General features: G+C 50.1%; 53 protein-coding genes, 1 tRNA gene, 1 pseudogene and 1 riboswitch (2 of these 56 running past the window's edge). Of the genes and pseudogenes, 35 read left to right on the plus strand and 20 right to left on the minus strand.

What is annotated here, in order from left to right; translation table 11 throughout:
* The 5 genes from L6468_RS05640 to dapA all read left to right on the plus strand — a co-directional run.
* Positions 1 to 2586, plus strand: partial view of a M16 family metallopeptidase gene (locus L6468_RS05640; protein ID WP_237796227.1) — the 3' portion only. It extends 261 nt beyond the left edge of the window; only the last 2586 of its 2847 coding nucleotides appear in the window; its start codon lies off the left edge, out of view; it ends in the stop codon at positions 2584 to 2586.
* Between the two features lie 101 nt (positions 2587 to 2687).
* Positions 2688 to 3350: a hypothetical protein gene (locus L6468_RS05645; RefSeq protein WP_091852195.1), complete on the plus strand. Its 663-nt coding sequence runs from the start codon at positions 2688 to 2690 to the stop codon at positions 3348 to 3350.
* Between the two features lie 36 nt (positions 3351 to 3386).
* Positions 3387 to 3839 (plus strand): NfeD family protein, encoded by a 453-nt coding sequence (locus tag L6468_RS05650; protein ID WP_091818193.1) that lies wholly within the window; start codon positions 3387 to 3389, stop codon positions 3837 to 3839.
* Between the two features lie 40 nt (positions 3840 to 3879).
* The gene (locus L6468_RS05655) at positions 3880 to 4833 is read left to right on the plus strand and encodes an SPFH domain-containing protein (RefSeq protein ID WP_091818191.1); all 954 of its coding nucleotides are present in this window, start codon (positions 3880 to 3882) and stop codon (positions 4831 to 4833) included.
* Positions 4834 to 4942: 109 nt separating this feature from the next.
* On the plus strand, positions 4943 to 5830 hold the full coding sequence (gene dapA / locus L6468_RS05660) for a 4-hydroxy-tetrahydrodipicolinate synthase (RefSeq protein WP_091818189.1): 888 nt from the start codon (positions 4943 to 4945) through the stop codon (positions 5828 to 5830).
* Positions 5831 to 5835: 5 nt separating this feature from the next.
* Here dapA and L6468_RS05665 read toward each other — a convergent pair whose 3' ends face one another.
* From L6468_RS05665 to ruvC, 3 genes and pseudogenes are all read right to left on the minus strand, one after another.
* Positions 5836 to 6324, minus strand: coding sequence for a hypothetical protein (locus tag L6468_RS05665; protein WP_237796230.1), 489 nt, complete (start codon positions 6322 to 6324; stop codon positions 5836 to 5838).
* An 8-nt stretch (positions 6325 to 6332) separates the two neighbouring features.
* Positions 6333 to 7583: pseudogene (locus L6468_RS05670) on the minus strand (ATP-binding cassette domain-containing protein); the annotation flags it as partial.
* A gap of 38 nt (positions 7584 to 7621) precedes the next feature.
* Complete coding sequence (gene ruvC / locus L6468_RS05675) at positions 7622 to 8194, minus strand: crossover junction endodeoxyribonuclease RuvC (RefSeq protein ID WP_091818183.1); 573 nt, start codon at positions 8192 to 8194, stop codon at positions 7622 to 7624.
* 167 nt (positions 8195 to 8361) lie between these two features.
* On the opposite strand from ruvC, the gene L6468_RS05680 reads away from it, so the two are divergent.
* The 7 genes from L6468_RS05680 (at position 8362) to L6468_RS05710 (ending at position 17932) form a co-directional block, all read left to right on the plus strand.
* Complete coding sequence (locus L6468_RS05680; protein WP_176756922.1) at positions 8362 to 9486, plus strand: hybrid sensor histidine kinase/response regulator; 1125 nt, start codon at positions 8362 to 8364, stop codon at positions 9484 to 9486.
* A gap of 165 nt (positions 9487 to 9651) precedes the next feature.
* Complete coding sequence (rho, locus tag L6468_RS05685) at positions 9652 to 11538, plus strand: transcription termination factor Rho (RefSeq protein WP_091818179.1); 1887 nt, start codon at positions 9652 to 9654, stop codon at positions 11536 to 11538.
* 159 nt (positions 11539 to 11697) lie between these two features.
* Positions 11698 to 12720, plus strand: a complete 1023-nt coding sequence (locus L6468_RS05690) for a sugar kinase (protein WP_091818177.1) — start codon at positions 11698 to 11700, stop codon at positions 12718 to 12720.
* A 5-nt stretch (positions 12721 to 12725) separates the two neighbouring features.
* Positions 12726 to 13394: a bifunctional 4-hydroxy-2-oxoglutarate aldolase/2-dehydro-3-deoxy-phosphogluconate aldolase gene (locus tag L6468_RS05695; protein ID WP_091818175.1), complete on the plus strand. Its 669-nt coding sequence runs from the start codon at positions 12726 to 12728 to the stop codon at positions 13392 to 13394.
* Positions 13395 to 13449: 55 nt separating this feature from the next.
* Positions 13450 to 16596 (plus strand): ATP-binding protein, encoded by a 3147-nt coding sequence (locus L6468_RS05700; RefSeq protein ID WP_348535134.1) that lies wholly within the window; start codon positions 13450 to 13452, stop codon positions 16594 to 16596.
* Positions 16569 to 17285: a DUF5932 domain-containing protein gene (locus L6468_RS05705; RefSeq protein ID WP_237796241.1), complete on the plus strand. Its 717-nt coding sequence runs from the start codon at positions 16569 to 16571 to the stop codon at positions 17283 to 17285. The genes L6468_RS05700 and L6468_RS05705 overlap by 28 nt, the downstream gene beginning before the upstream one ends.
* Positions 17286 to 17344: 59 nt before the next feature.
* Positions 17345 to 17932, plus strand: a complete 588-nt coding sequence (locus L6468_RS05710) for an AbgT family transporter (protein WP_237796242.1) — start codon at positions 17345 to 17347, stop codon at positions 17930 to 17932.
* Here the strand turns inward: L6468_RS05710 and uvrA are convergent.
* A complete protein-coding gene (uvrA, locus tag L6468_RS05715; RefSeq protein WP_237796256.1) occupies positions 17915 to 20785 on the minus strand; it encodes an excinuclease ABC subunit UvrA in 2871 nt (956 codons plus the stop codon). The two genes, L6468_RS05710 and uvrA, sit on opposite strands and share 18 nt — an antisense overlap.
* Positions 20772 to 21473, minus strand: coding sequence for a T9SS type B sorting domain-containing protein (locus tag L6468_RS05720; protein WP_091818165.1), 702 nt, complete (start codon positions 21471 to 21473; stop codon positions 20772 to 20774). Before L6468_RS05720 ends, uvrA begins: the two co-directional genes overlap by 14 nt.
* A gap of 76 nt (positions 21474 to 21549) precedes the next feature.
* Between L6468_RS05720 and L6468_RS05725 the strand changes: the two genes are divergently transcribed.
* Genes L6468_RS05725 through L6468_RS05740 form a run of 4 tightly spaced genes read left to right on the plus strand, consistent with a single transcriptional unit; the run spans position 21550 to position 26145 of the window.
* The gene (locus tag L6468_RS05725) at positions 21550 to 22890 is read left to right on the plus strand and encodes a PBP1 and LysM peptidoglycan-binding domain-containing protein (RefSeq protein ID WP_237796258.1); all 1341 of its coding nucleotides are present in this window, start codon (positions 21550 to 21552) and stop codon (positions 22888 to 22890) included.
* 9 nt (positions 22891 to 22899) lie between these two features.
* Positions 22900 to 23670: a porin family protein gene (locus tag L6468_RS05730; protein ID WP_237796265.1), complete on the plus strand. Its 771-nt coding sequence runs from the start codon at positions 22900 to 22902 to the stop codon at positions 23668 to 23670.
* An 8-nt stretch (positions 23671 to 23678) separates the two neighbouring features.
* Positions 23679 to 25208 carry a peptide MFS transporter gene (locus L6468_RS05735; protein WP_091818163.1) on the plus strand — a complete coding sequence of 510 codons (1530 nt, stop codon included), beginning with the start codon at positions 23679 to 23681 and terminating at the stop codon, positions 25206 to 25208.
* A 4-nt stretch (positions 25209 to 25212) separates the two neighbouring features.
* Positions 25213 to 26145: an endonuclease/exonuclease/phosphatase family protein gene (locus tag L6468_RS05740; protein ID WP_237796273.1), complete on the plus strand. Its 933-nt coding sequence runs from the start codon at positions 25213 to 25215 to the stop codon at positions 26143 to 26145.
* Positions 26146 to 26168: 23 nt separating this feature from the next.
* On the opposite strand, the gene L6468_RS05745 is transcribed toward L6468_RS05740, so the two are convergent.
* From L6468_RS05745 to L6468_RS05760, 4 genes are all read right to left on the minus strand, one after another.
* Positions 26169 to 26900, minus strand: a complete 732-nt coding sequence (locus L6468_RS05745) for a peptidylprolyl isomerase (protein ID WP_237796275.1) — start codon at positions 26898 to 26900, stop codon at positions 26169 to 26171.
* Between the two features lie 266 nt (positions 26901 to 27166).
* On the minus strand, positions 27167 to 28081 hold the full coding sequence (locus L6468_RS05750; RefSeq protein ID WP_237796277.1) for an Abi family protein: 915 nt from the start codon (positions 28079 to 28081) through the stop codon (positions 27167 to 27169).
* A gap of 232 nt (positions 28082 to 28313) precedes the next feature.
* Positions 28314 to 28427 (minus strand): smalltalk protein, encoded by a 114-nt coding sequence (locus tag L6468_RS05755; protein ID WP_237796286.1) that lies wholly within the window; start codon positions 28425 to 28427, stop codon positions 28314 to 28316.
* 105 nt (positions 28428 to 28532) lie between these two features.
* Entirely contained in the window at positions 28533 to 29069 is a 537-nt protein-coding gene (locus L6468_RS05760) for an HU family DNA-binding protein (protein ID WP_237796288.1), read from the minus strand.
* Between the two features lie 285 nt (positions 29070 to 29354).
* On the opposite strand from L6468_RS05760, the gene L6468_RS05765 reads away from it, so the two are divergent.
* The 5 genes from L6468_RS05765 to L6468_RS05780 all read left to right on the plus strand — a co-directional run bounded on the left by L6468_RS05765 (position 29355) and on the right by L6468_RS05780 (position 32294).
* Positions 29355 to 30905 carry a CotH kinase family protein gene (locus tag L6468_RS05765; RefSeq protein ID WP_237796289.1) on the plus strand — a complete coding sequence of 517 codons (1551 nt, stop codon included), beginning with the start codon at positions 29355 to 29357 and terminating at the stop codon, positions 30903 to 30905.
* A 320-nt stretch (positions 30906 to 31225) separates the two neighbouring features.
* Entirely contained in the window at positions 31226 to 31480 is a 255-nt protein-coding gene (locus tag L6468_RS05770; RefSeq protein WP_237796291.1) for a toxin-antitoxin system protein, read from the plus strand.
* Positions 31477 to 31749, plus strand: a complete 273-nt coding sequence (locus L6468_RS05775; protein WP_237796293.1) for a type II toxin-antitoxin system YafQ family toxin — start codon at positions 31477 to 31479, stop codon at positions 31747 to 31749. Before L6468_RS05770 ends, L6468_RS05775 begins: the two co-directional genes overlap by 4 nt.
* A 22-nt stretch (positions 31750 to 31771) precedes the next feature.
* Positions 31772 to 31906 carry a hypothetical protein gene (locus L6468_RS14675; RefSeq protein ID WP_255779426.1) on the plus strand — a complete coding sequence of 45 codons (135 nt, stop codon included), beginning with the start codon at positions 31772 to 31774 and terminating at the stop codon, positions 31904 to 31906.
* Positions 31881 to 32294 (plus strand): addiction module toxin RelE, encoded by a 414-nt coding sequence (locus L6468_RS05780; RefSeq protein ID WP_348535135.1) that lies wholly within the window; start codon positions 31881 to 31883, stop codon positions 32292 to 32294. Before L6468_RS14675 ends, L6468_RS05780 begins: the two co-directional genes overlap by 26 nt.
* 199 nt (positions 32295 to 32493) lie before the next feature.
* Here the strand turns inward: L6468_RS05780 and L6468_RS05785 are convergent, their stop codons facing one another.
* Together L6468_RS05785 and L6468_RS05790 are read right to left on the minus strand one after the other, a co-directional pair.
* Positions 32494 to 32826 carry a helix-turn-helix domain-containing protein gene (locus L6468_RS05785; protein ID WP_237796295.1) on the minus strand — a complete coding sequence of 111 codons (333 nt, stop codon included), beginning with the start codon at positions 32824 to 32826 and terminating at the stop codon, positions 32494 to 32496.
* Complete coding sequence (locus tag L6468_RS05790; RefSeq protein WP_237796297.1) at positions 32823 to 33173, minus strand: type II toxin-antitoxin system RelE/ParE family toxin; 351 nt, start codon at positions 33171 to 33173, stop codon at positions 32823 to 32825. Before L6468_RS05790 ends, L6468_RS05785 begins: the two co-directional genes overlap by 4 nt.
* Before the next feature lie 408 nt (positions 33174 to 33581).
* On the opposite strand from L6468_RS05790, the gene L6468_RS05795 reads away from it, so the two are divergent.
* The 10 genes from L6468_RS05795 to L6468_RS05840 all read left to right on the plus strand — a co-directional run bounded on the left by L6468_RS05795 (position 33582) and on the right by L6468_RS05840 (position 43633).
* Positions 33582 to 34472 carry a hypothetical protein gene (locus L6468_RS05795; protein WP_237796299.1) on the plus strand — a complete coding sequence of 297 codons (891 nt, stop codon included), beginning with the start codon at positions 33582 to 33584 and terminating at the stop codon, positions 34470 to 34472.
* 74 nt (positions 34473 to 34546) lie between these two features.
* Entirely contained in the window at positions 34547 to 35491 is a 945-nt protein-coding gene (locus tag L6468_RS05800; protein ID WP_237796306.1) for a hypothetical protein, read from the plus strand.
* A 142-nt stretch (positions 35492 to 35633) separates the two neighbouring features.
* Positions 35634 to 36623 carry a hypothetical protein gene (locus tag L6468_RS05805; RefSeq protein ID WP_237796308.1) on the plus strand — a complete coding sequence of 330 codons (990 nt, stop codon included), beginning with the start codon at positions 35634 to 35636 and terminating at the stop codon, positions 36621 to 36623.
* Positions 36620 to 37381: a hypothetical protein gene (locus L6468_RS05810; protein ID WP_237796310.1), complete on the plus strand. Its 762-nt coding sequence runs from the start codon at positions 36620 to 36622 to the stop codon at positions 37379 to 37381. Before L6468_RS05805 ends, L6468_RS05810 begins: the two co-directional genes overlap by 4 nt.
* On the plus strand, positions 37381 to 38088 hold the full coding sequence (locus tag L6468_RS05815; protein WP_237796312.1) for a hypothetical protein: 708 nt from the start codon (positions 37381 to 37383) through the stop codon (positions 38086 to 38088). Before L6468_RS05810 ends, L6468_RS05815 begins: the two co-directional genes overlap by 1 nt.
* A 523-nt stretch (positions 38089 to 38611) precedes the next feature.
* On the plus strand, positions 38612 to 39058 hold the full coding sequence (locus L6468_RS05820) for a hypothetical protein (protein ID WP_237796314.1): 447 nt from the start codon (positions 38612 to 38614) through the stop codon (positions 39056 to 39058).
* Entirely contained in the window at positions 39049 to 41349 is a 2301-nt protein-coding gene (locus L6468_RS05825; protein ID WP_237796322.1) for a DUF3987 domain-containing protein, read from the plus strand. Before L6468_RS05820 ends, L6468_RS05825 begins: the two co-directional genes overlap by 10 nt.
* 93 nt (positions 41350 to 41442) lie before the next feature.
* The gene (locus L6468_RS05830; RefSeq protein WP_237796324.1) at positions 41443 to 41901 is read left to right on the plus strand and encodes a DUF5675 family protein; all 459 of its coding nucleotides are present in this window, start codon (positions 41443 to 41445) and stop codon (positions 41899 to 41901) included.
* A gap of 150 nt (positions 41902 to 42051) precedes the next feature.
* A tRNA-Lys gene (locus tag L6468_RS05835) sits at positions 42052 to 42124 on the plus strand.
* 360 nt (positions 42125 to 42484) lie between these two features.
* Entirely contained in the window at positions 42485 to 43633 is a 1149-nt protein-coding gene (locus tag L6468_RS05840; RefSeq protein WP_237796326.1) for a tyrosine-type recombinase/integrase, read from the plus strand.
* On the opposite strand, the gene L6468_RS05845 is transcribed toward L6468_RS05840, so the two are convergent.
* From L6468_RS05845 to L6468_RS05865, 5 genes are all read right to left on the minus strand, one after another.
* A complete protein-coding gene (locus L6468_RS05845; RefSeq protein ID WP_237796328.1) occupies positions 43626 to 45563 on the minus strand; it encodes a hypothetical protein in 1938 nt (645 codons plus the stop codon). The genes L6468_RS05840 and L6468_RS05845 overlap by 8 nt on opposite strands.
* A 3-nt stretch (positions 45564 to 45566) precedes the next feature.
* Complete coding sequence (locus tag L6468_RS05850) at positions 45567 to 49784, minus strand: phage tail tape measure protein (protein ID WP_237796337.1); 4218 nt, start codon at positions 49782 to 49784, stop codon at positions 45567 to 45569.
* A 1057-nt stretch (positions 49785 to 50841) separates the two neighbouring features.
* Positions 50842 to 51255, minus strand: coding sequence for a hypothetical protein (locus L6468_RS05855; RefSeq protein WP_237796339.1), 414 nt, complete (start codon positions 51253 to 51255; stop codon positions 50842 to 50844).
* Positions 51254 to 51362: riboswitch (SAM-I-IV-variant riboswitch) on the minus strand. (Overlaps the previous gene by 2 nt.)
* Before the next feature lie 523 nt (positions 51363 to 51885).
* Positions 51886 to 52449 carry a hypothetical protein gene (locus L6468_RS05860; protein ID WP_237796347.1) on the minus strand — a complete coding sequence of 188 codons (564 nt, stop codon included), beginning with the start codon at positions 52447 to 52449 and terminating at the stop codon, positions 51886 to 51888.
* 68 nt (positions 52450 to 52517) lie between these two features.
* Complete coding sequence (locus tag L6468_RS05865) at positions 52518 to 53030, minus strand: N-acetylmuramoyl-L-alanine amidase (protein ID WP_237796355.1); 513 nt, start codon at positions 53028 to 53030, stop codon at positions 52518 to 52520.
* A 60-nt stretch (positions 53031 to 53090) separates the two neighbouring features.
* Between L6468_RS05865 and L6468_RS05870 the strand changes: the two genes are divergently transcribed.
* The 4 genes from L6468_RS05870 (at position 53091) to L6468_RS05885 (ending at position 54632) form a co-directional block, all read left to right on the plus strand.
* Positions 53091 to 53243 (plus strand): hypothetical protein, encoded by a 153-nt coding sequence (locus tag L6468_RS05870; protein WP_237796357.1) that lies wholly within the window; start codon positions 53091 to 53093, stop codon positions 53241 to 53243.
* 138 nt (positions 53244 to 53381) lie between these two features.
* A complete protein-coding gene (locus tag L6468_RS05875) occupies positions 53382 to 53735 on the plus strand; it encodes a hypothetical protein (RefSeq protein WP_237796358.1) in 354 nt (117 codons plus the stop codon).
* Positions 53736 to 53760: 25 nt separating this feature from the next.
* Positions 53761 to 54408 carry a Vat family streptogramin A O-acetyltransferase gene (locus L6468_RS05880; protein ID WP_237796360.1) on the plus strand — a complete coding sequence of 216 codons (648 nt, stop codon included), beginning with the start codon at positions 53761 to 53763 and terminating at the stop codon, positions 54406 to 54408.
* Positions 54405 to 54632 (plus strand): hypothetical protein, encoded by a 228-nt coding sequence (locus tag L6468_RS05885; protein ID WP_237796362.1) that lies wholly within the window; start codon positions 54405 to 54407, stop codon positions 54630 to 54632. Before L6468_RS05880 ends, L6468_RS05885 begins: the two co-directional genes overlap by 4 nt.
* Positions 54633 to 54840: 208 nt before the next feature.
* Here L6468_RS05885 and L6468_RS05890 read toward each other — a convergent pair whose 3' ends face one another.
* The 4 genes from L6468_RS05890 to L6468_RS05900 form a co-directional block, all read right to left on the minus strand.
* Complete coding sequence (locus L6468_RS05890) at positions 54841 to 56232, minus strand: hypothetical protein (protein WP_237796363.1); 1392 nt, start codon at positions 56230 to 56232, stop codon at positions 54841 to 54843.
* Positions 56233 to 56257: 25 nt separating this feature from the next.
* On the minus strand, positions 56258 to 56389 hold the full coding sequence (locus L6468_RS14680; RefSeq protein WP_255779428.1) for a hypothetical protein: 132 nt from the start codon (positions 56387 to 56389) through the stop codon (positions 56258 to 56260).
* A 330-nt stretch (positions 56390 to 56719) separates the two neighbouring features.
* A complete protein-coding gene (locus L6468_RS05895) occupies positions 56720 to 57148 on the minus strand; it encodes a hypothetical protein (protein WP_237796388.1) in 429 nt (142 codons plus the stop codon).
* On the minus strand, positions 57139 to 57671 hold the 3' portion of the coding sequence (locus tag L6468_RS05900) for a hypothetical protein (protein ID WP_237796390.1). Its footprint extends 7 nt past the window's final position; the window shows 533 of its 540 coding nt (coding positions 8-540); its start codon lies beyond the right edge, outside the window — the gene reads right to left on this strand; it ends in the stop codon at positions 57139 to 57141. Before L6468_RS05900 ends, L6468_RS05895 begins: the two co-directional genes overlap by 10 nt.

A 57671-nucleotide genomic window follows, 5' to 3' on the forward strand; every position in this document is an offset into this window, starting at 1 on the left:
GTGGAGCATATGCAGTTTAAGGGCACAAAGCATTTCCCTGGCAGCATCTTTCAATTTACTCAGCGCCACGGACTCCAGTTTGGCCACGACACCAACGCCTTCACGGGCTTTACGACGGTGCGCTACCAGTTGAATGGGATTCCCGTGGACGACGCGGTGCTGATGGACTCCTGTCTGTTGCTGCTGCGCGACTGGGCCGGCGATGCCACGATTGCCGCCAAGGACGTGGAGAGCGAGCACAACGTGATTGTGGAGGAACGGCGCACCAGGATGATGCCCTCGTTTGTACGGCAGTTGCAGAACGACTTCTACAATAACTCCATCTATGCCCGACGTTCTCCCATCGGCGATATGGACATCGTGAAGAACTGTACGCAGCAGTTGGTGCGCAACTTCTACGACCGCTGGTACCAGCCTCAGAACCAGGCCGTGGTGCTGGTGGGCGATTTTGATGCAGATGAGATGGTGATGAAGGTGAAGAAGATGTTTGGCGACAGAAAGCGGGGCAAGACGGTGTCACCTGCGGTGCCCGCCATCCCTGACAGCGAGACCAAGTATCTGCTGTATACTGAAAAGCAGCAGCCCTTCGCCTCTCTTTGCTATCTGCTGAGGTTGGCTGGGGATACGGCGAAGCACCATACCGTGGGAAGCATGAAGACGGACGTGGTGCGTGATGAAATCAGGATGGCGATGGAGATGAAGCTGAAGAGTCTGAGGGCGAAATATCCTGAACTGATAGACGGTAGCGTGATGTCGGTGAATGTGGCCGACCTCAGCGATAAGTTGTGGGTGCTCAACCTGTCGGCACCCCAGGACCAGTGGCGACACACGTTGGAGTTGCTGGCCATGCAGGTGGAACTGATACGTCGGAAGGGATTTGGTGACGACTACTGGAAACAGCGGAAAAACTATATCTGGCCGGACTACAATGCCGACTCTACAGCCATCGTCTTTGTGGACACGGTCTACGCAAAACACCCCAACAGTCTGGGCAGTACACAGCATGTGGAGAAATGCCTGGCCCATTTCTTCAACGGCGACGCCATCATACCCGATATGGAACGGCATCTGGTGGACCGTCACCTGAGGAATACCATCACCGCCGACGAACTGCGCGAGGAATTCTGCAGGATGACCAGCGGACGCAACATGATGATAGGCGTGATGCTGCCCGACAGCGCCATGATGCCTGGGCGCGAGGAGGTGGAGGCCGTATGCCAGCGCGTGAAACAGATGAGCGATGAGGAGTTGGCCGAGATAGAGGCGGTACAGCAGAAGAAGCTGGACAGAATCAATGTGGACAGTCTCGACATCCCAACAGTTCCAGGTACCGTTGTCAAGAAAAAGGTGCTCAACGACAGCATCAGCGAGGTGTTGCTGTCGAATGGCGTGAAGGTAGTGTTGATGAAGCAGAAGACGGAGCATCATCTGGTGAACTTCATGCTCCGTCGTCCGCAGGGCTATAGCATGTTGGCCGATGACGACATCAACTTCCACGACATGCTGGGCAGTTGCCTGAGAAAATACAGTTGCTTTAACGGGTACTCGAACGTTGTTGTTGAGGCATTTGATGATACTTATGACCATATGGCCAAGTGGGAACCAGGTGACAGCCTGAACCTGGACAGGGTGGAGTGTACGCTGAAGATGCTCTACAAGTCGCTGACCACGGACGAGATAGACTCCGTGGAGTTTGCCGAACAGAAACAGAAGTTGCAGACGTCAGTGGCGAACCTGTCGACCCCATTGGCACAGTCGGCCCTGAAAGTGGGAATGATGATTTTGAAGGACACCAGGCGACAGGTGACGCCATCGGCCGAGACGATAGCCAACTACGACATCGGCCACTTCCGTGAGGTAGTCCGCGAATACTTCTCTAATTTCAACGGAGCAGTGATGGTGGTGCAGGGCGAGTATGACACCGACAGCATCATGCCCCTGATACTGAAGTACGTAGGTGCCCTGCCATCGAAGCCGGAGCGCGTGAAGCGGACGGTGTGGCCGTCGGACCACTACAAGACGGAGAACAGCGTGATGACGGAGAAGATAGAGACCCCAGCGCCCATTTGTCAGACGTTCCTGTTCTACACCTGGGAGAAAGGCTACAAGTACACCCAGCAGACCCATGCCCATAATGAGGTGCTGAAGAGCGTGCTGGCCAACCAGCTGTTCCAGACCCTGCGCGTGCAGCACAGTGATGTTTACACCCCACAGATCCAGATGGAGGATGCCCTGCTGCCCGTGCCCAAGATGAGGTATGTCATCAGTTATGCCTGCGACCCCACCCAGCGCGAACGTATAGCTGAGGACGTGAAGAGCATTGTCAGGGACATGGCCGAGGGCAACCTGATTACGCAGGACATGATAGACAGCTATGTCAAGTCGCGCGAGAAGGTGCAGGACGCCTACAAAGGCAATGAGTACACCAGGCGTCGTGACTACCTGACGCAGGAACTCAACGGCATCGTGGTGAATCAGGGCGACCTGACCTATATCCGACAGGTGACGCCGAAGTCGCTGAAAGCCTTTGTGAAGCAGTTGCTCAAGAAGGGCAACCTGCACGTGGGCTACCTGACAAGCGAGTAAAACAGGCACTTGTGCAAATTTTTGCAAACTGAAAATACAATTGCGAACTATTGCAAACGAAAATGTTTGGATAGTTCGCTTTTTTCATGTACCTTTGCGACATGAATCAGATGTTGATGATACTCACACAGCGCGAGTTGTTCCTATTGATAATAGGTGCACTGACCTACATGGCGCTGTTTGTAGTGACCTGGCAGAACAGCCGTCGCAAGGTGCTCTCTTTGCAGGAGCGTTTAGACAAGGTACGCGCCATGCAGGAGGTGGCCGATGTGGAGGCCAACCGCCAGAAGATAGAGGAGCTGGAAAGACTGATACAGAAGTTGGGCTCCGAGAACTCGCTGCTCCGCCTGGAACTGGAGGAGAAGAAAGCCAAGTTGGACTATGCCAACACGATGGCCCGCATTGAGAGCGAGAAGCGCGAAAGGGCCGAGGGCGACATCTTCCGTTCGGAGGTGTATCTGAGGATACAGCGGCTGGCAGCAGAAGGCCGGAGCATGGGCGAGGAAGACTGGCAGCAGTTGGCCATGTTGGTAGACAGCGTCTACACTGGCTTCTCGGAGAAGTTGTACAGCCTCTACAAGCTCACCACCTACGACTACCATGTGTGTCTGCTGGTGAAGATCCACGTCCTGCCCAAGGATATAGCGCTGCTCACGGCCCATTCCAAGGAGAGCGTCTCTACCAGCAGGAGCCGGCTCTATCAGAAAGTGTTTGGCAAGAAGGGATCGGCCAAGGACTGGGACGATTTCCTGCTGTCGATATAATATAGAATAAGGTATAATCATTAAAACAATAAAGCTATGATCGATTATCTGTTGGCCAATATGTGGCAAATATGGGCTGTAATAGCCGTCTTGGGCCTGATACTTGAGTTGACATCGGGCGACTTCTTCCTCATGTGTATTGCCATCGGTGCGGCAGGAGCTGCCATCACGGCACCCTTCGCCAATATATACTGGCAGATTGGCGTCTTTGCGCTGGTCACGCTGGTCAGTCTGTTTCAGGTGCGCCCCTTCGTGCTGCGCTACCTGCATCGCAACGACAGCAAGTGCGTGAGCAATGCCGATGCGCTGTTGGGCCGCAAGGGACGCGTCAGTGAGACCATCCCAGCAGGCGGTTTCGGCTATGTGGCCATCGATGGTGACCAGTGGAGGGCCGTGGCTGTCAACGACGAGGAGATAGCTGCCGGTACACGCGTCAGGATCGTGAGCCGCGAGAGCACCATCGTCACCGTGGAACTGTTGACGGATTAAAATCATCAATTAATTATAAACTCTTTAATAACTAAAACGTATGGATTTATTTTTCTATTTCCTCATTGCCATTGCCATTGTGGCTGTTATCATTGTGAAGATGGCGCTGGTCATTATCCCACAGTCGGAGACCAAGATTATTGAGCGACTGGGACGTTATCATGCTACGCTGAAGCCTGGTATCAACCTGATTATCCCGTTTATCGACAAGGCCAAGAACGTGGTGGTGCTGAAATACGGTCGCTATGTCTATTCCAACAATATCGACCTGCGTGAACAGGTGTACGACTTCCCTAAGCAGAACGTGATTACGAAGGATAATATCCAGATGGAAATCAACGCGCTGCTGTATTTCCAGATCATGGACCCCTTCAAGGCTACCTACGAGATCAACAACCTGCCCAACGCTATCGAGAAACTGACACAGACCACGCTGCGTAATATCATCGGTGAACTGGAGCTGGACGAGACGCTGACATCGCGCGATACCATTAATACGAAGTTGCGCGCCGTACTGGACGACGCCACGGATAAGTGGGGCGTGAAGGTGAACCGCGTAGAACTGCAGGATATCACACCGCCATCATCTGTGCTGAATGCCATGGAGAAGCAGATGCAGGCCGAGCGTAACAAGCGTGCGCAGATCCTGACCTCTGAGGGTGAGAAGGCTGCCGAGATCCTGGCTTCCGAGGGTGAGAAGACGGCTACCATCAACCGTGCTGAGGCTGCCAAGCAGCAGGCTATCCTGACGGCCGAGGGTGAGGCACAGGCACGTATCCGCAAGGCTGAGGCCGAGGCACAGGCCATCGCGCTGATTACTGAGGCCGTGGGCAAGAGCAGCAACCCCGCCAACTACCTGCTGGCCCAGAAATATATCCAGATGCTGGAGCAGTTGGCCCAGGGCGACAAGACCAAGACCGTATACCTGCCTTACGAGGCTACCAACCTGATGGGCAGCATCGGCGGTATCAAGGATTTGTTCAAGAGTGAATAAATATTGAATATTGAACGAATAAATGAACGAAATGTAAAAGAAATACGCTTTTTCTTTTGCATTTCGTTACTTTTTTAGTAACTTTGCAGCCAAATTAGACTGCATACGTATGGTATACAATATTTTTAAGGGACTGGGTATCGCACTCGTAACCCCCTTCAAACAGGATGGCTCGGTAGACTACGAAGCCTTGCTTCGACTGGTAGAGTATCAACTGGACAACGGCGCTGATTTTTTCTGTATTCTTGCTACAACTGGTGAGACTCCAACCCTGACCGCTGATGAGAAGAAGCGTATCAAGGACTTGGTGGTCGATAAGGTGCAGGCACGTGTGCCCATCCTGATGGGCTGTGGCGGAAACAATACGGCTGCTGTGGTGGAGGAGCTGAAAAACGGCGACTTTAAAGGTATTGACGGTATACTGAGCGTATGTCCTTACTACAACAAACCCTCGCAGGAAGGACTCTATCAGCACTTCAAGGCTATCGCTGCCGCTACACAGTTGCCCGTGGTATTATATAATGTACCTGGACGTACAGGCGTGAACCTGAAGGCAGAGACAACGGTGCGTCTGGCGCGCGACTGCCAGAATATCGTGGCTATCAAGGAGGCCAGCGGTAACCTGGAGCAGGTAGACGAGATTATCAAGAATAAGCCAGCCGACTTTGACGTCATCTCTGGCGACGACTCGCTGACATTCCCCATGGTATCATGTGGTGCGGTGGGTGTCATCTCCGTCATCGGCAATGCGCTGCCCAAGGAGTTCTCGAAGATGATTCGCCTGCAGATGCGCGGCGAGTACGACCCTGCCCGCAAGATTCACCATCGCTTCACGGACCTGTTCTCACTGCTCTTCGTCGACGGCAACCCCGCTGGGGTGAAGGCCATGCTCCACGAGATGGGTTTCATCGAGAATGTGCTGCGTCTGCCCCTGGTGCCCACGCGAATCAGTACGCTGCAAAGAATGAGCGAACTGCTGCGTGAGCTGAAGATTTAATTCTCTTATTTGATCTTTTCCAAGGCTGCCTTTGCGGCCAGTACGGCTCGGCGCCAATCGGTGTCGAGTGAAAAGCGTGTCAGACTGTTGGCATCGTTGAAATAGGCCAGCACCATCTCCGTGTCGTTATCATTGAACAGTGGGTTGGAATAGCTGGCGTCCATGTAGGCCCTGATAATCTTCTTCTGGTGATTGGCAGGCATGGTGCGACTCTCAACGAGCGAACGGGTGTAGTTGGTGATGAAGACATTCAGCGAGAGTGCCTCCTTGTCGAGCAACTCGGCCGTAGAGTCGGGAAACTCCTCCTTCATCTTGATAGCCAGATAGTTGAGCGCCTCCAGTTTGAACATACTGAACTGGCGCACCAGCATATCGGCACTGGTATCGCTGACCTTGGCCTGGGCCGAGCGACGGATCTCTGCATATATCTCCTGGGCGGAAAGGGTCTGTGAGAGGCTCAGGAGGAAAAGTGCTGAAAGAAAAAATTTTTTCATTTTGAAATCTATTGTTGTTTGATGAGTTGTTTTCTCAGTGTAAAGCATTCAGGCAGTTCCTCTTCATAGTGGGTCACCATGATGAGCGTCTTGCCTGGCAGCTCGCTATAGGTCTGGATGATATCCTTCACCAGTTGGCGGTTCTGACTGTCGAGCCCGTGAAGGGGTTCGTCGAGAATCAGCAGCTGGGGCGCCTTGACGAAGGCACGTGCCAGGAGCACCAGGCGCTGTTCGCCGCTGGAAAGCTGCAGGAACGGGCGCTGTTCCATCGCGTCGATACCAAAGATACGCATCCACCACCTGCACTGTTCGCGCTCGGCCTCGTTGGTACGCGTATAGAGTCCCACCGTATCCTTCAGTCCGCTGGCCACCACCTGGATGGCTGGGATGTTATGCTGGTAGGAACGGTGCATCTCGGGCGACACATAACCGATGCGGCGCTTGATGTCCCAGATGGTCTCGCCACTGCCTCGCTGTTTGCCAAACAGACGGATATCGCAGGCGTAGGCCTGAGGATTGTCGGCACATATCAGCGAGAGTAGGGTAGACTTGCCACTGCCGTTCTGGCCTGACAGCGCCCAACATTCGCCTTCGCGGATGGTCCAGTTGACATCCTTGAGGATGGTACGTTCGCCATAGCGGATGCTGACATCGTGGAAGCTCACCACCTCGCCGGCCGTGGCCTGCTGCTCCTGGTGAAGCGTGCGGATAGCCTCACGGCGTGCACCGTCAAGATGGTGGAGTGGGGCAAGGAACTCCTCCTGCGGCGTGATCCAGATGATGTCGTCCACATACGCGGGTACATTTTCCTTCCTGGCCACCACGAGATAGATGGTCATGTGCTGCTGATGCACCAGGACAGGAAACAGTTGGTTGAGCTGCTCGCGTGTCTGGGCGTCAAGACCGATAAAGGGATTGTCGAGTATCAGGATGCCAGGCTGTGCAAGGAGCGTCTTGATGAGCTGGAACTTGCGCAGTTCGCCACTACTCAGGGAGATGGTGTATTTGTCGAGCAGGGGCTCAAACTCAAACAGGCTGATGAGGTCCTGCAGCAACTGACGGCGCTCGGGCGTGTCGTCGCCCAGCATGTCGTAGGCACGCTGAATCATCTCACCCACACAGGGCGTCTCCTTGTCGATATCATGCTGGTTCCAGCGCAGTTGCAGGTAATAGGCGCGGTCGGTGGCTGTGCCGTAGGTGTCGCAGAAGGCGATATAGCGCACCTTACTGCTCGACAGGTCCTTGCGGAGCTGGTCCACATACTTCGTCTTGCCACTGCCGTTGCTGCCTACGATAGCTATGATTTTCTGGCTTTCCATACTTTATCCTGATTCTTGTTCACAAAATCCTTCCATCCGCGATAATGGGGCGCATCCGTATCAGGACGGCCCATCTGCAGGAAATGGCAGTAGGCGGCTGCAAGGGCGTCGGTAGCATCCATGAAGCGGCCCATCTCCTCGGTAGGGATATGGAGCAGGCGCTGCAGCATGCCGGCCACCTGTTCCTTGGAAGCCGAGCCATTGCCCGTGAGCGCCATCTTGATTTTCATAGGGGCATATTCGTGGATGGGCACGCTGCGGCGGATAGCGGCGGCAATAGCCACACCCTGCGCACGTCCCAGTTTCAGCATGGATTGGACATTCTTACCAAAGAAGGGCGCCTCGATAGCCAGTTCATCGGGCAGGTAGGCCTCGATAATACCCGTGACCCGTTCGAAGATATGGCCCAGCTTCAGATAGGCGTCCTCAAATTTACGCAGGTCAATGATGCCCATTGTCACCATCTCGGCCTTGCCGTCGACGACGCGCAGGATGCCGTAACCCATGATATTTGTACCTGGGTCGATGCCCAGTATCACTTTCTCTTTCATGCTACAAAGGTAACGTTTTTCAAGGATAGAACGGATAGGATTATATGAAATTTAACAGAAAATAGAAAATTTATATCCCAAATATTTGCAAAATCAAATTATTTACGTAATTTTGCAGTCGTAATAATTTAACGCCATAGGCCCATATTATGGTAGAATCTGAAATAATCGAGTCACAAATTAATAAAGGTGACTATAAAATATTGATAGTGGACGATGTTGTCAGCAACGTCCTGCTATTGAAAATTCTCCTTACAAACGAGAAATATCAGGTTTGTACGGCGAACTGTGGTAATATGGCCATCGAGCAGGCCAAGGCAGAGAAACCTGACCTGATCCTGCTTGACGTGATGATGCCTGATATCACGGGTTTCGACGCTGCACAGATCCTGAAGAAAGACCCTGAGACAGCACATATCCCCATTATATTCCTGACCGCCCTGAATAACCCAAGCGACTTGGTGCATGGTTTCCAGGTAGGTGCCAACGACTTCCTGACGAAGCCGTTTAACAAGGAGGAACTGGTGGTACGTGTGTTCCACCAGATTAAGCTCGTGGCTGCTACGCGTATCATCGAGCGCCAGAATGCTGAGTTGCGTGCCACCATCGGCAACCGCGACAAGATGTACTCTGTGATTGCCCACGACCTGCGTTCGCCTATGGCCAGCATCCGCATGGTGCTCAACCTGGTGGCGGCTTCTGCATCGCCTGAGCTGATCGGGCAGGAGATGTACGACCTGCTGGATAAGGCCAACAAGGAGTCGGAGGATGTGCACGACCTGCTGGATAACCTGCTGAAATGGACCAAGAGCCAGACGGGCCGTCTCACGGTGGTGCGTCAGGACCTGGACCTGAACGATATCATCCCTGGCGTGGTGGATATCTTTGAGATGATTGCACAGAACAAGCATATCAAGCTGAATTATCAGACCAGCGCTTCGTCGGTCATCGTTACGGCCGATAATGACATGCTGAAGACGGTGGTGCGCAACTTCATGTCGAACGCCATCAAGTTCACCCCCGAGAATGGCAGCATCGATATCATCCTCAGCACAGAGGGCGATTATGCCAAGGTGAGCGTGCGTGACCACGGCGTGGGTATTGCCCCTGAGCGTCTGAGTTCTATATTTAATAAAGGTGAGACGACCTACGGCACAGGCGGCGAGGAAGGCTCTGGCCTGGGCTTGCAGCTCTGTCAGGACTTTGCCACGAAGAATGGCGGTAGCTGTACGGTAGAATCAGTACTTGGCGAAGGATCTACGTTCAGCGTCCTGGTACCTCTGAAGAAGTAAAAAGATAACACAATAAAAAAAAGGTAGTCATTTTCTTTGCAGTTACAAAAAAAATGACTACCTTTGCATTCGATTTCAGTATAACGTTTCTTTTCGTGAAGCGTTTCTTACATCACAAAATCTCCAATTTTTAGTCAAAACATACGTTTAACGTATCAATACTATATGTATACCAAAGAACAACTTGAAAGTATGGCAGTTCCTGAATTGATGGAAGTTGCCAGCAAACTGGGAATCAAAGTGTCGCAGAACGACTCTTTGGAAACCGTTATTTATGACATTCTGGACAAGGCTGCCATCGATGTCGCAGCCGAAGATGCTTCGCCCTCAAAGCGTAAGCGCACACGTATTGCCAAGAAAGATACAGATAAGGTCTACACCGTGAAAGGTGACGATGGTGAGAACCTGGATACCAAGGGAAAGAGGAAAAAGGCAGAAGCTCCGTCGCTGTTTAGTGACGCCCCTGTGAAGGCAGAGGCCGAAGAAAAGCCTGCAGAGGAGGCCAAGCCTGCTCCCAAGAAGCGTGGCAGGAAGACCAAGGCCGAACAGGCTGAGGAAGAAGCCGCCCAGGCACCTGTTGCAGAGGAGCAGCCCGCAGAGGAGCAGCCAGTAGCAGAAGCCGTAGTGCCCGAGGCTGCCGAGGATATGCAGACCGAGGCTCCTGACCCTGAACTGCTGGAGCACCTGCAGGAAAAGATGTCAAAGCGTCGTGAGGAGGTGAATATGCCTCAGGAGCAGTTTGACAATGCCGGCAACTACTGGGAGGGTGACCCTGGCGACGGTACTGATTTCATTACCGTTGTAGACCTGCCTATCGAGGACCAGGCCGCTATCCCCACGCTCGATATCTTCGACCGTCCTATGGCTAATCAGGCAGAGCCCGTATTCCAGCCTGTATCTCAGGCACCGTCATCAACCGCCAATTATGACTTTGGCGACCTGATTGAGGGTAATGGTGTGCTGGAGCTGTTGCAGGACGGCTATGGCTTCCTGCGTTCAAGCGACTACAACTATCTGTCGTCGCCCGATGATATCTACGTATCTCCCCAGCAGATCAAGAAATATGGCCTGAAGACGGGTGACGTGGTTGACTGCACCGTTCGTCCGCCTCACGATAACGAGAAATACTTCGCCCTGTCAAGTGTGAAGGCTATCAATGGACGTGAGCCTTCTGAGGTGCGCGACCGCGTGTCGTTCGAACATCTCACGCCGCTCTTCCCTGAGGAGAAGTTCAACCTGTGCGGCAATCCTGCTACCACCAATCCTTCTACACGTATCGTCGACCTGTTCTCACCAATCGGTAAGGGTCAGCGTGCGCTGATTGTGGCTCAGCCCAAGACCGGTAAGACCATCCTGATGAAGGATATTGCCAACGCCATTGCTGCCAACCATCCTGAGGCTTATATCATGATGCTGCTCATCGACGAGCGTCCTGAGGAGGTGACGGATATGAGCCGTACGGTCAACGCTGAGGTGATTGCCTCTACCTTCGACGAGCCTGCCGACCGTCACGTGAAGATTGCAGGTATCGTGCTCGAGAAGGCTAAGCGTATGGTGGAGTGCGGACATGACGTGGTCATCTTCCTGGATTCTATCACTCGTCTGGCTCGTGCCTACAACACGGTATCGCCTGCCAGCGGTAAGGTGCTGACGGGTGGTGTGGACGCCAATGCCCTGCAGAAGCCTAAGCGCTTCTTCGGTGCTGCCCGTAATATCGAGGGCGGTGGTTCGCTCACCATTATCGCTACAGCCCTGGTAGATACCGGTTCAAAGATGGACGAGGTGATCTTCGAGGAGTTCAAGGGTACGGGTAACTCAGAAATCCAGTTGGATCGCATGCTGTCCAACAAGCGTGTGTTCCCAGCCCTCAACCTCGTACAGTCGTCTACTCGTCGTGATGACCTGCTGCAGGATCCTACCACACTCAACCGCATGTGGATTATCCGCAAGTTCATTGCCGAGATGAATCCTATCGAGGCGATGAATACCGTTCGCGACCGTCTGGTGCAGAGTCGCAACAACGAGGAGTTCCTCATGTCAATGAATGGCTAATTCATGGATTTTCAGATAAAAAGAGTCGCAGACGTCCCCGTTCTGCGGCTTTTTTTGCACTTTTTACTGGAAATGTTTCGCCGTTTCAGAAAATAGTTGTAAATTTGTCGCTGCAAAGAAAAAAATATTAAATATATAAACACTTAAAAACAAAAGACAATGGCAAAGATCGTAACATTGGGTGAGATTATGCTCCGCCTGTCGCCTCAAGGCAACGACCGTTTTATTCAGAGCGAATCATTCCGCATCATCCCTGGCGGTGGTGAGGCTAACGTCGCTATTTCTGTAGCAAACTATGGCCATGAGGCATATTTTGTTTCGAAACTTCCCAAACACGAAATCGGCCAGATCGCAGTCAATGCGCTGCGTCGTTATGGCGTTAATACTGAGTTTGTAGCTCGCGGTGGCGACCGTGTAGGTCTGTACTATGCTGAGACAGGTGCTTCAATGCGTCCTTCAAAGGTGATCTACGACCGTGCTCATTCTTCTATCGCAGAGGCTGATCCCTCTGACTTCGATTTCGATAAGATTATGGAAGGTGCTGCTTGGTTCCATTGGAGTGGTATCACACCTGCCATCAGCGATAAGGCTGCCGAACTGACCAAGCTGGCTTGTGAGGCCGCCAAGCGTCACGGCGTTACAGTATCAGTTGATCTGAACTTCCGTAAGAAGCTGTGGACCAGCGAGAAAGCTATCTCTATCATGCGTCCTTTGATGAAGTATGTCGATGTGTGTATCGGCAACGAGGAGGATGCTGAGCTCTGCCTTGGTTTCAAGCCCGATGCCGACGTAGAGGGTGGTCAGACAGATGCTGCCGGCTACGAGGGTATCTTCAAGCAGATGATGCAGGAGTTTGGCTTCAAGTATGTGGTTTCTACCCTGCGTGAGAGCTACAGCGCTACCTTCAATGGCTGGAAGGCCCTGATCTATGACGGTAAGGAGTTCTATCAGTCAAAGCGCTACGAGATTAATCCTATCATCGACCGCGTAGGTGGTGGTGACTCTTTCTCTGGTGGCCTGATTCACGGTCTGCTGACCAAGAAGACTCAGGGCGAGGCTCTGGAGTTTGCTGTGGCTGCATCAGCACTGAAGCACACTATCAATGGTGACTTCAACCTGGTAAGTGTTGACGAGGTAGAGGCTCTGGCTGGCGGTAATGCTAATGGACGTGTACAAAGATAAGAATTATGGCAAAATTTGATAAGATAGCTGTCCTGAAGAAGATTGGCGACACAGGTATGGTGCCTGTGTTCTATAACAAGGACCTTGAGACCTGTAAGAATGTAGTGAAGGCTTGCTACGAGGGTGGCGTTCGTGCTTTCGAGTTTACCAATCGCGGCGACTTCGCTCAGGAGGTATTCGGTGAACTGGTGAAATGGGCTGATAAGGAATGTCCTGAGTTGGCTCTGGGTATCGGTTCTGTAGTCGACGCTCCCACAGCAGCCATGTACCTCCAGTTGGGTGCCTGCTTCGTGGTAGGTCCTCTGTTCAACCCCGAGATTGCACCTGTCTGCAACCGTCGTCTGGTTCCTTACTGCCCTGGCTGTATGACAGTCAGCGAGATTGGTAAGGCTCAGGAACTGGGCTGCGACCTCACCAAGGTGTTCCCTGGCGACGTGGTTGGTCCTAACATGGTGAAGGGTCTGAAGGCTCCTATGCCTTGGTCAAAGATTATGGTTACTGGTGGCGTGGCTCCTGAAGAGGAGAACCTCACGAAGTGGTTCAAGGCTGGCGTGTTCTGCGTGGGCATGGGTTCTAAGCTCTTCCCAAGCGACAAGGTGAAGGCTGGCGACTGGCAGTATGTAACCGACAAGTGCAAGGAGGCACTTGGTTATGTGGCTAAGGCACGCGCTTAAGCTGATCATCCCCATATTACTTCTTTCAGCTTGTTCACCGTCCGATAGGCAAGCGGTGGACAAGCTGAATTCTTTATCGTATGCCTATCATTTCCGTCAGGTGGATTCTGCGGCGCACTATGCCCAGCAGGCATTTAACCTGGCCAACCGGGAGGGATATGTTGACGGAAAGGCAGAGGCCCTCAATCACTTGGCTTTCGTGGATATGGTGAAGATGCACTATGCAGACGCAAGGTTGCGACTGGATAGTGTGTTGCTGTTTACGGACAACCAGCTGGAGCGTTTCGTGGCCTACGTGCAGCAGATGCGTCTCTGTCAGCGCCAGTCGTTGAACAGGGAGTTCTATGACTGCAGGGAACAGGCCCAGCGTGCCTTGCAACGTATCGACGAGGAGCGTCATTATCTGTCCGAGCGCCAGTTGAAGCGTCTGCTCTATGCTGAGACGGAGTTTGCCATCGTCAACTCTACCTATTATTATTACGTCGGACTGGAACGTCAGTCGGTAGAGGCGATGGAGAGTATCCGCCCTGATGTGGAGACGGATACGGCGCAGTATCTGAACTATCTTTATAACGTGGGTGCAGGTGGCATCATCACACAGGGCACCCAACAGGAAATCAACCAGTCGGAGTTTGACCACCTGATGCGTTGCTACCTGTTGTCGCGCCAGGTGGACTGTCCTTATTTCGTGGCAAACTCGCTGGAGGCGCTGGCAGAACACCTGAGTGTGGAGGAATATCGCGAGCAACTGATGGCCGACAACCAGCCGGCTATGAAGTTCCTGAATCCTGAGGGCGTGGCCGACGAGCTGCTGCCGCTCTGGCTGGCTGATCATGCGCTGGCCATCTTCACGGACTACGGCGATACCTATCAGATAGCGGGTGCCTATCGTACCCTGGCTACCTGTTGTATGCGTCAGGAGGACTACGACGGGGCGCTCGTGAACCTGGAGAAGGCGCTGAGTGATACGCTGATTTATCAGGCGCCCGACCTCGTGGCCAGTATCCGCGAACAGCTCTGCGTGGCTTATTCCGCTATTGACGACAAGGCGTCGAGCGACTATAACCGTAATGCTTACCTGGACCTGCAGGAACGTACGCGTCAGGACCAGTGGCTGGAGGCACGTGCCAACCAGCTGGAGCAGTCGCTTGGTCAGTTGAACGTGCTGCTCATCGCCGTGGTTATCGCCATGGTGCTTTTCATCGTGGTCATCCTGCTGTTCTATTATTTCCGTAAGAAGACGCTCAACAGTCAGCATGATGAGACGCTGGATGAGCGTGAGGAGGAACTTACGGAACAGTTGGAACTGACCAACCTCCACATCATGCAGGGCAAGCGGCTCTATGTGGAGCAACTGGCGAAGATGTCGCTGGTGAATGGTATCACGCCCTTTATCGACCGCATGATTCATGAGGAGCGTTGCCTGAATGACAAGAATAAGTTGGAGCGTATCGACTATATCCGCGAACTGACGGATAATGTCAATATGCAGAACGATATACTGACACATTGGATACAGTTGCGCAAGGGTGAACTGAGCGTCCATATCGAGACCTTCCCCTTGCAGGAACTCTTCGACATGTTGGCAAGGGGCAGCAGGAGCTTCAACCTGAAAGGTATCACGCTGGATATCCAGCCCACCACGCTGATGGTGAAGGCCGACAAGGTGCTGACGCTCTTTATGTTGAACACCCTGGCCGACAATGCCCGTAAGTTCACGCCTCAGGGCGGACGCGTCTCTGTCTATGCCACGGATGCTGACCGCTATGTGGAGATATCGGTGGCCGATACGGGTCAGGGCATGGACGAGGAACAGTTGGCCCATGTCTTCGACCATAAGGTGATTGTCGACAGCGACAGGCGTCCGGCCGAGAAGGGTCACGGCTTCGGACTCATCAACTGCAAGGGTATCATCGAGAAATACCGCAAACTGAGTCAGATATTCTCCGTCAGCATGATTGCGGCCGAGAGTGAGGCAGGGAAGGGGAGCCGGTTCTATTTCCGTCTGCCCAAGAAACTGATGACGCTGCTGCTGGTGCTCCTGATGTTTACGGGAATCACCTCTGCCCAGAACCACGACCTGCAGCAGGCCAGCGCCTTTGCCGACTCCACCTATTACCTGAATATCAGGGGCGACTACCAGCTGACGCTGGATTATGCGGATTCGTGCCGCCAATGCCTGAACCGCTATTACAGGAGTCTGGGCGAACATGTGGACGACACGCTCCTGGCTATTGGCGACCTGTCGGTAACGCCGCCTGAGATCCTGTGGCTCCACGATAATGTGTCTGTGAACTTCCAGATACTGCTGGATATCCGCAACGAGAGTGCCGTGGCGGCCCTGGCGCTCCATGAGTGGCAGCTCTACGAGTATAACAACCGCATCTATACGCAGTTGTTCAAGGAACTCTCTGCCGACTCGTCGCTCGACTCCTATTGTCGCACCATGCAACAGTCGCAGACGAACAAGCAGGTGGCTATCGTCATTCTGGTGTCTCTCTTCCTGGCTATCATTGCTGTGGTGGTGTGGCAACTGATGTTGCTCCACAACAAGCGCTACAGCATCCTGCAGGAACGGCGCTCGCAACTGGAACTGATGGCCGACGACGTGACGCGCCTGAAGATGGAGGAGGGCAACCTTCATATCAGTAATGCCGTGCTGGATAATACGCTCTCTACCCTGAAGCACGAGACAATGTATTACCCCAGTCGTATCCAACAGTTGCTCGATGCAGATGACAGCGCGTCGCTCATCGAGGTCACGGAGTATTATCGCGAACTCTATGGCATCCTGAGTCAGCAGGCCATGCGTCAGCTCGACTACTCGAAGATGCACCTGAAGGCGCTGGACCACGAGGTGCTGGGCGATGCCATCTTCATAGACTATCTGTTTGACATCCTTCGCAAGCAGTCGGGCCAGGCCACGCTTTCTGTAGAGTGGATGCCTGTGGACGACCATTACGTGAAGGCCGTCGTGACGATGTCGGCCCTGCAACTCTCTGACGAGCAGTTGGGACGCCTCTTCATGCCTCAGGGCCAGGAGAATATCCCCTTCCTGATTTGTCGTGAGATTGTGCGCCTGCATGCCGAGGCCACCAACCGCCATGCTTGTGGCATACGGGCAGAACGAGATGAAAATCAACACATTAAGATATTAATAACACTTCCAAGAATATGCAAAACTTCAAAGTCATTATCGTAGAGGATGTGCCCCTGGAACTGAAGGGTACCGTGGGTATTGTAAAGAATGATATCCCTGAGGCCGAGATCATCGGTACTGCCGAGAACGAGGCAGCCTACTGGCGCTTGCTGAAACAGCAGGTTCCTGACTTGGTGCTGCTCGACCTTGGTCTTGGTGGCTCTACGACCGTTGGTGTGGAACTCTGTCGTCAGACCAAGGAGATGCATCCGCAGGTGCGCGTGCTCATCTTCACAGGCGAGATACTCAATGAGAAACTGTGGGTCGACGTGCTGGATGCAGGTGCCGATGGTATCATCCTGAAGACGGGCGAACTGCTCACGCGTAATGATGTGATGGCGGTGATGAATGGCAAGCAACTGGTATTCAACCAGCCCATCCTGCAGAAAATCGTGGAGCGCTTCAAGCGTAGCGTGGGTTCTGAACTGATGAAGCAGGAGGCGATGGTCAACTACGAGATAGATGAGTACGACGAGCGTCTGCTCCGTCATCTGGCCTTGGGTTACACAAAGGACCAGATAGCCCAGCTCCGCGGCATGCCTTTTGGCGTGAAGAGTCTGGAGAAACGTCAGAACGAACTGGTACAGAAGCTGTTCCCCGACGGACGTGGCGTCAATGCTACGCGTCTGGTGGTACGTGCCATGGAACTGCGTATCATCGATATCGACAACCTGGAAGCGGACGAGGAGTAGTTTCTAATTGATAATTGACAATTGATAATTGACAATTTTAAATTTATAATTTATAATTGATGAGATTGAATCGCATCATAGCCCGACTGGTATTGGTTTTGCTGATAGCGCAACTGCTGTTGGTGTTCTTGTCGTGGCTGTTGTCTGCCACGCTGACCGATGCCGTGCGCCCGTTACTGTCGAGCGAAGGTATCCGCTGGTTCCTGGGACAGTTCTCCGTGATGCTGCTCAAGCCCCAGCTCATTTGGCTTATCCTGCTGTCGATGGCTGGCGGATGCGTATGGCGCAGCGGCATCTTCCGTCCCTCCCAACTCTCTTTCCGTCGTCAGTCGGCCCTGAGGGTCTCTTTCCTCGTGCTCATGATGCTGATAACAATAGTAGCACTGCTTGTGATGACGCCACAAGCCGTGCTACTGTCTTCCACCGGTTTATTATGGCCTTCACCATTCAGTAGGGCACTTGTTCCCATCCTGTCGGCCCTGGCCATCATCACCTCCTCATGTTATGGTCTGCTTTCGCGTACGTTCACGTCGATGTATGATGTCTTTGAATCCTTCCGCATCGGACTCCAGCAAGCGGCGCCCCTGCTGATTCTGTATCTCTTCGCCGTAACGTTCTACGAGTCTTGCCTATACGTGTTCCTTTAATTCCTCTTTCAGGAATCTGGGCGTGAAGCCTTTCTTGCTCCTGGCCACCTCCTCGGGTGTGCCCGTGCTCAGCACCGTTCCACCTTTTCGTCCGCCTTCCGGTCCCATGTCGATGATATGGTCAGCCTGACAAATCACGTCGAGGTTGTGCTCAATGATGATCACCGTGTTGCCTCTGTCCACCAGCTTGTGGATTACCTGCATCAGGATGCGGATATCCTCGAAATGCAGACCCGTGGTGGGCTCATCGAGGATATAGAGTGTCTTTCCCGTATCGCGCTTCGACAGTTCGGTAGCCAGTTTCACGCGCTGGCTCTCACCGCCTGACAGTGTCGTGGACGACTGTCCCAGTTTGATATAACCCAGTCCCACGTCCTGTATCGTCTTGATTTTCCTGAGGATATCAGGTACGTTCTCAAAAAACTCCACAGCCTGGTTGATGGTCATATCCAGCACGTCGGCAATCGACTTACCCTTGTAGCGCACCTCCAGCGTCTCACGGTTATAGCGCTTGCCGTGACACTCCTCGCAAGGCACCTGGATATCCGGCAGGAAGTTCATCTCGATGGTCTTGTAACCGTTGCCGCCACAGGTCTCGCAGCGTCCGCCTTTCACGTTGAACGAGAAGCGGCCCGGCTTGTAGCCCCTGATCTTGGCCTCGGGCAGGTTTACGAAGAGCGAACGGATATCCGAGAAGACACCTGTGTAGGTGGCGGGGTTTGAACGCGGCGTGCGTCCCAGGGGCGACTGATCCACATTCACCACCTTGTCTATATGTTCGATGCCTTCTATTGAGTCGTAGGGCATCGGTTTCTTCAATGAGCGATAGAAATGCTGGCTCAGGATGGGTTGCAGCGTCTCGTTGATGAGCGTCGACTTACCAGAGCCGCTGACGCCTGTCACCACGATGAGTTCTCCCAGGGGGAAGCTGACATCCACATTCTTCAGGTTGTTGCCACGGGCACCCTTGATGAGAAGACTCTTCCCGTTGCCCTTTCTGCGAGAGCGGGGAGTAGATATCATCTGACCACTTCCCTCCATATCAGCGAGGGGCTGGGGGTGGGGCCTTAAATACTGTGCCGTCAGCGTGTTGGCTTTCAGCATCTCCTTGGGCGTACCCTGGAATACCACCTCACCACCTTTGCGTCCGGCCTTCGGACCGATATCGATGATATAGTCGGCCGCCAGCATCATATCCTTGTCGTGCTCCACCACGATGACCGTATTACCCAGGTCGCGCAGTTCCTTCAGCGAACGGATCAGGCGCTCGTTGTCCCTCTGGTGCAGACCAATCGACGGTTCGTCGAGGATATACAGCACGTTGACCAGTTGCGAACCAATCTGCGTGGCCAGTCGGATGCGCTGGCTCTCACCGCCCGACAGCGAGGCCGACTGACGGTTCAGCGCCAGATAATCCAGTCCCACGTCCAGGAGGAAATCCAGTCGGGTGCGTATCTCCTTCAGTATCTCTGTGGCAATCTGCTGTTGCTGTTTGTCCAGGTGCTTCTCGGCTTCATCCAGCCATTCGCGCAGTTCCGCAATATCCATCGACGCCAGTTCCGAGATGTTCTTATCCCAGATACGGTAGGAGAGGGCCTCACGGTTCAGTCGCTGTCCGTGACACTCCGGACACTCACATTCCGCCAGGAACTGGTCTGACCATTTCTGACCTGCTGCCGTGTCGTCGTTCTCCATCGTGTCGCGCAGATATTTGATGATGCCGTCGAAGGCCACGAAGTAATCGCTCGACGTATGAACCAGTTCCTTGGCGATGCGCACATCCTCCAAGGTGCCATACAGTATCTCGTTCATCGCCTCCTCGGGAATATCCTGAATAGGCGTCTTAGTGTCGCATTCATACTTCTTTAGTATGGCGTCTATCTGCCAGAAAATCAGTTGGTTCTTGTATTTCCCTAAAGGAATGATTCCACCTTCGTGGATGTTCTGTTTCTTGTTGGGAATCACCTTGTTGAGGTCTATCTCGTTGATGATGCCCAGACCCTTACAACGCGGACAGGCACCCTGTGGCGAGTTAAACGAGAAGTTGTTGGGTGCGGGGTCGCTATAGGCGATGCCCGACGTAGGACACATCAGTCGCTTGGAGAAATATTTGACCTCGTTGCTGTCCTTGTCGAGAATCATAATCAGGCCCTCGCCCTGTTTCATGGCCGTCTGGATACTCTTCTTCAGACGCTCGCTCTCGCCCTCCACCTTCATTTTGTCGATGACCACTTCAATATCATGGTTCTTGTAGCGGTCCACCTTCATGCCTTGCCTGATCTCCACAATCTCACCATCCACGCGCATGGTCAGGTAGCCCTTGCGGCGCATGGCCTCGAAGAGTTCGCGGTAGTGTCCCTTACGACTCCTTACCAGCGGGGCCAGGATGAATATCTTGTGTCCTGCATAGTCGCTCTGAATCATCTCCAGCACGCGCTCCTCCGTATATTTCACCATCGGTTCGCCCGTCATGTAGCTATATGCCTTGCCCGCGCGTGCAAAGAGCAGTCGCAGGTAGTCGTATATCTCCGTGGTGGTGCCCACCGTAGAGCGCGGGTTCTTGTTTGTGGTCTTCTGTTCGATACTGATCACAGGCGACAGACCTGAAATCTTGTCCACATCGGGACGCTCCATTCCGCCCAGGAAGTTGCGCGCATAGGCCGAGAAGGTCTCAATATAGCGTCGCTGACCCTCGGCAAAAATCGTGTCGAAGGCCAGGGATGATTTTCCGCTGCCACTCAGTCCGGTAATCACGGTCAGCGACTGGCGGGGTATGGTTACATCAATGTTCTTGAGGTTGTGCACCCTGGCACCATATACCTCGATATTCCCCTGATTATCAGTTTGTGCCACCCGTGCGTCCTCCTTCTACAAATTTACGTAACAAGTTCACGTCCTTGCGGATATTATACTCCTTGCCGTCGGCACCGCGGGCCTTGCACAATAGGAAATAGACGCCGTCTTTCACGTCCTTTCCCTTGTATTTGCCGTCCCATCCGCCGTCGGGATCGGTCCAGTCATACAGTTTCTGTCCCCACCTATTAATGATATAGGCATGGAAACTCACCAGACTCTTATGCCTTTTGGCCTTGAAGATATTGTTGAGCTCGTCGCCGTTGTTGGGCGAGAAGGCATTGGGAAACTCCAGGTAACTGTCGGCTATGAACACCGTGATTGTCTCGTCGTCCAACTGGGTGCCCTCGCTGTCCAGGATGGTTTTCAGAATGATGGTGTACGAGCCCGACTCCGTAAACGTGTACTGTGTCTCTTCCTCGTAGCGCACAAAGAGTTCCTTGTTGCCGCCCTCCGTGCCGTCTTTCTTGTAGAAATGCCATTCATACGACGGGGTCAGGTCGCCCATGTCCGATGGGTTGGCGTGGAATGTCACGTCCACCGGCGCCTGTCCGTCCTCGATGCACAGTGTGTCGTGCGGATTACCATCCTTGTCAATATATGTCAGGGTGGGGGAAACCTTCTGAGCCCCAACATTCAGGGCCGTTAAAATGAAGGCGGCTATCAGCCATATCAAGTTCTTTTTCATAATTCTTCTTGTTTTGGTTGCAAAGTTACGAAATAATTTTGTACTTTTGTATCCGAAAACTGAAAAATAGAGTATTATGAAGAGTTTATTAAGATATTTTCTGATATTCGTTTTGTTTGTCTCGTACTCGTATGTGTCTGTGGCTCAGTCCGTTCGCACGCATAAGGTAGCGAAGAAAGAGACCATGTACGGCATCTCGAAAATGTACGGCATCACCGTCGAACAACTGGTGCAGGCTAATCCTGGCATGGAAGAGCCCGGCTATAAGTTGAAGAAAGGCTCCATCATCAATATCCCCTCGGCCGACGGACAGAAGGTAGCGACTCTGGCAGTCCAGCAGAATCCGGATGCCGATGTGCGTCAGCGTGCCATCCGCGTGGGTGTGATGCTGCCTCTTCATCAGGTCAACAACGACGGCAGGCGCATGGTGGAGTATTACCGCGGTCTGCTCATGGCTTGCGACTCGCTGAAGAAAGAAGGTATCTCTGTGGATATCCACGCATGGAACCTGCCCGAGAATGGCGATGTGAAGCCCATTCTGGCAGATCCTGCCGCCGCCCGTTGCGACATCATCTTCGGTCCGCTGTATTCACGCTTTGTCAGTCAGCTGTCTGAGTTTACGGAGAAGCACCACAGTCTGCTGGTGATACCTTTCTCTATCCATGCCCCCGAGCTCTATACCAACCGCGGCCTGTTCCAGGTGTACCAGTCGCCCAATGACCAGACTGAGAGCACTGCACGCCGCTGTGCCCAGTTCTTCAAGGGCTATCATCCTGTGATTATCGACTGTGGCGACACTACCAGCACGAAGGGCAGTTTCACGTCTACCTACCGCCGTCAGCTGGAGATTGCCGACGTGCCCTATAGCATCACCAACCTGAAGTCGAGCGATGCCAATTTCGCCAAGGCTTTCGTCAAGGACCAGCCCAACCTGGTGATTCTCAATACGGCCCGTTCACGCGAACTGCTTGCTGCCTTCGGCCGTCTCGGTGAGATCAAGATCAATAATCCCGGCATCCAGATTTCCATGTTCGGCTACACGGAGTGGATGATGTACGCCCATTATCAGCAGGATAATTTCCATAAGTACAACGTCTATATCCCTGCACCTTTCTATACCAACCTGCAGTCGCCCCTGGTGCAGCGCCAGCAGTCCCTCTACCGTCAGAATTTCCGCGAGGATATGATGTCGGCTCTGCCGCGTTTTGCCCTCACAGGCTTCGACCATGCGCTGTTCTTCCTGCGTGGCCTGCACAAGTACGGTATGACCTTCGACGGTGCAGCCGGCCGTTTCGGCTATCAGCCCCTGCAGACGCCGCTGAAGTTTGAGCGTATGGGTAATGGCGGACTGCAGAACCGTGCCTTTATGTTCGTGCATTATAAGGACGACCGTACCATAGAAACAGTCAACTACTAAATGGTGAAGATGAGAAGACTGTTTTTATCCTTTCTCCTGCCATTCGTGGGTATCGCAATGGCAGTAGCCCAGGTGGGCCAGCATCGTAGTGATTTCTCTGTCGGTTTCAATGGCGGCATGATGTTCAGTAATGTGGGCTTCATGCCCGAGGTGCCTCAGGATATGCATCAGGGCCTCACCGGCGGTTTCTCCTTGCGCTATACGTCCGAGAAATATTTCAATAGTATCTGTGCCATCGTGGCCGAGGTCAACTATGCCCAGGTGGGTTGGAAGGAGCGCATTCTGACGCCCAACGATGAGCCGGTCATCAATGCCACCACAGGTCAGGCTGAGAGTTACCAGCGCGACATGACGTATCTTCAGGTTCCCGTTCTGGCCCGTATGGGGTGGGGACGTGAGCGCCGCGGTGTGCAGTTCTTTGTGCAAGCAGGTCCGCAGGTGGGCTTTTTCCTCAACGAGAAGACACAGATGAATTTTCCCTGGGACTCCCGTACTCCTGTCTATTCCGACGGTTCAGGACGTACCTCGTCTGTCATTGCGCAGGACACGATGTCCGTACAGCGCAAGGTCGACTATGGTATTGCTGCGGGCCTGGGACTGGAGTTCTCGCTTAAGAATGTGGGCCATTTCCTCGTTGAGGGCCGTTACTACTACGGACTGGGCGATATCTTCCGCAACTCCAAGCGCGACTATTTCGGGCGTTCCAACCTGAATAATATCTGCGTCAAACTGACTTATCTATTTGATATCACAAAAACCAAAAATTCTAATATTAAGTAAATTAAATTATGTTCGAAAATCAACCGAAAGGACTTTATGCGTTGGCTCTGGCCAACACTGGCGAACGCTTCGGCTACTACACAATGTTGGCCGTCTTCGCGCTTTTCTTGCGTGCTAACTATGGACTGGATGCTGCTTGGGCTGGCGAAATCTACAGCGATTTCCTCATGCTCGTTTATTTCCTGCCTATCGTAGGCGGATGGCTGGCAGATAAGTTCGGCTTCGGCCGTATGGTTACCACGGGTATCATCATCATGTTTGCCGGCTACCTGCTGCTGTCTGTGCCCCTTGGAGGCGACACCGTGGCTTTGGTGGTGATGCTGGCTGCCCTGCTGCTCATCGGACTGGGTACTGGTCTGTTTAAGGGCAACCTGCAGGTGATGGTAGGTGACCTCTACAATGATTCCCGCTATGCTGCCCAGCGCGACTCAGGTTTCTCTATCTTCTACATGGCCATCAATATCGGTGCGCTCTTCGCTCCTACGGCTGCCGTGAAGATCATGGAGTGGTCTCAGAAGAATCTGGGTACCTCGGTCAATGACTCTTACCACTTCGCTTTTGCCGTGGCTTGTGCGTCGCTCATCCTGTCTATCGCCATCTACTACATCTTCCGCAACACCTTCCGTCATGTGGAGGGTGGCTCTGGCAAGAAGGGCGAACAGACGCAGGTAGAGGAACTCTCCAAGGAGGATACCAAGGCGCGTATCATCGCCCTCTGTCTGGTATTCGCCGTGGTAATCTTCTTCTGGATGGCCTTCCACCAGAATGGTCTGTCGCTGACCTATTTCGCTGACGAGTTCACCTCTCAGACTTCTACTGGCGTTGAGGGTATGGCCTTCGACGTATGGAACCTCGTAGCCCTGATCTTCATCGTCTATGCCGGTTTCTCTCTGTTCCAGAGCAAGACAACCAAGGCTCGCAGCATCTCTGCCGCTGTCATCGCCCTGGCTCTGTGCTTCCTCTTCTTCCAGTACGACCGCAACTCTGGCGAGATCGTGGCTGTTTCAGCTCCTATCTTCCAGCAGTTCAACCCCTTCTATGTAGTAGCCCTGACTCCTGTCAGCCTGGCTATCTTCGGTGCCCTGTCTAAGCATGGCAAGGAGCCCTCTGCTCCCCGTAAGATTGCCTACGGTATGGTGGTGGCTGGTCTGGCCTACTGCTTGATGGCTGTGGCTTCTTTCGGACTGCCCATGCCTCAGGTTGAGACTGGTGCCGACGGCGAGTCTGTTGCTGTTCATGTGGCTGATGTCACACCTCAGTTGCTGATCTATACCTACCTCATCCTGACCTTCGCCGAGTTGCTGCTGTCGCCAATGGGTATCTCATTCGTATCCAAGGTGGCTCCTCCAAAGTATAAGGGTCTGATGATGGGTGGCTGGTTTGTGGCTACTGCTATCGGTAACAAGTTGGTAGGCGTTGGCGGCTACCTCTGGGGCAATATCCCCTTGTGGGCTGTATGGAGCGTGTTCATCGCCCTCTGCGTCGTATCAGCTATATTTATGTTCTCTATCATGAAACGTCTGGAGAAGGTCTGCTAATCCTATGTTCCTAACCTTACTGCTGTCCTCCTTTCTTACGCTTGTGGAGTTGAACTGCGAAAACCTGTTCGACACCCGCCACGACGTAGGAAAGGAGGACACAGAGTTCCTGCCCGACGGCTCTCACGAATGGACAATCCAGCGCTATTGGGCCAAACAGAACCGCATAGGTCAGGAAATCCTCTCTTGTACGTCTTATAGGGAGGAGCTTCCCGACCTTGTTGCATTGATAGAGGTTGAGAATGATGCCGTGCTCACGGACCTTACGGAACATTCGCTGCTGAAGCGTGCCGGTTACCGGTACCTGATGACTGAGTCGCCCGACAGACGTGGCATTGATGTGGCGCTGCTCTATCATCACCGCCGCTTTCGTCTCATCTGCTACGACTATCTGGAGGTGCCGCCCCTGCCTGGCATGCGCCCCACGCGCGATATCCTCTATGTACAGGGCCGCCGTCCGTCTGGCGACACGCTCCATGTCTTCGTGGTCCACAGTCCCAGCCGTCTTGGTGGCGAGCGCCAATCACTTCCTAACCGCCATCAGGTGGTCGTCCAACTGCAGCAGCGTCTCGCTGAGCTTGGTCCCTCCGCCCATGTCATCATCACCGGCGACTTCAACGACTATGCCGACAGTCCCGCCCTCCTGGAGCTCTACGCCCTCGGTCTGCACAATGCCACCAGCAGTGCCCGTGGTATTCACGGCGAAGCCCACGGCACCTACCGCTTTCGTGGCGAGTGGCATTCCCTCGACCACGTCCTCGTATCACCTCTTTTATATAATAGGGTAGACACCGCCTATATCAACGATGCCTCCTTCCTCCTTGAAGACGAGCCCCAGTATGGCGGCAAGCGCCCCTTCCGCACCTTCCAGATCAACCACTACCGTCCCGGCTTCAGTGACCACCTCCCGCTGGTGGTGCGGTTCAAGGATATATAATCTAAAGGCTCCCGAAGCACATACTACTCAACGACAACCATCCTCATTTCGATATCGTCTAAGGGACGGTCGGCGCGGCCTGTGGCGGTGCCTTGAATCATCTCTACAACATCGAGCCCTTCTTCTACCTCACCAAAGACGGTGTATTGGCCGTCGAGATGGGGCGTGCCACCCAGGGTGGAGTAGAGCTGAAGCTGCTCTTCGGTGAGACCGTCCTTGCCCACCTTGCTCTCGGCTTCTGCTACGAGTTTGTCCTGCAGCTCCTGCAGACCGGCACGGTTTCTGTCGCGGCGCATCTGCATAATCTCGTCCTTGTGAGCAGCGGCAAGGGCATTGAAGGCAGACTGCACCTTCTGCATCCTGAGCTGCTTGGAGAACTGGCGTAGCTGGCCCTCGTTGTAGATGTCGCCCCAGACGATATAGAACTGTGAACCGCTGCTGCGGCGCTCTGGGTTTACCTCGTCACCCTGACGGGCTGCTGCAAGGGCACCGCGCTTATGGAAGATGTCGGACTTGATCTCGGCCTCAAGGGTATAGTCGGGACCGCCCACGCCCAGCATCTTGCCAGCAGGGGCACCTTTTGAGTCGGGGTCGCCGCCCTGAATCATGAAACCTTTAATGACACGATGGAACAGGGTGCCATCATAATAGCCCTCCCTGGCCAGTTTCAGGAAATTGTCACGGTGGATAGGAGTCTCGTCGTAAAGGCGTACGGTGATGTCGCCCAACATGGTTTGAATCTTTACTTTTGACATAATCTGTTGGATTTTTGCTGCAAAGGTACGAAAATTCCGTCAGACTTGATACGTCTTGACACTATTTCATTAAGAATAAGTTTTTAGGAAAGTTAAATAGGTGTAAAAAAATAGTGGCTCACACGACTAAGGTGAAAGCCACATTCAATCCTTTTAGAGTGTGAGTGGAGCGACAAAGGCATCCACTGGCACTTTTGCGCTGCAAAGTTAGTTAATTAATTAATATCTTCCAAATTTTACGCGGCAAATTTTTATTTTTTTGCTTTTTACCGCTCTAATTGGGAGATATTAGGCAAATCCCACATCAAGTTTGACGCATCTTCAATAATTTGTTGCAACTTGGGATTCTTGTTTATGCACCTCATATAGGCATCATTCAGTTTGACAATCATCTCATGGCGACGGTTGGTAGAGACTCTACCTACCATGTAGGATATAACCTTTATGGCACCACCAAAACTGCCATTCTCAGATGGTGTCAGTCTTCCAGCCGGGCCTCGCATGATTCGATAGTACAACTTGGTATCATACAGAACAGAGCCATGAGCGCAGATATTGCGGATGCAGCGAATACATTCCATGTAATTCTCAAACACTGCTGTTTGATTGATTCCGAAATGTTTGGCAATGGTGCGTTTGTCTTCCAGCACCAGCAAATTCTGGTATAACACCAGCATATTGCCAAGGGTCATATATTCCATGGTTTTCCATGCTGGAGCATACTGGTCACTCCTGTACTTTGAATGATGACGTCGTATTGCCGCATTCTTCTTTATTGAGGTATAACAAGTTGTCTCAAAGTTATCACAGAAAGCCTGGCTAACAACGCTTGGGTTTACAAACCAAATGGAATCATTGGGGTACTTGTTGCTAAGATAATAAGTCATATAAGTTCGAAAGGCCACCTCTATACGGCTTATGTATCTATTCAACAGGTTCCGAACATCAAAGTCAAAATAATACAGGGCAACAGCGTCTTCAAATTTAGTGCCATCTTGCATCATATGATCCCGATTCCTAAGACTTGGATATGATTTCTCAAAAGGGAAGAAATAAAAGCCAAGGCGGTAATAACCAATGTCGAGAAGAACCTCTTTTGCCTTCTCTTCATCAGCAATCTCTACTTTTCTACTACGTAGTTTTGCAATTTGTTGTTCTAATGTCGTTGCTTGTTTCATCATATTTTAACTGAACGAGTGCAAAGATACGACTTTTCTTTGTATCTTGGCACACTTAATCTATCTTTTCTCGTTTTTTAGCCTTCACAGAGTTCGAGCCTCTGCGGGTGTACAAAGCAAAAAGACGACAGACTGTTTTTAAGTCCGTCGTCTTTCTTTTTTGTTTTGCGTCGTCACCTCTGCCGCCACCTTAATGTTACAAAGTGACAATGTGACAATGTGACGTTGCGCGTTTTCAGACGCCCATCGGCCCATGTCCCATGCAACTCGTAGTGCCGAGTGCCGTGATGGCTGCCGTGAGCACACTGACGATAATCTGAATAACGGTTTTCCAAGTTTCTTTCTTCATAGTAGGTTTGAGATTTGAGGTTTGAGATTTGAGGTTTGAGATTTAAGATTTGAGGTTTGAGGAGTTCAGGGTTTTACTGAAAAACTCCTGAAACTCCTGATCTCCTTAGGGGTTCACGGGGCCGCCGCCGTTGTTGCCGCCGTTGTCGCCGCTGTTGTCACCGCCGTTGTCGCCGTTGCTGTCACCGCCGTTGGTTTCGCCGCTCTCCTCCTCTTCGGCCTTCAGTAGCTGCTCGATGTTCACGAACTCGGCCTTCTTCAGGAACGTGCGACTGGAGATGTTCTCCTCCGTGGTCTGCTCGGGCAGGAATCGGATGTGCAGCGCCTTCATGTGCTTCGAGGGGATGTACTCCTCCTTCTTCATCGCACCGTTCTTCTGGTTCTCCAGGGTGCAGTAGAAAGTGCCCAGGCCGTCAATCTTCACCTTCTTCGACTCCAGCAGCATCTCCACCAAGCAGCTGCGAAACTTCTCCAGCACGCCGTAAACCACGTCGGGGGTGTAGATGCTTCCGTGCTCCGAGATGTGGTTAGCCAGCTTTCGCGTGTTCAGCGTTTCCAGATTCTTGATCTGCGCGTACCACTTGCCGAAGGCCGCTGAGTGCGAGTTCTGGTTTTTCTTTACTTCATACAAAATCTTTGCCATAGTGTTTAAATTGTGTTTTACATGGTATTAGAATCACTTGCGGCCAGCTACATCGGGTGGCCGACATCCCGCTTTGTTTACGTGTACAAAGGTACAACATTTTTCGTGCGATTCCAAATTTCGGGCATCGATTTGGGGCGATTTTCAGCACGAAATCGCTCAATTGATGTTTCATCGAGACACCTTGTGAAATGTTCTGTTAAGACCCCAAAACGGAAATTTTATTGTTTTTATTCTGTTTTACCAAAATTAATTCATATATTTGTAGTCGAAAATGGCTATGATATGAAAGATGTTTTATTAACTATACTGCTGTGCTTATTTGCCATAGACGTTCCTGCTGACAGCTGGGATGAAGGGAACTTTAAGCCCTATAACACCGATGTCGTGCTAGAGAAGACAAACCTGCCCATCCTGTTCATCAACACCCGCGACGAAGCCGGCCATACCACCGCCATCCATAAAGACTACCAAGTGGCAGTGCGCATGAAGATCATCAACAATGCTGACGGGGTGAACTACGGCGACACACTGGCACATTCGGGGCAGACCACCGACTATGAGGGATGGGTAGGCATCAAGTACAGAGGTAGCAGCTCATTTTATGACTCCGACAAGAAACCTTATGGATTCAGAACCTTGAAAACGGCTGACGTGAACGGAAAGAAAGAGAAAGTGAAACTGCTCGGTTTGCCAGAGGACAACAACTGGGTGTTGCTGGCGCCCTATCATGACCGCAGCCTGATCCGCGATCCGCTGGTGTATCAACTCTCACGGCCCTACTTCGAATTCACGCCTAAGTGCAAATTCTGCGAGATCATCGTCGACGGCATCTACTATGGTGTCTATATTCTCTGCGAAAAACCCAGCAAGGGCAAGAACCGCTTGAACTTTACTGCTCCAGGCGACAGCGGCGACGAACTGACTGGCGACTATATGGTGGAGATAGACCGTGATAATGAGCCTCATTTCGTATTGAAATACAAAATGTACGATCATGATATCTGCGCAAAGTACCACTTCCCTGATTACGAGGAAATATCAAGTGAACAGATGGCCTATATCAAGCAGCGGTTTGACGAGTTGGAGGATGTGCTCGGCAGCGACGGTTTTGCTGACAAGGAGAATGGCTACAGCAAGTATATCGACGTGGAAAACTTCATCAATTACCAGCTGCTGACGGAGTTCTGCCAAAACCCTGACGGTTATCGTCTGAGTACCTATATCTATAAACGACGTGACTCTGTGGATCCGCGATTCAAGATAACCCCTTGGGACTACAACATGACCTTCGGCAATAATATCGCAGCAGGAGATTTCCTCTATGAGCAATGGGTATATGAGAAAGGACAGAAAGCGGGGCTGCTGGGCAAGCTGCCTGTGCCTTTCTGGTGGAAACGGCTAACAGAAGACGAAGCCTATTGGAAACGCATGAAGGAGCGATGGGCTGAATTACGAACCAGCACACTGAGCGACCAGCACGTCACTGAAATGATGGACTCTCTGGTCAACGAAGTAACGATTGGAGGTGCCTGTGAGCGCAATTATCAGGCATGGCCCATCTGGGACAAAGAGATTCCCCTGGCTCCCACCACTGCCACAAACTATGATGAGGAAATAGCCCTCATGCGTGAATGGACTAAGAAACAAGTGGCGTGGATTGACGAACAACTGGGTTTCGATCCTACGGCTATCATCTCTATTCAGAATGTGCCATTCGTCAAGCGTAAAGACAATGATGACTGGTATGATCTTCAAGGTCGTAAGTTCGCCACCAAACCCACCGCCCGAGGCATATACATACACCAAGGCAAATTTGCAGGGAACCAATTTTGAGTCCTCGAATCCGTAATATCCGACCCTCGAAGATTACTTTTCGCCGATGGCGAGCAAGGTGACGCGGTTTTAGGTTGTCACTTTGCAACAATGTCACTTTGTAACATTAAGCCCCAAGCCGAGTGCAGACCATAGCAGTTAGAATATATAATAATTATAATTATTATATATTCTAAACCAATAATGCCCCCATACATTGAGAATCCTTATTGTTACATTGTTACAAAGTTACAATGTGACAAAAATAATATGAAAATGCATTGCTATATAAATAAAAAGTATTATCTTTGCATACGAAAATATTTAATTGTATTACAAGTATGGCAACAACAATTATCAGAAAACCAGCCTCTTTCCGACTTAGGGCCGACCTGTTGGAGAGACTGAGGAGTAACGCAGTCAGAGAAAACCGTACACTCAACAACTATGTGGAGAGTGTGCTGCTCGATTACATCTTTAATGAGCCGAACGAAACGACTAAGGCTGCTATTAAGGAAGCCATGTCGGGCCGTAACCCTAACAAGGTCTACGACAATGTAGACGATATGTTTAACGACATTCTGAATGAAGAATGAAGAAACTACAGCCTACTACCCAGTATAAGAAAGATCTGAAACGGTATAGGAATAATCCTCAGAAGTTGGCTGACCTAAAAGAAGTGCTCAAGATGCTTCAAAACGAGCAGCCCATTCCAGCAGATTATCTCCCGCATCCTTTAAGCGGGAAATATAAAGGCTGTTTGGAATGTCACATCAATGGCGACTTTCTTCTGGTATGGTTTGATAAGAATACAAACGTCATCGAACTGGTACGACTAGGCAGTCACAGTGAGTTGTTCAAGTAGTCTGATTCAAAAATACGAGCCAATGATTGAAGTGAAAAAGAATATAGAAGATGAGCTCCGTGGTGCGCTGTTGGAAGCAAAGGAGTCGATAGAAGGTAAACGGAAGTTGAACACGCTTGACAACCTGATCAATGAGCTTCGAGATTCAAACGACTAGTTATTTCGACAGCGAAGCCAAGCGACTGGCTAAACGCCATCGTAGTTTCATTGATGACCTTTCTGACTTCCGCGACAGTATCTTGAAGAATCCCTATCAGGGAACGGAACTCTCTCCCGGCATCCGCAAAGTCCGTCTTACCATTGGCTCAAAAGGTCGCGGTAAGTCGGGCGGTGCTCGTATTATCACGTTCACTTATATGGTCGACGAGAAGGATGGTGTGGTGATACTCTTATTACTCTATGACAAAGCCGATGCCAGCAGCATCAAGATGAATGTGGTTCGCCAAATTATCAAAGACCTTGGGTTTGACCTCCAGCAGTTGCAAAGCGAGGGGAAGCTGAAAGCGGTAGAGATTCCTGAAGGGGAAGAAGAACAAGAATCGTGAAACGGGACCAGTCCCATGTTCCGCCCACGACTCTTCCTTACCCATAAGGAAATGATTCAGGAGTAAGACAGTATCTGTCCCTAGTGTTCTACACTAAAAAAGGCTGCCTTGAAAGACAGCCTCATTAGTTCCTTTTATAGTGCAGTATGAAAGTCGAAACTATCAAGTGCACTTTTTATGTAAGATTGCAAGGTTTTGATTATAATGCAACTTTTCCAATGCCTTTCATTTCCAGTGCCACTTGTACACCCAGCGCACGGAATGCACGCATCATAGAAGCAAGTGTGATGCTCTTTCCGCTCTCTAATCGGCAGACCTGAGACCTTTGTACTCCCATCTTCTCACCCAATTCTGCTTGTGTAAGATTCTGAGCTTCACGTGCTTGTTTAATAGCCTCTCCTACACGATAGGCCTGGACTGCTTCATCTACGCTACGTTCAAAGGCGTCGCGTTCTGGTGTCCCGATCTTACCGTAATCCTCTTCCAGCAATTCCTCAAAGCTATACAGTTTCATGTCTCCTACCTTTTTCATATTTTCTTGTTTTTATTCTCAAAATACAGTTTTCTAATTCCTTCAGCCTTTGTGATTTCACTTTTCGGTGTCTTTTGCGTTTTCTTCACAATACCGTGAGTGGCAACTACCAACGTATTGATATCCTTATCCCAAAAGGCAAACAACCTATAACAGGTTTTATCATAGATTGTGCGAAACTCCCATATTTCCGTACCATCAAGTTTTTTAAAGAGTTCACTGTCTCGTTCTCCCTTTTGAACCCTGCGGATATTGTAGCCTATCTTGCAACGAATCTCCTTTGTTAAGGATTTCAGGAAGTCTCGTGCTTCTTCTAACAAATCAAGTTCAAATACTGTTTGTTCCATTTTTATTTATAATTCTGCTGCAAAAATACGAAATGTTTCTTAAATGCGCAACAAAAGAGGCATTTTTTTGTATTTTCCCTATAATTTTACTCTATTTAAAGCGTTTACCCAAGAAAAAATAGAAAAAAATATTTGTTATCGAAATCTTTTTGTATTTTTGCAGGTGCAATCCGAAAAGGACTGCAAGACATATTGCTCGATTTTCTCAGCCGAATCACCACCTCGAAAGAGAATAACAGAGCAAACCAATACTACAATTGAAGCTACGCTTGAGCGTAGGCTTCTGTCATAGTAGTATTGGGGCTTGTGGTGAGCCTGGCTGAGAATATGACAAGTCTGCGCTCACTTCTTGTTTGAGGTTTGTGCGACTTGATGAATATGAATAGTACAAACCTAAAACACATAATTATGAAAAAACAGAGCATTGTATTCATCGTGTTGGCCATTACGACAAACCTTCTTTTATCATGCACACAAGCAAATAAGACTGATGTTACTACCAAAATTGCAGAGGTGGAAAGTAAATACCAAGACACAATAAAAATCTTAAGGCACCAACTGAGTGAAGCTAATGAAAAGATAGGAATTCTGAGTTATCCAGCTGACCAAAGATTAGCCCACATTGGAGAATTATTTAATTCTGGGGATTATGATGGCGTAAAAAAAGAAACGGCAGAACTTAAACGTGTTTTTCCTAATGCAAAGGAAAACGACGGCTGTAACGAATATCTAAAGAAAATAGAGGCGATAGAAGCTGCAAAGAAAGCTGAGGAAGATAGAATAAAAGCTTTGGGATATAAAGCATTTAAGGATAATCCAACAGTTAAGTTCGGTAATGTTACATATTCATTCTCAGGTTTTACCTATGGTCGCACCTTCACTTTTGAATATGTACTTGATGTGAATGAATACTCGTACGAGGTTGCAGACAAGAATTGTACCTATATTCTTGCTTCACTTTCTATTTCAACAAAGGAGAATCACGCCTCACCCCCTAGGGTCTACGCCTGTGAGATTGTGGATGGCAAATTAAAAGAGATTGATGATTTCAGAATAGAATACGCTACATATGATACCTATGGTGCGAGCATTGGCAACTATTCCGAAACAAGCCACGATTTCTCAAAGGTTAGCTCTGTAAAATATAAAATGGCTGCTCAAATACCACAATCATACACGAGCAAGCCCATCGTTATAATTGCGAAAAAGACATATGGGTACTTGTCGGGTGAAATATCTATTGACGAGGTTAGGGAGAATTATGAAGTTATCAAGATTTTAAATAGGAATAGATTATGAGCAAGGTAGTGAAATGTATATCGTAACCAGGCAGGAACAATTATGATTGATTGTAGAAACTAAAACATATGATTATGAAAAAGTTAATTATTGTATTAGCAATGCTGATGCTCGCAGCAATGGCAATGACAATTATGACATCTTGTTCAAAAAGTGCAAAACTTGAAAAAGCAGCTAAGGCGCAAATGGAGGCAACTTTCAAAGAAATGGCAAGAGACCCATCCAGTGTCAATTTATCGAATATAGAAACGGTCTATAGTGATGACTCTTTATGCATTCTTCATTGTGACTTCTCGGCCAAGAACGGACTCGGTGCAGAGGTTAAGGATAAATGTGAATACATCTTCATAAGTTGTAATGGCAAGAACTATGAATCATACATGGAGATAAACAAGAACGAAGAAGGTATTTATGTTAGTCCTGAGAAGTATGAAAAAGACAAGAAGGGAACAATTTACGAACCACTATCTTATGAAGAGGGTTTAAGATACCTTGCTGCAATTTATGTAAATAGTAAAGGAAGAGAGGCTGGTGTTAATGACGGAGAAGATTTCAATATTCCAGTCCCAACCGGAACAGGTTCATGGGAACTCAGGGCATATCAGGATGAGTTTGGTGAAAAGGGGTCACAAAAGTATTTGTTATTGATGGGTAATGGCGTATTTAGCAATTCTGCTACAACAAATTCTAGAATGACAGCAATTCTGTATATGGATAAAGATGAATTCTCTTTCAAATTGATAGAGTATGATTCAAGCGTAGTAAAGTCAGATGATTCATATAGATATCGCATCAAAGATTCTGATGGCGACGTCTACGAAATGACTCTTTACAATAGTGATTCATCTGGACAGATGTCATCATGGGGTTCTGAAGATATGAAGAAAATGGAAGAAATACTTGCCAAAGGTGGAATGATTACAGTATCTGTAAAAGAAAGAAATGCTTATTCAACACCAGATACATATCTTTTCAAACTAAATGTTGATGGTTACACGAAAGCTAAGTCTTTTCTATAATGATGCTAAAAGAGATTACCTCTCCCCCCACGATTCACATGTGACTTGAAAATTTTATAAATATTTATCCCGTTCTACCATAAAAAGAGCGGGATTTTTTAGTATCTTTGCACTCCAAAAGATTTAGAGGTAAAAAGATCGTATGTCAAAATTCGCACAATACTACGCAAAGTACAAGCACGACGCAGGCTGTTATGACTGGGAACAGCGACAACAACATCTTGGTGCTCTCTTCGATAAGGATGAGAGCATCGAGTTTTATTTGGGAGAAGGTACCGACCGCAAGGTTTACAAGCATAAGGTGTATCATTTGAAGTCAGCACCAGGTATCACGGTGATGCGATTTGCCAATGATATTGACATACCCGTAGAGCGCGACTTTGAACCTGCGATGGCCAAGGATGAACCTTCATGTTTCGTCATTATCGACAATCGCGACCATCTCCGCACCGTTGCCATCCAGAAGCGAAAGAAGGCCTTCAGTAATACGCACAAGGTGGCGAAGATCATGTCTTTTGTCATAGACCAGCAGTTGTTCAAGGATCATTGTTATGGATTCGAGATTCTGCCCGACTACTATCCTGTTGACCTCTTCAAGGTATGGGAGCAACAGCAGGCACATGCCCAGCAGATGCGTTTTGGAACGCCTGAGATGGAGAAGGACGAGATTCTGAGGAAGGTGGAGGCATTGAAGGTCAAGAATCGCGACTATTTCGACGATTCCATCATGGGGGCACTCCTGGAGGTGCTCTATGCACAGAAGCAGGCTAAGTATAAAGGGCATTATACGGTGATGCCGGAAGACAAAAAGACGGCCCTCTATGTTGACAAGAGCAGCGTGTATATGCGTAATCTGCTGACATTAGCCGATGCACTTGACGAGCCTGTGGAACTGATAACCAACGATGGCGGCACGTTCCGTTGTTTTATTGACAACGATGAAGGCAATACAGATAAGATTGTCAGTCATGAGTTCAACGAGAACTTCTTGGATATGCTTTTCAAGACGAAGAAGAAAGATGGCAGCAATATAGAGCACGAAGACCGTCTGAAAGCCGAGGAAGAGGTGATAGGGCTGATGAACAGCATGAAGCATGAAGTGACTGACGAAGAGGAGGAACAGGCTGCATGATAGTACGATTAGAAAAGGAACAGCAAAAATCAGCCCGTAGGAAGTTGCTCGCAGATCCGGTGTATATCATCAGCCACGACGCACTCAGAAAGATGAAACAAGACGGGCATACACAGTTGTCGCCGGTAGAATTATTCCTCTCTGCTCAGGAGTTATGTGAGACGTTGCTTGCTTTGCCAGATGTTATGGAGGGCTTGGATGACGAGATAGACGATTTGGAAGATGAAGCCGAGGGCGAAAATGATGCCATGCTCATTATGACACTAGCTACAGCTCAGTTGCAAGCACGAAGCAAGAAATGTGTCGGCATAGATATCCGAAAGATAATCTTTCACATCTACGAGCGTTTGGATGGTCACGATCTTTTGTGGCCTCTCATTGAGCAAATGACCAACAAAGAAGATGCCCGTTGGCTTGAAGGCAAGAAATCAAATCTGCTGAACTACGAGTTGCAGGAGATAAAGCTGAATGGTGGTGGGTCGGAAGAAGTCAAGCAGTTGTTTGCTGATATGGTGGAGTGTTCCGACAAAATGGATAAAGAAACCATTAAGGGGAATCTATTGTTTCTTAACCGCTATAATATTGACCACAATCATGCTTACGACAAAGAGGTTATAGCTCTCTTCGATAAGTTTGGCATCAAGAGTACCACAATCATCAAGCCTAAGGAATACGTTAGTACAAAGATTGTGGATACTGAAATTCAGAATGTAGAAGCTGGAGGCACAGGGGTAATTAAAGAAATGAAAAAAGACTAATGGATATAGACATCAAAGAACTGATAAAGGCTGCTGCCGAAGGTTTCGACCTAAGTAACTTCAAGGGCGATGTGGTCGGCGTGAAGATTGTTGAGAATGAAATCGGCAATGTTGAGGAAGGCGGCATTGGCGTTCAAAAAATATATGGTGACATCCCACAGAAAGCTACAGAAGGAAAGTCTGGCAAAAAGAAAGGTTCTGGAACCAAAGAACAAAAGCCACCCAAGGAACGTGAAATCATGACCTTCAGCCGAAAAAGTTGTGTGACTGATGGCCACTTGACTGTTCTGTTTATGAAATTGACTGAGGATGGTTGGATAGAGGGCAACGATGCCGACTTCAAAGCACTATTCTCTGGAAAGAGAGACGCAGACTGCGCTCTGACATGGACAGCCAAGTATGGCAAAGGTACGCTTGTTGACTTGTTCAAGAAACTTGTTGCCGAAGGGCTAATATTTGTGGCTGACGGATTCACTATTCCTTCTATACTCGAAGGCCATTTCAAAGACAAATCTGGTAAGTGGCTGACTGGACTTGATAATGGCGACCCTGTTAACAACAAGGCTCTGCCAGTAATCCAAGAGTGCATCATAATTCTCAATGCCAGTGTTGACAGGCTAATCAATGGTGACTTTGACGAGGATGAGGAATCGCGTTCTGAATATGACCGATATGACCAACAGGATATGCATTGGCATAAGAAATAAATAGCTTTCGGGAAATCCTTCGGGAAACTGAAACTTTTTTGATAAATTTTCTCGCATAGCGGAATCTCTTTGAAACACAAGAGGTTCCGTTTCTTTTTTATTCTCTATTCAAGGTGGCTTTTGGGCGTTCCCCGAAAGTTTACCCGAACGTTTTCCCGAAGAAACGTGGGCTTAGTCGGGGATTACGGAGGTTGCCTCGAAAAGAGCACTTCCACCGAACAACTTTAAGACCCCGCTCGAAGGAAGCGGTAACAATTGAGAGTATGGCACGAGATTTAATGTGTGGAAAGCGTATCTACGACAGAATGAAGAATCAAGCCCGCCAGCAACTGGCATTGATGAATCGTTGTAGAATGCACAGACAAGGAGGCAAAGGAGTGGTTAATCAGCCTTTCTATGTACAATTTCTTAATCGCTAACAAACCAAAAGTTTAATCTGAGACGAAAGCAGGATGCGGGAAGTCTCGCGAGTGAAAAGGATCCAATTTCAGCACTTGCCGAATCTCGCTAAAGTTTCAGAAAAATGAATCCAGAAAAATTTAACGAACAGATTTTGAACAACGCAGTCCAGATGGACGCAAGTGTTAACTTCCAGTTGAACGGCAACATGCTGATAGTGCCGTGCCCGTGGGAGGACGACAAGCAGGTGACCAACGGAGAGCGTGTACGTTATCGTGGTGGCATCGAGGTGGATGCCGACGGTCGCACCCAGGTGAAGCGCTACAAGGTCGGCAGCAAGGGACCACTCCACGAGACCCTCTACGAGACGGCCCACGGGGCAGTGAAGATGACTCGCCCTCAAATACGTCCCAGCGATGGTCACCGACGCATTAACGAGGAATACGTCTATGTCATGTTCAAGTTCCCGAAGAAATACGGACTGGCGCTGACCAAGGCCCTCTATCAGGAGGAGGCCGACGAGATTATGTCTTACTTTAAAACACGCAAGGAGGAAACGCTATGGAAATGATTTTGGAACGATTGATGTTTACATGCATAGGCAAGGGACACGGCGCCCCTTGCTTACCAGCCAACCGCGAGGATTGGGAAAAACTTCGCCGCGAGCCTTGGCTGAAAGAGATGTGTGAAAGGATAGAGCGTGGCGACGAGCAGTTGAAGCATCGGCTGCCGGTGTGGACACCCCACTGCGCCGAGTTCAAGAATAATCATCGTGCCATTGCCGATGCGGTGCGTCCGCTGAACCGACTGATGCTGGATTTTGACGAGAAGGGTCACACGGACGAAATCTGTGCCCGACTCTTGGAGCAGTCGCCGTTGGTGCCGCTGCTGATAGAGGAAAGCGTTCGTCGTGGCACTCATGTGCTCGTTGAGTTGCCCGACGGCATGACGGTCGACCAGGCTCAGCAGCTGATGCAGGAGGCTACGGGCTTTGAGCCGGATGCCGCGGTGAAGGATGTTTCGAGGTGCATCTATATGGTGCCCGAGGACCATACGAAGTATGTCAGCGACAAGCTGTTTGAGGTCTCTGAGGACTGTGAGCGCAAAAGTGAGCCGACATCCGATGAGGGCTGCGAGCTGAAGAGCCTGCCGACATCCGAAGCCGCACAAGAACCCCATACGGAGCTGATGTTCAAGGGCATCCCTTATACCTCTATTATAGCAGAGTGGTGGCATCGCAACGGCGGAGAGCCGGCCGAAGGCGAGCGCAACGTGAAACTACACAAGTTGGCCGTCAGTCTTCGTGCTATCTGCGACAACAAGAAAGAGGTGCTGATGCAGGTGATGCCCCGATTCGGACTCTCCGACGTTGAACTTCGCAGCGTGGTCGACTCGGCTTGCAAGGAGACGCCCAAGGGCATTTCAAAGATGATGCAAGGCATTGTAAGTGCGCTGGAAATGGGTATCTCTTCAGACGAAATCGAGGATGTCGAGGCGGTTCGGGCAGAGACTGGTGTGAAGGTCAATGTCAAAGCGTTACCAATGGGCCTTAAAGAGTCGCTGGCGGGTGTTCCCGTGTCGATGCACATGCCGGTGCTCTGTGGTGTGCTGCCCATTGCAGCGGCCTATGCCGACCAGGTGATGGTGGAGTATTGTGACGGCAACTTGCAGCACCTGGGACTGATGTCGATTATACGTGGTGAACAGGCTTCTAACAAGTCGGTGGTGAAGAATGCCATCGATGTATGGAAACGTCAGTTCGATGAGGAAGACGCCCTTGCCCGCAAGCGCGAGGAGGAGTGGAAGGAGCGCAAGAAGGGGCGCAAGGCCAACGAGAAGGCGCCCGACGACCCGAAGGTGCTGATAAGGATGGTGCCGGTGACGGTCTCGTGTTCTACTTTGCTCAAGCGCTTCAAGAATGCTCAGGGTCACACCCTCTACAGCTTTGGTGAGGAACTCGACACCCTGCGTAAAACCAACGGTGCCGGCTCGTGGAGCTCAAAGTACGACATCTACCGCCTGAGCTTTGACAAAGGTGAGTGGGGTCAGGATTACAACTCGGATGCCGCAGAGTCGGGAGTGGTGAAGGTGGCCTACAACTGGACGATGCTCGGCACCAACGGAGCACTCAGAAAGTGCTTTAAGTCGGACAACATAGAGAACGGTCTTTCTAGCCGAATCCTCGTGGCCGAGATGCCCGACAGCAGTTTCTCGAAGATGCCCAAGTTTGGCCGTCGTTCGGCCGGGGATGAAGCCATGATACAAGAGGCCGTCACCCGACTGCGTGCGTTCTCCGGACTCATAGACACCCCGCGTCTGCGCAAGGCCATCGAGCAGTGGGTGGAGCAGAAACGCGTAGAGGCTGCCAAGGACATCGACCACGTGAAGGATACTTATCGTAAGCGTGCTGCCGTCATCGGTTTCCGGTGCGGGGTGATCTTTCACTTGCTGGAGACCCACCCCCAGCCCCTCCCTGTGAGGGATGGGAGTGGTCAGACTCAAGTAAAAGAACTATCTACGCCCCTCCCTCACAGGGAGGGGAAGGGGGAGAGTCGAAACTGTATCAAGTTTGCGCTGATGATGGCCGAGTATTGTCTTTCTCAGCAGATAAAAGCATTCGGCGAGGCATTGCAGAATCAATATGTTGATGCCAGGGAGGAGTGTCAGCGATATGGTGCCAACCACTCCGTGTTCGACCAGCTTGCACCCACTTTTACCCTCGATGACCTGCGAGCCTTGAAGCGCGGCTACTGCTCGGAATCGGCCATGCGCATGATTATCTCTCGATGGATGCGCGACGGATGGATTAGCAAAACCGACCGCTACCACTGGAGTAAGGTAAAAGTGAATAGTGAAAAGTGAAAAATTTGCTTCCGCTTTGTAAAAGCGAGCAGAGCTCGAGCGGCTTCCGCTTTGTAACAAAGTAACTTTGTAACATTGTAACATTAAGCATTTATGGAATTGATTTTAGAACGTATAGCAAAACGCAGGACCTACACGATAGGTCGTCTGTACATCCGCCGCCAAGTGGTGGATGAATATCTGACCGGCACAGCCGATGACTATTTTTGCGACACACTGGAACCTACCTGGCGCGACTACAAGAATGGGGCCTACAAGGTGAAAGGTCGCTCGGCCATCCCCGAAGGCCGCTACGCAGTGGTTATCTCGTATTCGCCCAAGTTCAAGCAGTGGCTGCCCATCCTGCTTGGTGGCCCTGAGTTCAACCGCAAATGGCAGGGCATACGCATCCATGCGGGCAACACGGCCCAGGATACCGAAGGTTGCATACTGGTGGGCAAGAACAAACTGGTGGGGCAGGTGGTGGACAGCCGCATATGGACTCATCGTCTCAAGCAGAAAATTGTTGAGGCAAAGGGTAGGGGTGAGCCCGTCTGGCTCACCATCAGGTGAAAATAAAGGGGAGGGACGGTCGGCGCGGCCTGTGAGACCGTCCCTTGCCCACTTGCTTAAAAATGTTGTCGTCAGGAAAAAAAGTAGTCTCAAAATTTGTAGGTAAGAAAAAAAATGACTACCTTTGCACCCGCTAAACAAGAAAACGATGCACCCGTAGCTCAGTTGGTAGAGCACCTGACTCTTAATCAGGGTGTCCAGAGTTCGAACCTCTGCGGGTGTACTAGACAAAAGATTAAGTGGTGAGAGAAATCTCACCACTAATTGTTTTAAAACTAGTCGGTTACACTTTACAACGAATTGATTTTAAGTCGGTTAGAGAATTCCAATCAAATGTTGAACCCCGCAGTTCATTTGGAATTACATGGAAAATTTTGGAACGGCTTGGAATCGTTTGGAACGATTTGGAATCTTTTGGAAATGGTTTTTTGATACCATTCTTGATACCGCCCCCTGCGATTTTGATACCAGCTCCCTTGAATTAAGCTTTTCAGGGCGAGTTTGAAGTTCGATAGTATCAAAAAAGGCTGCTTCGAATTAACCGAAAATCCCATTTGTCTGCACAAAAAAAAGTATTGTTACTATGACAAAAAACATTAAGGTGATTTTCGACCGTAAGAACCAGGCTGCAAAATCTGGTGTTGGCAAAATCGAAATTCGCATTTACCTAAAAGAAGGTGAACGCAAATTTGAGACAGTAGGCGAGGCTACTCCTGAGAATAGCGAAGCCGCAATGCAAAGCAAGACCATCATTGCTAAGGTCAAGCACTATGAGCAGATTATTCAAGCCATGAAGCTCTTCAATGAAGACATGACCATTGAGAACTTCAATAATCATATCTATACTGCTCAGGTGCCTAGTAAGCCCGAAGACAAGGTACTCTTCAAGGGCAATGACCTTCGCCAGAGTTTCATTGAGTTCTGTCGTGAGCACTTTGAGAACGAAGGCCTGGCAAAGAATTCCGTCAAGGACTTCAATGTGGTATTCAATGCCCTCGAAGAAAGTGGCTGTCTCAACACCTTAGCTGATTTAACCAAAGTCAATGTCTTGGCTTGGGATGCCTGGCTGCGTATGGGTAACAAGCGCAGCGACTATACTATCTATGGCTACCACAAGAAAGTGAAGAAGTACACCAAGCTTCTGTGGCAGCTGGAGATGATAGAGTCAGACCCGTATCAGTATGTGAAATTCCCCAAGGGCAGCAACAAGGAGCGTAATCCCCTTAATGAGAAAGAGCTCCTCAAAATACGCAATGTTAGCTGCAAAGGCTATCTCGAGCGTGCACGCGACCGATTTGTTTTCATGGCATACACTGGTCTGGCATACTGCGACATGGAACTTTTTGACTTCAAGACTATGACAGAGAAGCGCAAGGACTACACCTATATTGATGGCGCACGTCTGAAGACCGGCTCCAAGTTCTTCACACCGATTCTGCCTCCTGCCATGGAAGTACTGAAGAAGTACGATTATCAACTGCCTCCCATAACCAATCAGAAGTTGAATGAGTACTGTCATCTCTTGGAGGACCTCTGTCAGATACGCAAGCCTGTGACCTGTCACATCGCCCGCCACAGTTTCGCAACGCTGATGCTGTCCTATGGCTTCACACTGGAAGAGGTCAAGAAGATGCTAGGTCACAAGGATATCAAAACAACTCAGATCTATGCCAAACTTTCCACTCAAGTGCTTGAGGATAGTGTGGCAAAGAAACTGAAAAGACTCAGGTAATCTTATAGAACACGCCCTTTAGTAACTGCGACCTTCCTGAACCCTCATGGAAGGTCGCAGTTATTTTCTCACAGATATACTTGCTGCCTTCTATATGAAATACGGCTCTTGGGCTTGGAATGACGCCAGATAGGAAGGAGAATGTGTATTTCTTCTTGCTGTCTATGTCGTAGATGTATTTCTCTTTAGCCACCTGCTTTCTCAGACTCAGCGAGAATGGGGTAGTGGCCATAGTGAAATCATCCTCTATCTCAATATTTGAGATGATGGGATGCGGATATTTCCCCGGGTGCCGCTCCTCTGCGTCCCAGAAACCGACGTATATCTTATCAAAGTAGGCGTCGCCTTTCTGCTGCTCTCCATGTGCAATGGCCTGACCAGCGTAAGTCTGTGCCAGTGCACCGTTGTTATAGTCCTCCTCGTCTATCTGGCTGTCTGCATTACCCAAACCACTGTTTGCCCGTGCTCGTCGTCCTCCAATTTGACTGCCTGAGAGTTCTCCTTCTCCACCGTTTTCACTGGACCATGAGACAGCGCTTCCCATCTCGCCGCATTCAAGGAACAGGCATTGCCCTTTCCCCGGGTCGGTATCATCCAACCAGGCAGGAACGATATTGAGCTCAACATCGTCTGCTTTCTTATCAACTAATAATCTGCCGAACTGGTTAACAGGCATCAGGCGGTTGTAGTATTTGTACCAGTTGTAGGTAGTGTCAGTCTTCTCAATATGATTTGATTTCATGAACTCCGACTTGTAGCAGTACATGATGAAGTAGGTATCCACGTCGCGGGCATACAGCAGTTTCTGCGCATCTGAATTCCTGGCATAACCTCGGGTGAGCGATTCACTGTAGCCATGGGCAGTCTCGTGTCTCTCATATCCGCTTATCCAATGTTCTTTTGCCCACTTAAGCAGTTCGGCCAGCGTTTCATATTCGATGGCATCCTTTTTGTGTTTGTCGATATACCACTGGCAATCCATGTAGGCCCAGAGCCGGTTGCTATTCTCTGCATAGGCCATGTTCTTCATACCTATATAGTCAGAGATATCCTCTCTTGCTACCTCCACAGAATATTTGTTGATGACCTTGTCAATCCTTATCTCCTTCTGTTTCGCTGCAATCTGGTGCGAGAACTCAAAGGAGATGGTCTTAGCCTTGTGGTTGATTGTGAACTCGCCCTTCAAGAGCAATTCCAACTGTTCGAAGAACTCCGTCAGAGACCAGTGGGGCAGGGCGATGGCGAAATTCTTGGCACCCCAAGTACTGGGAAGCGTGTTGCAAATGAGCAGTTTTCCGAAGTCGCTATTCTCGATATTGCCGAACTCTCCCTTATAGCCTGTTACCTCGCAGATCTTTTCCAGGATATACATTAAGAACGGCTGAAATGTGAGCGAAGCCCTTGTATTGGCCCACTTTCTATTCCCATATTCATCCTCCGTGATGTCGTTCTGAATGTTCCCTGAGGTGTTGTTAGCCCAAGGCAGAGGTATCCAGTTATATCCGGGATATGTTTCTGCCAAGGCATTATCAACATCGTTTTTTGAAGGACTGCACTCATCGGCATCAGGATAGCCCAGGTTCAGCTGATTCAGGTACACATTGTCAAACGTATCGTCGAAGTTCTGTTCTGAGCGACCCTCCAAGAACTGTGTCTTCACCTCTACCTCTGAGATTTGAGTGATGACGATGGAACCAGACCTGAAGAAGTCCTTGTCCCTGATATCGCAGTCAAAAACAACCTTGTTTTTCTGCACGTCCTGACGATTGAGATGCCCGAAGATACGGATGTTCTCGGGACAGTCCTTCAGCGGGAAGGTGATTGTCAGCGTATAGCTGTCAGAACCCGTAAACAACGGATTCTCGCTAATGTACTCGAACGACGTGTTCTTTTTCAGATAGGCCTGCTGGCCATTGATAATGATTTCCATATATTACTTTCTCCTTGATTTAGGTGTCTTATTTCGCATGAGCTGCTCATATTCATCCTGAGCCTGCTTGATGCCTGTATCTCCCGTCACGGTGTTGACGGTCACGAAAGGTTCGTCCAGGCGTTCCTTCAGCTGACGGATAACAGCAGCATACTCCTTCAATGCGGCGTGTGTTGCTGCAATCTCGGCTTGTGCATCAGATCCTGACTGTTGCACAATTACAGTGGGCGGTTGTTGACCGGACTGTGCGTAAACGCCTGGAGCCACGATGCTTCTTGAAACATCCTCCGAGCGTAACGACCCGATAGTGTTCGTTCGCTGCGCATAGTCCAGGGCATCAATCATAGGGCGGGCCACGGGCGACTGTAACAGCTGATGGTTGGCCACCCATTCCCCTTTATGAACGACGCCGGCAACCTCGTCTTTATCGCCATCTCCAGTAAAGCCACCCTTCGCATAGCCCTGCGAACTGGCTGCTTCCTGCTGTTTCTTGATGGCATCCACCTGCAGCATACCAGCTGCCACGGCTGCTGCCGCTGCTATTGGTGCCAGGATATAACCGACTACAGGAACTGCTGCAGCACTACTGTAGGCGTTGATTGCAGAGGTGGCTGTCTGTGCGATGGCCTGCATCACCTGCATCTTGAACATCTTCTTGTTGGCGTCGTTCTTGACCTTGGCAATCTCCTTCTCCTTCTTCTGCTCTAGCTTCTTAACCTGATAGTTGTTGCCCTCGGCATTGGAGATTTCCGTCTTGTAGCGCTTCTCGATGGCTGCTACCTGAATATCTGCTTCGGCCTGAACCAGTGTGGACATCTGCTGGAAGATACTGCTCATGCCAGAGGAGATGACGTCCAAAGTACCTGTGACGGCCTTGCCCATGTCAGACTGCAGCCATTGCTGCATGTCCTCGTTCCATTCTTCAAGGAAAGACTTATTGTCATCCAGCTCGTCGATGCCGTATTTCTTGCGCAAGGCCTTCTTTGCTTTCTGGAATGCTTCTTCGATACGAAGCTTCTCCTCAGCACTGTCGCCCGCTGCTTTCACTTCCAGATTATACACCTCTCGAAGTGCCTCTAAATCAGCCATATATTTGCTGACACGCTCACCTTTATTATCACCGAAATAGTCCTTTTTGAGCTGTTTCAGGTGATCCTGGTGCTTCTTCTCGGCAGATTCCGTCTCTTGCTGACGCTTCTTCTGGTCGGCAATGAGTTTATCCTGATACGCCTTTTGTGCCTCGATATTCTCCTTTGAGCCCTCCTCCGTGATGGTGGTCATGCGTCGAAGATGGTTCAATTCCAGTATCTCAAGCGTCTGTTGATACGTCTCTGTGCTAATTTCTCCATCGATATAACGCTGCTTCTGAATGGAAATAGCCTCGTTATGGAGCTGCGTCTCCTGTTCAACGGTTATCTTCTCACCTTGCTCCGTCTGCTTTTTCTTCGTCTCGTAGTATTCAGCCTGAGCCGTGAGTCTTTCCTGGTCTGTCAGGTCGCTTCTATTCAGAATCTTCGTCTGGTACTCAACCTCAATCTCGAGAATGCGCTTCTGGTACTGCTCAAAGTTCTCCTTACCTGTGGCATAGCTGATTCGGTTCATCGCCTCCTCTTTGGCCTTCCACTCCTTTTCTGTCTTGAAGCGGTCTTTTTGTGTCTTGGTTTCCTTCTCTGGCTCAGGCTCCGGCATTAATCCGCTATCACCAGCGTCTTCCAGATTCATGCCCTGCTCAATAGCATAGTCTATCTCCTTGGAATATGGCGCCCACTTCTTGTTTACCCGCTGCTCATAGGCACGTGTGCTTACATACTGTTTGATAAAGGATTCAATTGCCTCACCCATCGACGTGTCCAGCTGGTTCTCTTCAGAATTGTAATACCCTTCACGGACACGCTGCGGTGCGATATGATGACTGAACACTGCCTTCGACAAGTCCTTAGCTGATACAGCCTTTCCTTCCTTCTGCATCTTCTCAAATTCCTCGTCTACAGCCGCTTTCAGCCATGCCCCTGTCATCGCCGACTTCTTTTCACGGGCTATCTTGTCATAGTCAGAGAGCTTCTTGGCCTCCCATCCATAGCGAACGCCCGCATTCTTCTTCATGTCCTTCTCCTTGGCCTCCAGAAGCATCTTTGCCCTGATGTTCTTCACGACCTCCTTGTAGGCATCCGCCAGATCCTGCGCCGTAGATTTCTCGTTCAGCAGATTCGAGAGGTATGAGCCGAACTTACTGTTGAACTCCTTAATCAAGGCGTTGCGCTTTCGGCTTCCGACGTTCTCGCTGTCAATGGCGTCCTTCAGGCGCTTGACAGTCGAAGTCTCTTCCGCAATGCTTGCCTCCACGTCACGAATCTCCCTTGCAGCCTGTCGTGCCTCCCGGTTCAAGCGCTCCTGCTCCTCACGTGCTGAGCGTACCTTGGACTGCCATGCGATAATAGCAGCTACGGCGGCGGTCAAGGTAGTAACCAAAAGACCTATGGGATTTGCCTTGATGGCTGTTGTGAACACCTTCGTTGCCAGAGCTGCACGGAGCGCATTGCCCGTAACCAAGTCATAGGCAATGCTGAGAGCAAGCAGAGCCAGTCGTCCGGCAATCATCAGGGCATGGCCTGTCTTCAGGGCTGCGTTCATAAGTACGTGTGCTGCAGCTGCAGCCTTCGTACGTATCGTGGCCAGGTTAATGGCTACGTTATATGCAATGATGCTGACGGTGACGCTGGCTATCTCAACCTTGTACTTTACTATGAAGTCCACCAAGGTAGACAGGAACTTCAGGAGCATCGTGGTAGATGAAAGTACATGCTTCATCACAGGCTGCAGCTTCTCACCCAGCTCGACAGCCATCTCGGTAACACGCTTTCTGGCCTTGTCAAGACTGGCCTGAACAGTCGTGTTCTGAACGTTGTATTCCTTGGTGACGGACGTCGCTTCCTCAAAAGCCCTGGCAGCTTCCTCCTGTTCCCATTTCACCATATTCAGATTGCCAGCGAGAGCCGAGATGACCTGCGCTGCACGGGCACCGTTCTCGCCCATATCCTTGAATACTGGAGCAAGTACATCGATGTTGCCCAGTTTGTTCAGGGTATCAAGCAGCATCAGAAGGCCTTCGTTGGTGCTGCGTGAAAGAGTCTCCTTGAATTTCTCAGCATTCATGCCAGTAGCCTTGATAATCTTATCCTGCTGTTTGAACATGTCCATGATGAGCTTGGAAACGGCCGTTGCCGACATTTCCACAGCCTGTCCTTGAGAATCCAGGACAGCAGCAAAGCCCATAATCTGTGGGATAGTCATCTCTGCCTGGGCACCGACACCAGCCATTCGCTTGGCGAAGTTGGCCAGGTAAGGTGCTGCAGCCGTACAGTTCTGGGATAATTCATTGATAACAGAACCGACGGACAGCAGGGCCTTCTCTGTTCCCAGACGCTTTTCGTCGCCGAAGATGGTGGTCAGCTTCGAAAGCGTCAAGGTGGCATCATCTCCGAGTTCATCGAGTGCCACGTTTATCTTGTCAGCGGCTCTCACGAAGCCCAGAACATCCTCCTTGGACTGCTTTCCCAGCTTTCCCGCATCCTCCGCAAGCACGTTCAGCTGTTCACGGGCGGTACGGGTATCCATCTTCTTGAACTCATCGTTCAAGTCCTCCACCTGTTCCTCAGTCATACCCGTGAACTTGCGGACATTGGCCATCTCCGCGTCCATGTCAGCAAACGCCTTGACGGCTGAACGTCCGGCCATTATTAGGCCAGTAATGGCGGCAATCATACCCATCAGGGTTGTTTGCCAGTCGTTCATCTTGCGGTTGAAGCGGTCCCAGAAGCCTTCACCCTCGATAAGGTCAGCATTCACGCGGGCTATCTCCGCCTTTACACGTTTGATGGCTTCTGCCTGACGGTTCCATTCCACGGTACCACGCTCTATACCGTTGAGCTGCTGCTTCAAGGTGTAGAGCGTCTTGTTTAACTCCTTCGGTGTAGCCTTATCGAGGTTCTTCAGCACCTTCTCCACACCGACAGTCGCCGATTCTATCTGCGATATCTGGCGGTTGGTCTGCCTGAGTTCCCTCTGCAGCCTCTTTAAATCAGATTTATTTCCTGCCTTTGCAGCATTCTCGATAGCCTTCTCCAAATCCTGCGACTTCTTCTTTAGGCTATCGAGCATGTCCTGCGCCTGCTTACCATTGACGGTCAGGGTGACAGTTGCGTTTGTGTTGATAGATGACATAATATGCGTTTATGATTTATGCCGCAAAGTTATATACACGCGTACAGGTTAGAAAAGACGTGAACGATGCCCCAGTACTGAGACTTGACTGGACGAAGACTGGGGATGACAGCGGGCACCAGTCATTGTCAGCATAACGTAAAAACGTCCGTATATGGGGACGTTTTTGTTAATTCCAGAAATAGTTAAGTTAATAACTGTTTCTGGTGCTGATTTTCAATGACTTACGGGATTGTTAAGGGCAGAGCCCTTAACCCCTCGGAGTAGAGACCCCCCACGCGCCCTGTCCTCCTTGAACCTCTTCCGACTCTTCAGCCGTGCGGAATATGCCAAGAATGTAAACGAATGTTAAGGAAATCGGGGCTTGAAGTCTCATTTGTTAATTGAAGCCTCGAAGTCTCATAATGGCTCAAAAGTGCCGAAAGTCTCCCTAAAATGCCGAACCATCCACCGAATGACCTAAAAGTCTCTTTAAGATGCTGAACTATCCACCGAACGACCTAAAAGTCTCTTTAAGATGCTGAACCATCCACCGAACGACCAAAAAGTCTCTTTAAGATGCTGAACTATCCACCGAACGACCTAAAAGTCTCTTTAAGATGCAGAACTATCCACCGAAAAGGCAGATGGTTACACGATGACATAAAGCCGCCCACGACGCTTGTAGCCGCTTCGCCACGAATGGGCGGTAAAGAGCCACGGGTGCAACACGAAATCCCTCCGACGTGTCGAGGGTTTCGTGTTGTGCATGTGGAATGGGCATCAAGACAATCTTTGGATATGACCTCAATCAATCTGATTGAAATCATAGCCAATGTTTGTCTGCCTAACCTATGTACTTGCTTGCAAGGATAGAGTGGCATCATTGCAGAGCGTGATGCTGAAGAAAGCGCATCATGTGCGGTACTGGCAGGTGTGAATGGGCATAAAGAAAATCTGCGGCAGAGTGTGGCTCGCGGAGCCTTAACGTGCCTCAGATTTTATTCCTGACTATTCACTTCTGCATGAGAAACAGCCGAATGTGGCTGCATATAGTGCTGCCTCTTTCGGCGGGAAACTACTGCTTTAAAAGGGCTTCGCCATATTCGTACCACCAATAGACAGCATTATAGAGTGCATACACGCGCTCTTTGAAGATGTCGGGGTACTTTGGCGTAAGCTCTTCGGCATTGTATCCTGCAATGACACAAAGGAAGGAGAGGTTGCCCTCGATGTATTCACACCATTTGTTTTGGGCAATGCACCAGCCGAGGATGTTATCGAACTCGGCTTCGCTCTTGGGCAACTGCACGTGCACGACAAGGTGTGGCTTGTCCTGCTGGTACAGGAGCCAATAGGAACCATGGCCTTCGATGTGTTTCAACTCTGCCTTGAAGGACTCGAAGGCAACATGCTTTGGCGACAGCCCAGGCCTTTGGAGGCGTGGGAACAATACTAAATCACTCTTTTCAATCTTTCTGATTTCCATCATCGTAAATCTTTAGTGGGTTAAACTTATCTCACTCACATCATTTTACCACCGCTGCCTACGATAGTTGGCCGGTTGGTGGGCAAATTTTGCCACTCTTGATGCAATAATCTGCTGCAAAGATATGGATTTAATTTGAAATGAACAAATGTTTAGAAGGAAATGTTCATTTAGAAAGAGCCGAAGGCTTTATGGCAAGGGCTTGATGGACTGACAAGTTCATCGCTTGTGCGGTGTTGGCGACGCTGTGCCACTCGTGGGGGCTGGTGTGAAGTGCATGGGTGCTGCGCGGCGAGCAGCATGGCTGTCCCAGCCTATGGCAGGGCAAAGGAGTGTGTGTGGACTTGATCTGAGCGGGCACGTGTGACAGCCCTGAGCAAGTACATACTTACTTCTTTGAAGCCATACCGCTCACCGCTTAGGCAGTGCTCAGGCTCTTTAACTGTCAGCCCTGTAGCGAGTGACCAGCCGAGCCAACAGCACAAGCCTATCATCGATAAGGTGATGATTGAAAGCCCGCAGGGGTATGGGGTGGGGCAAAAAATATTGGGCGATCCTCACGGACAGCCCAATATGAATAGAAATTTCGAATCGAAGTTATGAAAAAAGAACTTTATCGGTAATGAACACAGATTATGCTAGAAACGTATGTTTGTGTATGAAACGAATCAGAATGAGTGCGAAGCTGATGCAGATGAAAGCAGTCAGGATGATGATGAGCCACTTGAATGTGGCTGAAGGAGCGGTCTTCTGCTTAATGGCCGATTTTGATTTTTGGGACTGAGTGGCCAGAGCCATGCTGTCCTTCAAATCGGCGTTGATGAAGGACTTCTCTTCGCTGTTGTCAGCGATGTGTAGTCCGTAGATTTTGAGTGCCGTAGGCTCTGATGGGGGCAGCAGGTATGAAGGGACTTGAGAAGGCCGCGAAGCGGATGCGGAACGCGAAGCGTTTCGGATGCGCTTGCGGGCTGGATTATGCGAGATGGATTGCGAGTCAGACGGAGTCTCCAAGGGACATTCCATCCCATATGGATACTCCCTTGGAGACTCCGGCGAAGTGGCAAATATCATGATGATGCTGTCTGCAGACAGACGGAACTGTCTGGAGAGAGAATCGAGTGTGCGGTAAAAAGTGAGACGGGATGCCGTCACGGAGGCCGTCTCACTTTCACTTACCGCCTTTTCGGACGTGCGCATCGTCCTGCAGGAAGTAAGTGACGTCAAACAAACGATGAAAATAAGTATTATAAAGCGAGTGAAGTATTTCATTTTGAGTGTGATTTAAAGATGTAATCGTATTCGTGAACGTCAAACGACGGACATGATTTCTTGGCGTAGATGCAGAGGGCAGGGTAGCCTTTGCAGCGGCTGCAGGGATGAAGAGGATCTTTTTTCTTCAGGCTGCAGACCAGCTCACGATGTCCGTGTAAGGTGGCGTTGGGAAATGTCTTGTGAAGCTCTTCCAGGATATTTACCAACGCTACCTTCTGTTCGGGCGTTCGCGTATCCTTGGGCGTCTTGCCATCCTTGGCACAGCCTCCGACATAGACAATACCGATGCTATGGCGGTTGTGCCCGTCCTCAGAGCAATGGGCGCCCACCATATCGATGGGCCGGCCATCGTGAATGGTGCCGTCGAGGTAAATCACTTTGTGATAGCCGATGCAGCGCCATTTGTTCTGGGTGCGATGGATGTCGTCAATCTGCTTGACGGTCATCTCGCGACCTTCAGGCGTAGCCGTGCAATGGACGATTATCTCATGAATCTCGCGGCTCATTGCTCGCCTCCTTCCTCTTTAGCGTCGATTTCTGATTTGAGTTCTGCGAACTTGGTGTGGATGTATATGCTCACACCGAATATTGAGCCAGCGTATACAAGACATTGTGCGAAGAACAAGAGCACAGAGTCAGATATCTCGCCTGTGGGCGGTACGATGAAGCCCGCTGTGGCGAGTCCTACTCCAGCCATCAGCATTGCGATGGCAGAATAGATTTGGATGTCAGTCCTAGTTTCTTTAGTCATGATGTGTAGGTTTGGATGTTGATGGCGCAAAGGTAAGCAGAGTGTGATAATCACAAAAAGACATAAAAAATATTGTATGTTCATGTTTATTTATTATCTTTGCGCTATGATAAATGAATTTAAGGTCATAACACTGTGCGGTAGCACTAGGTTCAAGGAACAGTTTCTGGAAGAACAGAAGCGGCTCACTCTTGAAGGGAATGTGGTCATTTCTGTTGGTTTGTTCGGACATTCAGGTGACGAAGAAGTATGGAAGCCTGGCATCAAGGAGATGTTGGACCGAATGCACCTGAGTAAAATCGACATGGCAGATGAAATCTTTGTCATCAATGTTGATGGTTACATAGGTGAAAGCACAAAACGCGAGATATCTTATGCTCTCGCACACGGTAAGACCGTGAAGTATCTCGAAAAGCCACGTGAGCCGATGACAGAGACACCAAGAATTTTTATAGCTTAATATACTGTTAGATATATAAGAATCTATGATTATAAAAAACAGACCCAACCCAAATGAGGCATTTCCTAATCCGAACCTCCCAAGACTATGCTTCATCAAGAATGTGGTGAAGAATCCACGTATCATTATAGGAGATTACACCTACTATGACGATGTGGATGGTGCTGACCAGTTTGAGAAGCACGTCACACACTTCTACGATTTTATTGGCGACAAACTGATTATTGGCAAGTTCTGCGCCATTGCCAAGGGCGTTGAGTTCGTGATGAACGGCGCTAATCATAGAATGGACGGAGTGACCACATATCCGTTCTATATTATGGGTGGTGACTGGGGAAGTGCAATTGCTCCCATCAAAGATGAGTTGCCGCTTAAGGGAGATACTGTAGTCGGCAATGATGTCTGGATTGGTCAGAATGTGACAGTGATGCCTGGGGTTCATATCGGCGACGGTGCCATTATCGGAACAAACTCTGTAGTTGCCTCAGATATTCCTCCGTATTCTATTGCCGCAGGTAATCCCTGCAGGGTAATCCGCAAGCGTTTCGATGATGAATTTATTGCCTACCTTCTGGAATTGAAATGGTGGGATTGGGACATTGAAAAGATTGAGACTAACTTTAAGGCCTTATCGAGTTGCGATCTTTCACTGATTAGAACTATTGAAAAATGACCATCGATACCACCAATATGTGCTCGCATCTGCAGAAGAAGCTGTTTGAGGGGGATGGCATCTATCATCCTCTTTGGATAGCTATGCAGGATGATTCAGAGTTGACAGCTGTCGTTCGTACCCGTCAGCTTCATATCTATCGTAACGGCAAGAAAGTGTTGGTGCTGGCTGGAAAGGCCGCACCTAAAATCATCAGAGAAGATAAGCTCTGCGAAATGCTATAATCACCTATATCTCACCTGATACCCGAATTCTTACGAAAAAACGGAAGCCGCGCGGACTTCCGTTTCCTGGTTTTATCTTTAAAACAGATCAGAGTCCCGTGATCTATCGTGTAAACAGAGAAAGCGGCCCTTGCTGGCCGCCCTCCTCTGTGGTATCTATTGCCGCTGTCGCGGTTAAATTCGATTAACGGGTGAATGGATAAATAGGTTAGAAGCCGAGCACCGGCCTGACACTATCGCTACCCGTCGTAAAGTAGTTGACCCAAGAATAGCTGTGGAAACCCCACGCGTACCAGCCACCGTACTCCGCGTACTCCGTAGCAGACCAATAGTCGCCAGCCATTGCCGTGCCGCCGACACCGGTGGTGATGTAGGCGTTCACGTTGCCGTCGTAAGTCGTGCCGTTGCTGTCACCCGTCGTCGAGCCGAGGTTGGTGAAGATGGCCTCGTAGTCGCTCTTCTGCGCCACGCACCAGTTCGACACCGTAATAGGATTACTAATAGAAGGCCACAATATTATATAACTCGTCAGAGAGCCGCGTGCCCCGTCGGGCAGCAGCTTCAGCGTCGTGCCGGCGTAGTTGGTCACGGAGTTCCAGCCGTTGATGATGTCCCACGTCTGCTTCGGAGCGTCCTGCAGGGCGAGAATCAGGCCGTGGCCCGTCTCCGTCACCTTGCCCAGGATGCCCACGGCAGTACATCCGCTGGGTACAGCGGTCTTGGCTAGGTGCAGATGGCCATCGGCACACACCACCATGCCGTAGTTAGCTGTATTGGCATTGCTGAGAAGCGCCTCTGGCATCTTCCAGCTGACGCTGTAGCCGTTGTCTGCTGCGTAGGTTTTGCCGGTGAGCGACTTGTTGTAGCACTGCGAGCCATCGTTGGCGGTAATATCGATGTTGGCCGAGGTCACGGGGCGGATGGCTACGTAGATGGGACCAGCGGCTGCCAAGCGGCTGACGGTGTAAGTGTTGGTGCCGTCGCCGATGGTCAGGCTGGTGATGCCGTCAGTAATTTCGCTTGGTGTCGCAGCATTATCCTTGAGGGTAATGGCCAGGATGGCGAGCTGGTTCTCCAGCGTCACCGAGGGCAGGTTGCCGCCGGCCCAGGTGCCCGACCCCGTGCAGAAGTCGAATTTGCTGGCGAGGGTCGCGAGCGTGCCGTCCTGATTATTGTAGAGGGCGTCGTAGTTTGGTGTGAAGTCGGCATTGGCCATCGCTGCGGGATAGGTGTAGACCACGCTCATTTCCTTGTAGGGGTTGTCCAGCGTGAAAGTGAACGTGGCGGACTTTCCTCCGTTGGTGATGTCGCCGGCGGTCAGCGGCGCACTCACCGCCTTCTCGTGAACTGTGCCCTTGTCCTTCCAGTAGTAAATAGCCATCGTCTCGCCAGCGGCGAAGGTCTTCACGCCCGTACTGGTCAGTGCGCGGGTTGTTCCAGCTCCGCCGTCCAGGCTAACGGTGGTGGTCAGGGTTACTACGTTGTTCTTAGTCTCGGGCTGCTGCGGATTGTCGAAATTATCGTCGTTTGAACAGCCGGTCATCATTGCGCCCATCAAAGCGAGGGCAGCCATGCTCAGAAAATTCTTCATTGTCTTCATTGCTTTCTTCGTTTTAGTGGGTTTGTTACTCTTCATCTTCACTCTGCCAATAGTAGTTCTGAACTCCGGCTTGGCCATTACTACCAGCCAGCAGTTGCGGCTGTTGTTTCAACTCGTAAACCTTCATCGTAGGTTTCTCATACTCTTTTTTCTTCATGTTATTTATCATTTTAGATTAATTGTCAATATGTTATTTTATATTTTCCCACTTATTGGTTTTCTGTGACAAAGGTACTAATATTATTCTCAAAGGTCGTTGTTTCTTCTTAAAAAAAAGTTAAGAGCTGAATTTCTTCATACATCAGTATTGCTAGTTATTAAATTAATAATCATTTAAGTTAGTGACTGAAAAAGTATTAAAACGACATGAGAAATGTCACTCTTTTATCGTTTATTATTGTCTTAAAAGCAGGGAAAAGAAGGGTTTCAAGGACAAAAAGAATTCTTTCTGGGAAATCAGTAAAGAAGGAGAAACCTATAGGATTGATTAATGGTTGTATCGGCGATAATTGTCATCTAGCGCCTTGGCTACCACACCTACGAAAGACTGTCCGATGTTATCAGCCAGGAAGTCACGGAGGTTAAGAACTGAGGAATAATACTTTCGAGAGAACCATTTCTTAGCGACACGCTTCTTTTCACGACCTATATCCCCAGAGTTGCCTCTGGGGATTTCTTTGCCAGTACCGAAGTCCTGCCAAAGACCATATTCGAGAAAAGCTTGGGAGAGGCCGATTTCTATGAAACGACCGTCGGCACGGACTGGGAGAGCGCTGACGGAGTGCAGCAAACGGCCTGTGTCTATGACTCCTAACAAGGTGATTTGCTCCTGCCAGATTTTGAGCATGGTGTCGTTGAAGGCGAGGACGTATTTCTCGCGCTCGCCTTGTGGATTGGGATGCTGATTCAAGTCCATTCCTCTTGATTGTATTGAAGGTCGGTGTATGTGTCAACGGCGATTTGGAAGTAGGCACAAGCGCATCCTGAGAAGAAATAGCGGTCTATTTCCTGGAATGAGATGCGAGGGTCGATATAGATGGAGTGCTGCTGCAGACGTGTTTGTTCCTGGATCAGGACGGACATGTACTGTCGGAACAGCTCGCGCATCGCATCCATACAGGACTGGCGGGCCACCATATTGTCAAGGGTGTGGCGCATGGCCAGGAACACCGTCTTCACTCGGCGAGTGTGCGGTGTGTTGTTGATGTCCGTAAATCCCTGAGAGATGTCGGACACGCAGACGAAAGCCGTTTTCGTCAGCATCTTGGCCAGTGCTTCTTCGAAGCCGTCAAGCCCTGAGACTCGGCAGAAGGTGAAGTGCTTGGACTGAGCGAACTTGTTGCGCTTGGTCAGGCTTTCAAAGAATGATGTGGCATCCCAATTGAAGGTGTCGTTGTTCTTGTTTTGTGTTTGTGGTTCAGGTGTATGTGGGTGAAATG

The organism is Prevotella communis (assembly GCF_022024115.1).
GTDB lineage: Bacteria > Bacteroidota > Bacteroidia > Bacteroidales > Bacteroidaceae > Prevotella > Prevotella communis.

Excerpts from the sequence above, each read along its gene's own strand:
- L6468_RS05645 (WP_091852195.1), top strand. The coding sequence starts at position 2,688 with ATGAATCAGATGTTGATGATACTCACACAGCGCGAGTTGTTCCTATTG.
- L6468_RS05650 (WP_091818193.1), top strand. The coding sequence starts at position 3,387 with ATGATCGATTATCTGTTGGCCAATATGTGGCAAATATGGGCTGTAATA.
- L6468_RS05655 (WP_091818191.1), top strand. The coding sequence starts at position 3,880 with ATGGATTTATTTTTCTATTTCCTCATTGCCATTGCCATTGTGGCTGTT.
- dapA (WP_091818189.1), top strand. The coding sequence starts at position 4,943 with ATGGTATACAATATTTTTAAGGGACTGGGTATCGCACTCGTAACCCCC.
- L6468_RS05665 (WP_237796230.1), bottom strand. The coding sequence starts at position 6,324 with ATGAAAAAATTTTTTCTTTCAGCACTTTTCCTCCTGAGCCTCTCACAG.
- ruvC (WP_091818183.1), bottom strand. The coding sequence starts at position 8,194 with ATGAAAGAGAAAGTGATACTGGGCATCGACCCAGGTACAAATATCATG.
- rho (WP_091818179.1), top strand. The coding sequence starts at position 9,652 with ATGTATACCAAAGAACAACTTGAAAGTATGGCAGTTCCTGAATTGATG.
- L6468_RS05690 (WP_091818177.1), top strand. The coding sequence starts at position 11,698 with ATGGCAAAGATCGTAACATTGGGTGAGATTATGCTCCGCCTGTCGCCT.
- L6468_RS05695 (WP_091818175.1), top strand. The coding sequence starts at position 12,726 with ATGGCAAAATTTGATAAGATAGCTGTCCTGAAGAAGATTGGCGACACA.
- L6468_RS05705 (WP_237796241.1), top strand. The coding sequence starts at position 16,569 with ATGCAAAACTTCAAAGTCATTATCGTAGAGGATGTGCCCCTGGAACTG.
- L6468_RS05710 (WP_237796242.1), top strand. The coding sequence starts at position 17,345 with ATGAGATTGAATCGCATCATAGCCCGACTGGTATTGGTTTTGCTGATA.
- L6468_RS05720 (WP_091818165.1), bottom strand. The coding sequence starts at position 21,473 with ATGAAAAAGAACTTGATATGGCTGATAGCCGCCTTCATTTTAACGGCC.
- L6468_RS05725 (WP_237796258.1), top strand. The coding sequence starts at position 21,550 with ATGAAGAGTTTATTAAGATATTTTCTGATATTCGTTTTGTTTGTCTCG.
- L6468_RS05730 (WP_237796265.1), top strand. The coding sequence starts at position 22,900 with ATGAGAAGACTGTTTTTATCCTTTCTCCTGCCATTCGTGGGTATCGCA.
- L6468_RS05735 (WP_091818163.1), top strand. The coding sequence starts at position 23,679 with ATGTTCGAAAATCAACCGAAAGGACTTTATGCGTTGGCTCTGGCCAAC.
- L6468_RS05740 (WP_237796273.1), top strand. The coding sequence starts at position 25,213 with ATGTTCCTAACCTTACTGCTGTCCTCCTTTCTTACGCTTGTGGAGTTG.
- L6468_RS05745 (WP_237796275.1), bottom strand. The coding sequence starts at position 26,900 with ATGTCAAAAGTAAAGATTCAAACCATGTTGGGCGACATCACCGTACGC.
- L6468_RS05750 (WP_237796277.1), bottom strand. The coding sequence starts at position 28,081 with ATGATGAAACAAGCAACGACATTAGAACAACAAATTGCAAAACTACGT.
- L6468_RS05755 (WP_237796286.1), bottom strand. The coding sequence starts at position 28,427 with ATGAAGAAAGAAACTTGGAAAACCGTTATTCAGATTATCGTCAGTGTG.
- L6468_RS05760 (WP_237796288.1), bottom strand. The coding sequence starts at position 29,069 with ATGGCAAAGATTTTGTATGAAGTAAAGAAAAACCAGAACTCGCACTCA.
- L6468_RS05765 (WP_237796289.1), top strand. The coding sequence starts at position 29,355 with ATGAAAGATGTTTTATTAACTATACTGCTGTGCTTATTTGCCATAGAC.
- L6468_RS05770 (WP_237796291.1), top strand. The coding sequence starts at position 31,226 with ATGGCAACAACAATTATCAGAAAACCAGCCTCTTTCCGACTTAGGGCC.
- L6468_RS05775 (WP_237796293.1), top strand. The coding sequence starts at position 31,477 with ATGAAGAAACTACAGCCTACTACCCAGTATAAGAAAGATCTGAAACGG.
- L6468_RS14675 (WP_255779426.1), top strand. The coding sequence starts at position 31,772 with ATGATTGAAGTGAAAAAGAATATAGAAGATGAGCTCCGTGGTGCGCTG.
- L6468_RS05780 (WP_348535135.1), top strand. The coding sequence starts at position 31,881 with ATGAGCTTCGAGATTCAAACGACTAGTTATTTCGACAGCGAAGCCAAG.
- L6468_RS05785 (WP_237796295.1), bottom strand. The coding sequence starts at position 32,826 with ATGAAAAAGGTAGGAGACATGAAACTGTATAGCTTTGAGGAATTGCTG.
- L6468_RS05790 (WP_237796297.1), bottom strand. The coding sequence starts at position 33,173 with ATGGAACAAACAGTATTTGAACTTGATTTGTTAGAAGAAGCACGAGAC.
- L6468_RS05795 (WP_237796299.1), top strand. The coding sequence starts at position 33,582 with ATGAAAAAACAGAGCATTGTATTCATCGTGTTGGCCATTACGACAAAC.
- L6468_RS05800 (WP_237796306.1), top strand. The coding sequence starts at position 34,547 with ATGAAAAAGTTAATTATTGTATTAGCAATGCTGATGCTCGCAGCAATG.
- L6468_RS05805 (WP_237796308.1), top strand. The coding sequence starts at position 35,634 with ATGTCAAAATTCGCACAATACTACGCAAAGTACAAGCACGACGCAGGC.
- L6468_RS05810 (WP_237796310.1), top strand. The coding sequence starts at position 36,620 with ATGATAGTACGATTAGAAAAGGAACAGCAAAAATCAGCCCGTAGGAAG.
- L6468_RS05815 (WP_237796312.1), top strand. The coding sequence starts at position 37,381 with ATGGATATAGACATCAAAGAACTGATAAAGGCTGCTGCCGAAGGTTTC.
- L6468_RS05820 (WP_237796314.1), top strand. The coding sequence starts at position 38,612 with ATGAATCCAGAAAAATTTAACGAACAGATTTTGAACAACGCAGTCCAG.
- L6468_RS05825 (WP_237796322.1), top strand. The coding sequence starts at position 39,049 with ATGGAAATGATTTTGGAACGATTGATGTTTACATGCATAGGCAAGGGA.
- L6468_RS05830 (WP_237796324.1), top strand. The coding sequence starts at position 41,443 with ATGGAATTGATTTTAGAACGTATAGCAAAACGCAGGACCTACACGATA.
- L6468_RS05840 (WP_237796326.1), top strand. The coding sequence starts at position 42,485 with ATGACAAAAAACATTAAGGTGATTTTCGACCGTAAGAACCAGGCTGCA.
- L6468_RS05845 (WP_237796328.1), bottom strand. The coding sequence starts at position 45,563 with ATGGAAATCATTATCAATGGCCAGCAGGCCTATCTGAAAAAGAACACG.
- L6468_RS05850 (WP_237796337.1), bottom strand. The coding sequence starts at position 49,784 with ATGTCATCTATCAACACAAACGCAACTGTCACCCTGACCGTCAATGGT.
- L6468_RS05855 (WP_237796339.1), bottom strand. The coding sequence starts at position 51,255 with ATGATGGAAATCAGAAAGATTGAAAAGAGTGATTTAGTATTGTTCCCA.
- L6468_RS05860 (WP_237796347.1), bottom strand. The coding sequence starts at position 52,449 with ATGCGCACGTCCGAAAAGGCGGTAAGTGAAAGTGAGACGGCCTCCGTG.
- L6468_RS05865 (WP_237796355.1), bottom strand. The coding sequence starts at position 53,030 with ATGAGCCGCGAGATTCATGAGATAATCGTCCATTGCACGGCTACGCCT.
- L6468_RS05870 (WP_237796357.1), top strand. The coding sequence starts at position 53,091 with ATGTATATGCTCACACCGAATATTGAGCCAGCGTATACAAGACATTGT.
- L6468_RS05875 (WP_237796358.1), top strand. The coding sequence starts at position 53,382 with ATGATAAATGAATTTAAGGTCATAACACTGTGCGGTAGCACTAGGTTC.
- L6468_RS05880 (WP_237796360.1), top strand. The coding sequence starts at position 53,761 with ATGATTATAAAAAACAGACCCAACCCAAATGAGGCATTTCCTAATCCG.
- L6468_RS05885 (WP_237796362.1), top strand. The coding sequence starts at position 54,405 with ATGACCATCGATACCACCAATATGTGCTCGCATCTGCAGAAGAAGCTG.
- L6468_RS05890 (WP_237796363.1), bottom strand. The coding sequence starts at position 56,232 with ATGAAGACAATGAAGAATTTTCTGAGCATGGCTGCCCTCGCTTTGATG.
- L6468_RS14680 (WP_255779428.1), bottom strand. The coding sequence starts at position 56,389 with ATGAAGAAAAAAGAGTATGAGAAACCTACGATGAAGGTTTACGAGTTG.
- L6468_RS05895 (WP_237796388.1), bottom strand. The coding sequence starts at position 57,148 with ATGGACTTGAATCAGCATCCCAATCCACAAGGCGAGCGCGAGAAATAC.